At 64.2% G+C, this 55,949-nt stretch carries 56 protein-coding genes, 1 tRNA gene and 1 riboswitch (2 of these 58 cut by a window edge); of the genes, 33 read left to right on the forward strand and 24 right to left on the reverse strand.

Going from position 1 to position 55,949, the window contains the following annotated elements; genetic code table 11:
* The 8 genes from AB6809_RS20700 to recA form a co-directional block, all read right to left on the reverse strand.
* Positions 1-915, reverse strand: the 5' portion of a protein-coding gene (locus AB6809_RS20700; RefSeq protein WP_029968181.1) for a Wzy polymerase domain-containing protein. It extends 864 nt beyond the left edge of the window; only the first 915 of its 1,779 coding nucleotides appear in the window; it begins with the start codon at positions 913-915; its stop codon lies beyond the left edge, outside the window.
* 189 nt (positions 916-1,104) lie between these two features.
* The gene (locus AB6809_RS20705) at positions 1,105-1,737 is read right to left on the reverse strand and encodes a pilin (protein WP_029968183.1); all 633 of its coding nucleotides are present in this window, start codon (positions 1,735-1,737) and stop codon (positions 1,105-1,107) included.
* A 145-nt stretch (positions 1,738-1,882) separates the two neighbouring features.
* The gene (locus AB6809_RS20710; RefSeq protein ID WP_029968185.1) at positions 1,883-2,587 is read right to left on the reverse strand and encodes a TerC family protein; all 705 of its coding nucleotides are present in this window, start codon (positions 2,585-2,587) and stop codon (positions 1,883-1,885) included.
* Positions 2,588-2,731: 144 nt separating this feature from the next.
* Complete coding sequence (gene sucD / locus AB6809_RS20715) at positions 2,732-3,613, reverse strand: succinate--CoA ligase subunit alpha (protein ID WP_006049960.1); 882 nt, start codon at positions 3,611-3,613, stop codon at positions 2,732-2,734.
* 131 nt (positions 3,614-3,744) lie between these two features.
* Complete coding sequence (gene sucC, locus AB6809_RS20720; protein WP_006049959.1) at positions 3,745-4,914, reverse strand: ADP-forming succinate--CoA ligase subunit beta; 1,170 nt, start codon at positions 4,912-4,914, stop codon at positions 3,745-3,747.
* A 29-nt stretch (positions 4,915-4,943) separates the two neighbouring features.
* The gene (locus tag AB6809_RS20725; RefSeq protein ID WP_006049958.1) at positions 4,944-5,648 is read right to left on the reverse strand and encodes a DUF2889 domain-containing protein; all 705 of its coding nucleotides are present in this window, start codon (positions 5,646-5,648) and stop codon (positions 4,944-4,946) included.
* Positions 5,649-5,906: 258 nt separating this feature from the next.
* On the reverse strand, positions 5,907-6,752 hold the full coding sequence (recX, locus tag AB6809_RS20730; protein ID WP_029968187.1) for a recombination regulator RecX: 846 nt from the start codon (positions 6,750-6,752) through the stop codon (positions 5,907-5,909).
* A 7-nt stretch (positions 6,753-6,759) separates the two neighbouring features.
* Entirely contained in the window at positions 6,760-7,833 is a 1,074-nt protein-coding gene (gene recA / locus AB6809_RS20735; RefSeq protein ID WP_006049956.1) for a recombinase RecA, read from the reverse strand.
* A gap of 233 nt (positions 7,834-8,066) precedes the next feature.
* On the opposite strand from recA, the gene AB6809_RS20740 reads away from it, so the two are divergent.
* The 5 genes from AB6809_RS20740 to AB6809_RS20760 all read left to right on the forward strand — a co-directional run bounded on the left by AB6809_RS20740 (position 8,067) and on the right by AB6809_RS20760 (position 12,918).
* A complete protein-coding gene (locus AB6809_RS20740) occupies positions 8,067-8,846 on the forward strand; it encodes a response regulator transcription factor (RefSeq protein WP_029968189.1) in 780 nt (259 codons plus the stop codon).
* Between the two features lie 8 nt (positions 8,847-8,854).
* Positions 8,855-10,402, forward strand: a complete 1,548-nt coding sequence (locus AB6809_RS20745) for a sensor histidine kinase (protein ID WP_029968190.1) — start codon at positions 8,855-8,857, stop codon at positions 10,400-10,402.
* Positions 10,403-10,619: 217 nt separating this feature from the next.
* Positions 10,620-12,278: an MFS transporter gene (locus tag AB6809_RS20750; protein ID WP_006049953.1), complete on the forward strand. Its 1,659-nt coding sequence runs from the start codon at positions 10,620-10,622 to the stop codon at positions 12,276-12,278.
* Between the two features lie 115 nt (positions 12,279-12,393).
* Positions 12,394-12,470, forward strand: a tRNA-Met gene (locus tag AB6809_RS20755).
* Positions 12,471-12,576: 106 nt separating this feature from the next.
* Complete coding sequence (locus AB6809_RS20760) at positions 12,577-12,918, forward strand: hypothetical protein (protein ID WP_029968191.1); 342 nt, start codon at positions 12,577-12,579, stop codon at positions 12,916-12,918.
* A 25-nt stretch (positions 12,919-12,943) separates the two neighbouring features.
* Here AB6809_RS20760 and AB6809_RS20765 read toward each other — a convergent pair whose 3' ends face one another.
* Positions 12,944-13,651, reverse strand: a complete 708-nt coding sequence (locus AB6809_RS20765) for an FCD domain-containing protein (protein ID WP_029968192.1) — start codon at positions 13,649-13,651, stop codon at positions 12,944-12,946.
* A 93-nt stretch (positions 13,652-13,744) separates the two neighbouring features.
* Between AB6809_RS20765 and dgoD the strand changes: the two genes are divergently transcribed.
* From dgoD to AB6809_RS20780, 3 genes are all read left to right on the forward strand, one after another.
* The gene (dgoD, locus tag AB6809_RS20770; protein WP_006049950.1) at positions 13,745-14,893 is read left to right on the forward strand and encodes a galactonate dehydratase; all 1,149 of its coding nucleotides are present in this window, start codon (positions 13,745-13,747) and stop codon (positions 14,891-14,893) included.
* Between the two features lie 331 nt (positions 14,894-15,224).
* On the forward strand, positions 15,225-15,527 hold the full coding sequence (locus AB6809_RS20775) for a hypothetical protein (protein ID WP_006049949.1): 303 nt from the start codon (positions 15,225-15,227) through the stop codon (positions 15,525-15,527).
* 17 nt (positions 15,528-15,544) lie between these two features.
* Positions 15,545-15,805 (forward strand): YodC family protein, encoded by a 261-nt coding sequence (locus tag AB6809_RS20780; RefSeq protein ID WP_370882117.1) that lies wholly within the window; start codon positions 15,545-15,547, stop codon positions 15,803-15,805.
* A 245-nt stretch (positions 15,806-16,050) separates the two neighbouring features.
* Here AB6809_RS20780 and AB6809_RS20785 read toward each other — a convergent pair whose 3' ends face one another.
* Both AB6809_RS20785 and copC read right to left on the reverse strand, forming a co-directional pair.
* Complete coding sequence (locus AB6809_RS20785) at positions 16,051-16,980, reverse strand: CopD family protein (protein WP_029968194.1); 930 nt, start codon at positions 16,978-16,980, stop codon at positions 16,051-16,053.
* Entirely contained in the window at positions 16,977-17,354 is a 378-nt protein-coding gene (gene copC / locus AB6809_RS20790) for a copper homeostasis periplasmic binding protein CopC (RefSeq protein ID WP_029968195.1), read from the reverse strand. Before copC ends, AB6809_RS20785 begins: the two co-directional genes overlap by 4 nt.
* Positions 17,355-17,759: 405 nt before the next feature.
* On the opposite strand from copC, the gene AB6809_RS20795 reads away from it, so the two are divergent.
* From AB6809_RS20795 to AB6809_RS20810, 4 genes are all read left to right on the forward strand, one after another.
* Positions 17,760-18,491, forward strand: a complete 732-nt coding sequence (locus AB6809_RS20795; RefSeq protein WP_029968196.1) for a cytochrome c — start codon at positions 17,760-17,762, stop codon at positions 18,489-18,491.
* 21 nt (positions 18,492-18,512) lie between these two features.
* The gene (locus tag AB6809_RS20800; RefSeq protein WP_006049944.1) at positions 18,513-19,811 is read left to right on the forward strand and encodes a cytochrome c; all 1,299 of its coding nucleotides are present in this window, start codon (positions 18,513-18,515) and stop codon (positions 19,809-19,811) included.
* Positions 19,812-19,942: 131 nt separating this feature from the next.
* Positions 19,943-20,563 carry a hemolysin III family protein gene (locus tag AB6809_RS20805; RefSeq protein ID WP_006049943.1) on the forward strand — a complete coding sequence of 207 codons (621 nt, stop codon included), beginning with the start codon at positions 19,943-19,945 and terminating at the stop codon, positions 20,561-20,563.
* Positions 20,564-20,793: 230 nt separating this feature from the next.
* A complete protein-coding gene (locus AB6809_RS20810) occupies positions 20,794-22,326 on the forward strand; it encodes a DEAD/DEAH box helicase (RefSeq protein WP_029968197.1) in 1,533 nt (510 codons plus the stop codon).
* A 46-nt stretch (positions 22,327-22,372) separates the two neighbouring features.
* Here AB6809_RS20810 and AB6809_RS20815 read toward each other — a convergent pair whose 3' ends face one another.
* A complete protein-coding gene (locus AB6809_RS20815) occupies positions 22,373-22,894 on the reverse strand; it encodes a hypothetical protein (protein ID WP_029968198.1) in 522 nt (173 codons plus the stop codon).
* Between the two features lie 135 nt (positions 22,895-23,029).
* On the reverse strand, positions 23,030-23,857 hold the full coding sequence (locus AB6809_RS20820) for a ferritin-like domain-containing protein (protein WP_006049940.1): 828 nt from the start codon (positions 23,855-23,857) through the stop codon (positions 23,030-23,032).
* A 448-nt stretch (positions 23,858-24,305) separates the two neighbouring features.
* On the opposite strand from AB6809_RS20820, the gene AB6809_RS20825 reads away from it, so the two are divergent.
* Together AB6809_RS20825 and AB6809_RS20830 are read left to right on the forward strand one after the other, a co-directional pair.
* Entirely contained in the window at positions 24,306-25,085 is a 780-nt protein-coding gene (locus AB6809_RS20825) for a DeoR/GlpR family DNA-binding transcription regulator (RefSeq protein WP_006049939.1), read from the forward strand.
* 318 nt (positions 25,086-25,403) lie between these two features.
* Complete coding sequence (locus AB6809_RS20830; RefSeq protein ID WP_006049938.1) at positions 25,404-25,601, forward strand: hypothetical protein; 198 nt, start codon at positions 25,404-25,406, stop codon at positions 25,599-25,601.
* A gap of 244 nt (positions 25,602-25,845) precedes the next feature.
* Here AB6809_RS20830 and AB6809_RS20835 read toward each other — a convergent pair whose 3' ends face one another.
* Positions 25,846-26,220, reverse strand: a complete 375-nt coding sequence (locus AB6809_RS20835) for a hypothetical protein (RefSeq protein WP_029968199.1) — start codon at positions 26,218-26,220, stop codon at positions 25,846-25,848.
* 200 nt (positions 26,221-26,420) lie between these two features.
* Here AB6809_RS20835 and glpD point away from each other — a divergent pair, with 200 nt between their 5' ends.
* The 4 genes from glpD to AB6809_RS20855 all read left to right on the forward strand — a co-directional run bounded on the left by glpD (position 26,421) and on the right by AB6809_RS20855 (position 31,351).
* The gene (glpD, locus tag AB6809_RS20840) at positions 26,421-27,950 is read left to right on the forward strand and encodes a glycerol-3-phosphate dehydrogenase (protein ID WP_029968200.1); all 1,530 of its coding nucleotides are present in this window, start codon (positions 26,421-26,423) and stop codon (positions 27,948-27,950) included.
* Positions 27,951-28,152: 202 nt separating this feature from the next.
* Positions 28,153-29,661, forward strand: coding sequence for a glycerol kinase GlpK (gene glpK / locus AB6809_RS20845; RefSeq protein WP_029968201.1), 1,509 nt, complete (start codon positions 28,153-28,155; stop codon positions 29,659-29,661).
* A gap of 122 nt (positions 29,662-29,783) precedes the next feature.
* Positions 29,784-30,497 carry an MIP/aquaporin family protein gene (locus tag AB6809_RS20850; RefSeq protein WP_307258203.1) on the forward strand — a complete coding sequence of 238 codons (714 nt, stop codon included), beginning with the start codon at positions 29,784-29,786 and terminating at the stop codon, positions 30,495-30,497.
* 167 nt (positions 30,498-30,664) lie between these two features.
* Positions 30,665-31,351 carry an HAD family phosphatase gene (locus AB6809_RS20855; protein ID WP_307258205.1) on the forward strand — a complete coding sequence of 229 codons (687 nt, stop codon included), beginning with the start codon at positions 30,665-30,667 and terminating at the stop codon, positions 31,349-31,351.
* A 62-nt stretch (positions 31,352-31,413) separates the two neighbouring features.
* On the opposite strand, the gene ribB is transcribed toward AB6809_RS20855, so the two are convergent.
* The 4 genes from ribB to AB6809_RS20875 all read right to left on the reverse strand — a co-directional run bounded on the left by ribB (position 31,414) and on the right by AB6809_RS20875 (position 35,145).
* Entirely contained in the window at positions 31,414-32,130 is a 717-nt protein-coding gene (gene ribB / locus AB6809_RS20860) for a 3,4-dihydroxy-2-butanone-4-phosphate synthase (protein WP_029968204.1), read from the reverse strand.
* A gap of 154 nt (positions 32,131-32,284) precedes the next feature.
* Positions 32,285-32,469: riboswitch (FMN riboswitch) on the reverse strand.
* 115 nt (positions 32,470-32,584) lie between these two features.
* A complete protein-coding gene (locus AB6809_RS20865) occupies positions 32,585-33,274 on the reverse strand; it encodes a helix-turn-helix domain-containing protein (protein WP_029968205.1) in 690 nt (229 codons plus the stop codon).
* Positions 33,275-33,516: 242 nt separating this feature from the next.
* Positions 33,517-34,704 carry an MFS transporter gene (locus AB6809_RS20870; RefSeq protein ID WP_029968207.1) on the reverse strand — a complete coding sequence of 396 codons (1,188 nt, stop codon included), beginning with the start codon at positions 34,702-34,704 and terminating at the stop codon, positions 33,517-33,519.
* Between the two features lie 42 nt (positions 34,705-34,746).
* Positions 34,747-35,145, reverse strand: coding sequence for a VOC family protein (locus AB6809_RS20875; protein WP_029968209.1), 399 nt, complete (start codon positions 35,143-35,145; stop codon positions 34,747-34,749).
* A 119-nt stretch (positions 35,146-35,264) separates the two neighbouring features.
* On the opposite strand from AB6809_RS20875, the gene AB6809_RS20880 reads away from it, so the two are divergent.
* From AB6809_RS20880 to lnt, 7 genes are all read left to right on the forward strand, one after another.
* Positions 35,265-36,257 carry a LysR family transcriptional regulator gene (locus AB6809_RS20880; protein WP_029968211.1) on the forward strand — a complete coding sequence of 331 codons (993 nt, stop codon included), beginning with the start codon at positions 35,265-35,267 and terminating at the stop codon, positions 36,255-36,257.
* Between the two features lie 153 nt (positions 36,258-36,410).
* Positions 36,411-37,796 (forward strand): tRNA (N6-isopentenyl adenosine(37)-C2)-methylthiotransferase MiaB, encoded by a 1,386-nt coding sequence (gene miaB / locus AB6809_RS20885; protein WP_029968214.1) that lies wholly within the window; start codon positions 36,411-36,413, stop codon positions 37,794-37,796.
* A 109-nt stretch (positions 37,797-37,905) separates the two neighbouring features.
* Positions 37,906-38,979, forward strand: a complete 1,074-nt coding sequence (locus tag AB6809_RS20890) for a PhoH family protein (RefSeq protein ID WP_029968217.1) — start codon at positions 37,906-37,908, stop codon at positions 38,977-38,979.
* Between the two features lie 58 nt (positions 38,980-39,037).
* A complete protein-coding gene (gene ybeY, locus AB6809_RS20895; RefSeq protein WP_029968219.1) occupies positions 39,038-39,499 on the forward strand; it encodes an rRNA maturation RNase YbeY in 462 nt (153 codons plus the stop codon).
* A gap of 54 nt (positions 39,500-39,553) precedes the next feature.
* Positions 39,554-40,321: a gamma-glutamylcyclotransferase gene (locus tag AB6809_RS20900; RefSeq protein ID WP_029968221.1), complete on the forward strand. Its 768-nt coding sequence runs from the start codon at positions 39,554-39,556 to the stop codon at positions 40,319-40,321.
* Between the two features lie 384 nt (positions 40,322-40,705).
* Positions 40,706-41,599, forward strand: a complete 894-nt coding sequence (locus AB6809_RS20905) for an HlyC/CorC family transporter (RefSeq protein ID WP_006049922.1) — start codon at positions 40,706-40,708, stop codon at positions 41,597-41,599.
* Between the two features lie 79 nt (positions 41,600-41,678).
* On the forward strand, positions 41,679-43,403 hold the full coding sequence (gene lnt, locus AB6809_RS20910; protein WP_029968222.1) for an apolipoprotein N-acyltransferase: 1,725 nt from the start codon (positions 41,679-41,681) through the stop codon (positions 43,401-43,403).
* A 91-nt stretch (positions 43,404-43,494) separates the two neighbouring features.
* Here the strand turns inward: lnt and AB6809_RS20915 are convergent, their stop codons facing one another.
* Positions 43,495-44,253: a M48 family metallopeptidase gene (locus tag AB6809_RS20915; RefSeq protein WP_006049920.1), complete on the reverse strand. Its 759-nt coding sequence runs from the start codon at positions 44,251-44,253 to the stop codon at positions 43,495-43,497.
* Between the two features lie 257 nt (positions 44,254-44,510).
* Positions 44,511-45,125, reverse strand: coding sequence for a glutathione S-transferase C-terminal domain-containing protein (locus tag AB6809_RS20920; RefSeq protein ID WP_006049919.1), 615 nt, complete (start codon positions 45,123-45,125; stop codon positions 44,511-44,513).
* Between the two features lie 256 nt (positions 45,126-45,381).
* Between AB6809_RS20920 and AB6809_RS20925 the strand changes: the two genes are divergently transcribed.
* The 5 genes from AB6809_RS20925 to purH all read left to right on the forward strand — a co-directional run bounded on the left by AB6809_RS20925 (position 45,382) and on the right by purH (position 51,216).
* Positions 45,382-46,788 (forward strand): aminopeptidase P N-terminal domain-containing protein, encoded by a 1,407-nt coding sequence (locus tag AB6809_RS20925; RefSeq protein ID WP_029968228.1) that lies wholly within the window; start codon positions 45,382-45,384, stop codon positions 46,786-46,788.
* 6 nt (positions 46,789-46,794) lie between these two features.
* The gene (locus AB6809_RS20930; protein ID WP_029968230.1) at positions 46,795-48,069 is read left to right on the forward strand and encodes a UbiH/UbiF/VisC/COQ6 family ubiquinone biosynthesis hydroxylase; all 1,275 of its coding nucleotides are present in this window, start codon (positions 46,795-46,797) and stop codon (positions 48,067-48,069) included.
* A 218-nt stretch (positions 48,070-48,287) separates the two neighbouring features.
* Positions 48,288-49,364, forward strand: a complete 1,077-nt coding sequence (dusB, locus tag AB6809_RS20935) for a tRNA dihydrouridine synthase DusB (RefSeq protein WP_029968232.1) — start codon at positions 48,288-48,290, stop codon at positions 49,362-49,364.
* Positions 49,361-49,594, forward strand: a complete 234-nt coding sequence (locus AB6809_RS20940) for a Fis family transcriptional regulator (protein WP_006049915.1) — start codon at positions 49,361-49,363, stop codon at positions 49,592-49,594. The genes dusB and AB6809_RS20940 overlap by 4 nt, the downstream gene beginning before the upstream one ends.
* A 56-nt stretch (positions 49,595-49,650) precedes the next feature.
* Positions 49,651-51,216, forward strand: coding sequence for a bifunctional phosphoribosylaminoimidazolecarboxamide formyltransferase/IMP cyclohydrolase (purH, locus tag AB6809_RS20945; RefSeq protein WP_006049914.1), 1,566 nt, complete (start codon positions 49,651-49,653; stop codon positions 51,214-51,216).
* A 159-nt stretch (positions 51,217-51,375) separates the two neighbouring features.
* Here purH and AB6809_RS20950 read toward each other — a convergent pair whose 3' ends face one another.
* Positions 51,376-51,615, reverse strand: coding sequence for a hypothetical protein (locus AB6809_RS20950; protein WP_006049913.1), 240 nt, complete (start codon positions 51,613-51,615; stop codon positions 51,376-51,378).
* Positions 51,616-51,743: 128 nt separating this feature from the next.
* Here AB6809_RS20950 and ruvC point away from each other — a divergent pair, with 128 nt between their 5' ends.
* The 3 genes from ruvC (at position 51,744) to ruvB (ending at position 54,108) form a co-directional block, all read left to right on the forward strand.
* The gene (gene ruvC / locus AB6809_RS20955) at positions 51,744-52,286 is read left to right on the forward strand and encodes a crossover junction endodeoxyribonuclease RuvC (protein WP_007180437.1); all 543 of its coding nucleotides are present in this window, start codon (positions 51,744-51,746) and stop codon (positions 52,284-52,286) included.
* Between the two features lie 54 nt (positions 52,287-52,340).
* Positions 52,341-52,922, forward strand: a complete 582-nt coding sequence (ruvA, locus tag AB6809_RS20960) for a Holliday junction branch migration protein RuvA (RefSeq protein WP_029968236.1) — start codon at positions 52,341-52,343, stop codon at positions 52,920-52,922.
* Between the two features lie 121 nt (positions 52,923-53,043).
* A complete protein-coding gene (gene ruvB, locus AB6809_RS20965) occupies positions 53,044-54,108 on the forward strand; it encodes a Holliday junction branch migration DNA helicase RuvB (protein WP_006049910.1) in 1,065 nt (354 codons plus the stop codon).
* A gap of 121 nt (positions 54,109-54,229) precedes the next feature.
* Here ruvB and AB6809_RS20970 read toward each other — a convergent pair whose 3' ends face one another.
* From AB6809_RS20970 to tyrS, 3 genes are all read right to left on the reverse strand, one after another.
* The gene (locus tag AB6809_RS20970) at positions 54,230-54,901 is read right to left on the reverse strand and encodes a histidine phosphatase family protein (protein WP_029968237.1); all 672 of its coding nucleotides are present in this window, start codon (positions 54,899-54,901) and stop codon (positions 54,230-54,232) included.
* 66 nt (positions 54,902-54,967) lie between these two features.
* Entirely contained in the window at positions 54,968-55,438 is a 471-nt protein-coding gene (gene dtd, locus AB6809_RS20975; RefSeq protein ID WP_029968239.1) for a D-aminoacyl-tRNA deacylase, read from the reverse strand.
* Between the two features lie 49 nt (positions 55,439-55,487).
* Positions 55,488-55,949, reverse strand: the 3' portion of a protein-coding gene (gene tyrS, locus AB6809_RS20980; RefSeq protein ID WP_006049907.1) for a tyrosine--tRNA ligase. It continues 792 nt past the right edge of the window; 462 of the gene's 1,254 nt are visible here — the last part of the coding sequence; its start codon lies off the right edge, out of view — the gene reads right to left on this strand; its stop codon occupies positions 55,488-55,490.

Here is a 55,949-nt window from a genome sequence, read left to right on the forward strand (position 1 = left end):
TTTCCACAGCGCGAGCCGCGGCGCGATCTGGCCGGCGTCCTTGAAACGATCTGCCGCCGACTGCCCGAGTTCGAGGTGATAGCGCACGTTGGCCCAGCGAATCAGCGCATTGACGACGAAGAACAGCACAGCGAGCGCAATCGGAATCAGCCATTGCCGATGACTGCGGCGCAACTGCGGTTCGGCGCGGGTCTGCGCGAACGCCATCCAGAAACCGGCCACGACGATCACACCCATTTGCAGCCACGGGCCGCGCGAGACCGTCAACGCGAGCCCCACTGCAAAGATGGTGGAGACGAGAGCCCAGATCGGGACGGCGATCCGGCGCGTCTGCACGAGGAACAGCGCGCCGGCCATCGCGAACGCGATATACGTGGCGAGGTGGTTCGCCTGCGCCATGTTGCCGAACGGCCGGCGCTCGACCGTCACGTTATACGCGACCACGAGCGGCGACACGCGCGTCTCCAGGTGAAAGAGCTGGATGACCTGGCAGAACACTGCAAACAGCCCGCCGACGACCAGCGCGCAAGCCGCCCAGCGCAACGCGGTCTCGCTGAGCTTCGCGCGCGCGAAGCCGTAGCCTGCGTGAGTCGCCATGAAAGCGGCCAGCAGGAATCCGCCGCCGAGCCAGTTCATCGACGGCTGCGAGACCGGCAGCAGCACCGACTGCGCGACCAGCAACAGCCCGAACAGCAGCGGCACGAGCGCCACCACCGGCCACGCGAACCCGATGCGCGGCTGCGAGCCCGCCACCAGCAAGACCACGCCGGCGCCCATCAGCAGGTACAACGCGAGTGCCGTGAATTCAGCGTAGAACGTCGGAATCGGATAGGTATGGTTGACGACTGCATAAGGCAGCACCAACGCGAGAGCCAACAGAATGAGAGAAAGGTAGCGCGCGAAAGGTGTGGGCATCGAGTAAGCGGGTGGGCGTCAGCAACCGGCGCACTATACAAAAAAATCCTTGCGCTGTGCGCCGGCTGGGCCGAAATATCCCGAAAATCAGCGATTTACGTTTGAACGGCTAGTTATCCGTGCGTGCGTCGCGCGCCTCGCGTGTTGCATCGCGCGTGTCGCATCGCGCGTCCTGTTACGCGTGTTGTATTACGCGCGGCACTCGGGAGGTGCGAGGTGTGAAGGCAAGGTCGGCGCCTGCGCGGGCATCGGACCTGCGCCCGGCGCCGGCAACGACGACGCCGTCTTGCCGCCGGCAAAGCATTCCCACGCGAGCGCGCCCGCCTGCACCGAGCCCTTCGCCAACGAGACACGCGCAGTGGGCGCATCGATGTTGTCGGGCACCGACGGCACGAGCGTGATCGTGTTGGAACCGGCAGGCGCCACGCGCGTCGTGAAGGCGACGGTGATCTGCCCGCTGTCGTCGTCGACATGAACGGACTCGACGTTGCGCGTCGCGGGCGGCGACGCGTAGCCGCCACCGAACGCGTTGCCGCTCGCCGCGTTTTCCGACACGGCAAGACGCGCCGACGAGGCGAGCGACAGCCCCTCGCCGACGCGGCTGCGTGCGAGGTAGTCCTGATACGCGGGAATCGCATAGGCCGCGATCACGCCGACGATCGCCAGCACGATCATCAGCTCGATCAGCGTGAAGCCGAGACCGAGGCGCGAGCCGACGCGGCGGCACGCTCGCGCGAGTGTTGCGGACCAACGCGCTCGCGCGAATCGCGAGTGCGCCAGCGTGGATTGCGAATAAGGGGAATAAGGCAAGGTGACGATCATCGGCAGGCTCCTGAAACGAAAAGCGCCTGCTCCACGAATCGGGAACAGGCGCTTTGATCGTAGCGAGCGACGCTCGTCTCGGACAGTCAGCCGAATGGCTAACGTTGAACCTGGAACGTACGCAGGTGTGATGCTTGGCGTTCCTTCAGGCCGCCGCGGATTTCGCGTTGCGGCGCTTGATCACATAACCCAGGATCACGACGAACAGCGCGCCCGCGATGCTCATGCCGTATTCGGCGAGCGGCGTGTCGAGGACCGGCCAACGGTCGCCGGCCGGATCGTTGATGATGAGCCCGCCCGCGATCCAGCCGAGCAACGCGGCGCCGAGCGTGATGACGATCGGGAACCGGTCCAGCAGTTTCAGCACGATCTGGCTGCCCCATACGATCAACGGGATACTCACCACGAGTCCGAAGATCACCAGCGCGAGGCGATGCTCCGGGTCAGCGGCCTCGGCGGCGCCCGCAATAGCGATCACGTTGTCGAGACTCATCACGGCATCGGCGACGATGATCGTCTTGATCGCCGAGATGAGCTTATCGGCGGGCTTCACGTTGTCGTGCGCGTCGTGCGCCGGCGCCATCAGCCGGACGCCGATCCACAGCAGCAACAGCCCGCCCGCGAACTTCAGCAGCGGCACGTCGAGCAGCGCGACGGCGAAAGCAATCAGTATCACGCGCAGCAGGATCGCGCCCGCCGTGCCCCACAGCACGCCCTTCGTGCGCTGCGCGGGCGGCAGGTTGCGGCAGGCCAGCGCGATCACGACGGCGTTGTCGCCGCCGAGCAGAATGTCGATGACGATGATCTGAATAACTGCGCCCCAATGGAGCGTGGCGAGGAACTCGAGCATGAGCAAAAGAATAAGAAGGAAGCGGACGCGCGACCAATAAAAAAGCGGAGGAGTGTTTAACTCCCCCGCTTTTGAGAACGCACGCTACGAAAGGATCTCGTAAGCGTATCAAAAAAGGCGCTCGAACTGGGCGCCAGTTTCGATTTACAGCATTGCCTTCAGAAGACGCGCCATTTCCGACGGGTTCTTCGTGACCTTGATACCGCAGGCGTCCATGATTTCCAGCTTCGCTTCGGCCGTATCCGCACCGCCCGAGATCAGCGCGCCGGCGTGGCCCATGCGCTTGCCCGGAGGCGCCGTGACGCCGGCGATGAAGCCGACCACCGGCTTCTTCATGTTGCCCTTGATCCACTCAGCCGCGTTCGCTTCGTCCGGACCGCCGATCTCGCCGATCATGATGACGGCGTCCGTATCCGGATCGTCGTTGAACATCTTCATCACGTCGATGTGCTTCAGGCCGTTGATCGGATCGCCGCCGATACCGACTGCCGACGACTGGCCGAGGCCGATCGCCGTCAACTGGCCGACTGCTTCATACGTCAGCGTGCCCGAACGCGACACGACGCCGATGCGGCCCTTGCGGTGGATGTGACCCGGCATGATGCCGATCTTCAGCTCGTCCGGCGTGATCGTGCCGGGGCAGTTCGGTCCGAGCAGCAGCGTCTTGCGGTTTTCGCGACGCATGCGGTCCTTGATCTCGATCATGTCACGGACGGGAATGCCTTCCGTGATGCAGATCGCGAGATCCAGGTCGGCTTCGACTGCTTCCCAGATTGCAGCAGCAGCGCCTGCCGGCGGAACGTAAATCACCGACACGGTCGCGCCCGTTTCAGCCTTGGCTTCAGCGACGCTTGCGTAGATAGGAATGCCTTCGAAATCTTCGCCGGCCTTCTTCGGATTCACGCCTGCGACGTACGCTTCGCGGCCGTTTGCGTATTCACGGCAAGCACGCGTATGGAACTGACCGGTCTTGCCGGTGATGCCCTGCGTGATGACCTTGGTGTCTTTGTTAATCAGAATCGACATGTATTGACCTCTGTTCGTTTGGCGTCACACGATGGCGCGACGAGCAACGAGGCGGAACGTTCTCGCCCGCGTTGCCCGTGCGCTACCGTGCGCCGCCATTCGTAATCCTGGTAAACGCCGTGGGAGGCTGATTACGCCTTGCCCGCGGCAGCCGCGACGACCTTCTGAGCCGCTTCTTCCATGCTGTCAGCCGAGATGATCGGCAGACCGGAATCGGCGAGCATCTTCTTGCCCAGGTCTTCGTTCGTGCCCTTCATGCGGACCACGAGCGGCACCTTCAGCGACACGGCCTTCGACGCCGCGATCACGCCTTCCGCGATCACGTCGCAGCGCATGATGCCGCCGAAGATGTTGACCAGAATCGCGGTCAGGTTCGGGTTCTTCAGCATGATCTTGAACGCTTCCGTGACCTTCTCCGTCGTGGCGCCACCGCCCACGTCGAGGAAGTTCGCCGGTTCGCCGCCGAACAGCTTGATGGTGTCCATCGTCGCCATTGCGAGGCCCGCGCCGTTCACCAGACAGCCGATGTTGCCGTCGAGCGAGATGTACGCGAGGTCGAACTTCGACGCTTCGACTTCAGCCGGATCTTCTTCGTCCAGATCGCGATACGCGACGATTTCCGGATGACGGAACAGTGCGTTCGAATCGAAGTTGAACTTGGCGTCGAGTGCGATGACCTTGCCGTCGCCCGTCAGGATCAGCGGGTTGATTTCGGCGAGCGATGCGTCGGTTTCCCAAAACGCCTTGTAGAGGCCTTGCAGGATCGCGCGTGCTTGCGGGATCGACGCGTCGGGCACGCCGATCTTCTTCGCGAGGTCGTCTGCTTCGGCGTCCTTCAGGCCGGTCGACGGATCGACGGCAACCTTGTGGATCAGCTCGGGCGTCTTTTCCGCGACTTCCTCGACGTCCATGCCGCCTTCGCTCGACGCCATCACGACGATCTTCTGCGAAACACGATCGATCACGAGGCCGACATACAGTTCCTTCTTGATGTCCGCGCCTTCCTCGATCAACAGACGGTTCACCTTCTGGCCTTCCGGACCAGTCTGGTGTGTGACGAGCTGCATGCCGAGGATCTGGTTCGAGTACTCACGAACCTGATCCAGCGACTTGGCAACCTTCACGCCGCCACCCTTGCCACGGCCACCCGCATGGATCTGAGCCTTCACGACCCACACCGGGCCGCCGAGCTCTTCCGCGGCCTTGACCGCATCATCCACCGAGAAGACCGGCTTGCCGCGCGGTACCGCGACGCCGAATTTCCGCAGGATTTCCTTACCCTGGTACTCGTGAATCTTCATGCGTGATTCCCTTCAGTCTGAGAGTTGGATTAAACATCGCTTCCGCTACCGTCCAACATGCCGGGCGCATTGCCCCTGCCTTCGTGGCGGGCCGCCCCGTTGTCTGGCGATGCCGGGCGGTCTGCTGGGCGTGGCGCATGGCCATACCAGCGCGGGTAAAACTGCTGCACTGCCTCCCCGTCGAAACGCAGCGCGTGGCAGCGTCCCAACTGGAATGGCGGTTTTTCGTTTAGACGTTCGGCGGTGCCGTCGGTCGACTCGCTTTCTGAACTTGCACTCGCGCCTGGCGTGCTGTCACCGGTGTTCCATACGTCGCCGGCGAACGCCTGGATCGCTGCGGTCGGCAGGATCGCGCACAGCTCGGTGAGATGCGTGCAACCCGCCGTGCCGGCCAGCAAACGGGCAGCATCGCGACGGAAGTTGTGGAACAGATTGAGCCCGATGAGGGCACGATAGGCGGGATTGCTGGCTTGGCAGAGCCCAGGATAGGGCACCCAGTCGGACGACGCTTCGGCGTCGACGACATTGAGCTTGCGATCGATGGTGATGCGAAGCCAGAGTTCATGGATCGGTTGACCATTGGGCCGGACGCCCGACGCAAGGACCACGTCGCGTGGCTTTTCGTCGGTCAAGCACGCTTCCACATCCCACAGGCCATCGGCTCGTTCATAAGCTTCCGCCCGGATTGCGCGACGATGGCGCAATTGACGGGGCACTGACGAGGAAAGCGGCATGCGGAAAGGAAAGGCCGAATTGGAAAACGCGTGAATTTTAGCATACTGGGTATTCGGGACAGCCCGGAATGCGGCGGGGACGGCCTGCTGGCCGGTTATGGGTGGGGTTATGGCTGGAGTTGGTGGTGGGACGATTGCGTTGAAGCGTTAGTGCGGGTGATGCGGTTTGGCGGGACTTGTGGCGCTTCTGGTGCTTGTCCTGCTTCTGGCGCTTCGCGGCACTTTCCGCCGTTTCGCGTCATTTCGCGCCCTTCACCGTTATTCACCGCTCCATTCTTCGTCGATACCTTTGAGGATTTTGCCGATCGTCGCGCCAGAAAAACCGCGCGACGCGAGAAAGCGCGCCTGCTTCGCGCGCTCAGCCGCGGTCTCCGGAAGCTGACCGAACTTCTTGCGCCATACGGCCTGGGCGCGCGCCAGTTCCGTTTCGCGTAATTGAGCGCTCGCTTCGTCGACGAGCGTGCGATCCACCGCGTGTTGCTTCAATTCGCCAACGATGCGGCTTGCACCCAGCCGCGACGAACGACGATGAATCAGGCTTTCGGCGAATCGGGAATCGGATAGCCAGTTTTCGGCTTCGAGCGTGTCGAGCAGCGTATCGAGCGAATCGCTTTCTTCGACGAAGGGCTTCAGCTTGCGTGCAAGTTCACTGCGGCTATATTCGCGGCGCGATAGATAGCCGAGCGCGCGTCCTTTGAGCGAACGTGCCGGGCGTTGGGATTTTTTTGCTTCGGACGGGCCGGGATCTGCGTCGCCGGGTGTTTGGTCTGAGGCAGATGTGCTGCGTGGGCCGCTTGACCCATGCGAACGAAGCGAGCTGCGTGAGTTGTTACGCGAGTTGCGTGAGCCGCGCGACTCACTCGAGCGCGTGTAGGTAGGCCCAGTGGACTGGTCGGGCTGGCTTGCGGACAGCGCGCGCCGCGGGCCACGGCCTGCGGCGCGATCGTGTGCGTCGAACGGTTCAGACGGATCGAACGGATCAAAGCGATCCGATGTTTCGGATAGATCCGCCTGCCCCGAACGTTCGGGCGAATCGCTCCCGTCATTACGCGGGCCGCCCACGTTGCGTCCAGAATTGGACAATGGCCGGCCCTTGCGTATCACGTAGTGGTTACTCTTCGTCCGCGACTTCTGCGCCTGCGCCGGTCACTGCCTCGGCCATTGCATTCACACCCAGCGATTCGCGGATGCGGTTCTCGATCTCACGAGCGATATCCGGATTTTCGCGCAGGAATTCACGCGCATTGTCCTTGCCCTGGCCGATACGCTCACCGCTATAGCTGTACCACGCGCCGGCCTTGTCGACGATTTTGGCCTGCACGCCCAGGTCGATAATTTCGCCCTGACGCGAAATACCCTCGCCGTACAGAATGTCGAAGATCGCCTCGCGGAACGGTGGCGAAACCTTGTTCTTGACCACCTTCACGCGCGTTTCGTTGCCGATCACTTCGTCGTTCTTCTTGATCGAGCCGATGCGGCGAATGTCGAGACGCACCGACGCGTAGAACTTGAGCGCATTACCGCCGGTGGTGGTTTCCGGATTGCCGAACATCACGCCGATCTTCATGCGGATCTGGTTGATGAAGATCACGAGGCAGTTGGTGCGCTTGATCGTGCCCGTGAGCTTGCGCAGCGCTTGCGACATAAGACGCGCTTGCAGACCCGGCAGCGAGTCGCCCATTTCGCCTTCGATTTCAGCCTTCGGCACAAGCGCCGCGACCGAGTCGATCACGATCATGTCGATCGAGCCCGAGCGCACCAGTGCATCGGCAATTTCCAGCGCCTGCTCGCCCGTGTCCGGCTGCGACACCAGCAGGTCGTTCACGTTCACGCCGAGCTTGCCCGCGTATTGAATGTCGAGCGCGTGTTCCGCGTCGATAAACGCTGCCGTGCCGCCGATCTTCTGCATTTCCGCGATGACTTGCAGCGTCAGCGTGGTCTTACCCGACGACTCCGGACCGTAGATTTCGACCACGCGGCCACGCGGCAAACCGCCGACGCCCAACGCGATGTCGAGGCCGAGCGATCCGGTGGAAACGACCTGGATGTCTTCGACTACCTCACCTGCGCCGAGCCGCATGACCGACCCTTTGCCGAACTGCTTTTCGATCTGCGCGAGGGCGGCAGCGAGTGCCTTGCTCTTTTCAGCAGTCAGTCCAGCCGAGCCTTTCTTGCTTTCTTCCATGAATCGTCCTTTGCTATGATGAACGGCGTCTGAGGCAGATGTGTCGTCCAGTTTTGAAGGACAGCACACGAAACTCAGACACTGTATAAAAAAACAGTGGTTTTGGCAAGCGTGATTCTGATGCGAACGCGCATTTTTACTGTCGCGCCGCCCAACCACCCACAATGATTCGGAGACCGCTGTGCGCCGCGGGGACACCCGAGGTGCCGGCCAAGGCCCTGAGCTGGCGCATCATGCGAATTCTGATTGCCGAAGACGACAGCATACTCGCGGACGGTCTCGTTCGATCACTCCGCCAATCGGCCTATGCCGTGGATCACGTGAAGAGCGGCGTCGAGGCCGACACCGCGCTGTCGATGCAAAGTTTCGATCTGCTGATTCTCGATCTCGGCCTGCCGCGCATGTCCGGGCTCGAAGTGCTGCGCCGCCTGCGCGCGCGCAATTCGAACCTGCCGGTGCTGATTCTGACCGCCGCGGACAGCGTCGACGAGCGCGTCAAGGGCCTCGACCTCGGCGCCGACGACTACATGGCCAAACCGTTTGCCCTCAACGAACTCGAAGCGCGTGTACGCGCGCTCACGCGGCGCGGCGCGGGCGGCGGTCCGACGATCGTGCGGCACGGTTCGCTGGGCTTCGATCAGGTGGGCCGGATCGCCTATATCAACGATCAGGTGATCGACCTGTCCGCGCGCGAACTGGGTCTTCTCGAAGTGCTGCTGCAACGGATCGGCCGGCTGGTTTCGAAGGAACAGCTCGTCGACCATCTTTGCGAATGGGGCGAGGAAGTCAGCAACAACGCAATCGAGGTCTATGTGCACCGGCTGCGCAAGAAAATCGAGCCGAGCGGCGTGCGCATCATCACCGTGCGAGGGCTCGGCTACTGCCTCGAGAAAGCGGTCGCGCCCGCGAATGCCAGTGCGAATGCGGCGGCAACCACACCCGCCGAGCCCGAACCGGCACCATCGCCGTCAACGCCGGCCGGCGGAATGCCGGCGAGTCACCACTACAAATAGAGCACATCATGTCCGCACGCGCAGATCGCGCGACGGCCCGCGCGGCGGACCTCGACGAGGCGCGCGACGAGCGCTACGCCAATCCGTTCGCCCCGCCCGACGAAACCGAAGCCGCCGCCGAGGCGCGCCCCCGCTCGCTATTCGGCGAAATTCTCGACTGGATGCTCGCGCCTTTGCTGCTGCTCTGGCCAATGAGCCTCGCGGTCACGTATCTGGTCGCCAAATCGATCGCGAACGGGCCGTTCGACCGCGCGCTGGAAACCGACGCCTACGTGCTCGCTCGGCAGATTCATCCGGTCAACGGCGTGGCCGAACTGACGCTGCCCGATTCCACGCGCGACTTTTTGCGGACGGACAACGTCGACAGTGTTTTCTATCAGGTGCTCGGCACGCGGGGCGAGCTGGTGGCGGGCGAGCGCGACATGCCGCTGCCGCACGAAGACGACCGGCCGCAACCGGGCCTTGTCGCTTTCCGGGACGACATGCTGCGCGGCAACGACATCCGCGTGGCCTATACGACGGTCGAATTCCCGCAGACGCCCGGCGCGGAGCCGGTGCTCGTGCAGGTCGCCGAGACGCTCGACAAACGCAGCCAGCTCGCCAACGACATCATCAAAGGCGTGATCCTGCCGCAGTTCGTGATCCTGCCGCTCGCGATCCTGCTCGTGTGGTTCGGCCTTTCGCGCGGCCTCGCGCCGCTGCACGCGCTGCAGGCGCACATCCGCGCGCGTCGGCCCGACGATCTGTCGCCGCTCGAGGCGCGTCGCGCGCCGCCGGAGATCGAGCCGCTCGTCACGTCGTTCAATGATTTGCTGACGCGCCTCGAGCAGAACATGGAATTGCAAAAGCGCTTTATCGCCGACGCCGCGCATCAGATGAAAACGCCGCTCGCCGGCCTGCGCACTCAGGCTGAGCTGGCGCTGCGGCAAGACGCGTCGGCGGAAGTGCATCGCTCGCTCGAGCAGATCGCGACGAGTTCGGAGCACGCGGCGCGGCTCGTCACGCAACTGCTTGCGCTCGCGCGCGCCGAAAACCGCATGTCCGGGCAGATCTTCACGCCGGTGGAAGTGACGGAAGTCGCGCGCAATGCCGTGCGCGACTGGGTGCAGGCCGCGCTCGCCAAGCAGATGGATTTGGGTTACGAGGCGCCGGACGAACCCGTCGAGGTCGACGGCAATCCGGTCATGCTGCGCGAGATGTTGTCGAACCTGATCGACAACGCGATCCGCTACACGCCGGCGGGCGGCCGCATCACCGTAAGAGTGAGGCACGACGCCGCCGCGCGGCTCGTGCATCTCGAAGTGGAAGACACCGGTATCGGCATTCCAGCCGCCGAACGTTCGCGGGTCGTCGAGCGCTTTTACCGGATTCTCGGCCGCGAAGGCGACGGCAGCGGCCTCGGGCTTGCGATCGTCCGCGAAATCGCGACGATGCACGGCGGCGAGCTGACCATCGACGACAACGTCTATCAAACCGCGCCGCGGCTCGCGGGAACGCTCGTGCGTGTCAGTTTGCATGTGCTCGAGCGGGGCAGGACTTACCCTAACGCGGGCTGACAGCCATAAGCCGCCAAAGCCAAGTTGTCCGGCGTTCACAGCATATTGCACGGCGTTGAACCAGAATTGACCTATTTTCACGAACCTTCGTCGCGGGTCAGCAAGCCATCGGCGCAACCATTCACGTCAGTAGGCCGTAAGTTTTCACTCCAATAATCGGTTGCACGGAACGCCGCGGGCCGGCGCACCGCGTGCATATCAATATTGGAGACGACATATGGCTACCGTAGGCGGACACATTTCGCCCGTGCCCATGACGCGCGATGAGAAGCGGGTGATCTTCGCATCGTCGCTAGGTACGGTTTTCGAGTGGTACGACTTTTATCTGGCCGGCTCGCTGGCCGCCTTCATCAGCAAGAGCTTTTTCTCCGGCGTCAATCCGACTGCCGGCTTCATTTTCACGCTGCTCAGCTTCGCCGCGGGTTTCGCGGTCCGGCCGTTCGGCGCGGTGGTATTCGGGCGGCTCGGCGATATGGTCGGCCGCAAGTACACGTTCCTCGTCACGATCGTGATCATGGGCGTGTCGACGTTCCTCGTCGGCTTCTTGCCCGGCTATGCGGCGATCGGCATCGCATCGCCGGTCATCTTCATCGCGATGCGGATGCTGCAGGGCCTGGCGCTCGGCGGCGAGTACGGCGGCGCCGCGACCTACGTGGCGGAACATGCGCCGCCGGGACGCCGCGGCTTCTACACTGCCTGGATTCAGACGACGGCCACGCTCGGCCTCTTCCTCTCGTTGCTCGTGATTCTCGGCGTGCGTACGGCGATGGGCGAAGACGCGTTCGGCGCATGGGGCTGGCGCATTCCGTTCATCGCGTCGATCGTGCTGCTGGCCATTTCGGTGTGGATTCGCCTGCAACTGCATGAATCGCCGGTGTTCGAGCGCATCAAGGCCGAAGGCAAGACGTCGAAGGCGCCGCTTACCGAAGCGTTCGGCCAGTGGAAGAACCTGAAGATCGTGATTCTCGCGCTGATCGGCCTGACGGCCGGCCAGGCCGTGGTGTGGTACACGGGCCAGTTCTACAGCCTGTTCTTCCTGACGCAGACGCTGAAGGTCGACGGCGCAACGGCCAACATCATGATCGCCATCGCGCTGCTGATCGGCACGCCGTTCTTCCTGTTCTTCGGCTCGCTGTCGGACCGCATCGGCCGCAAGCCGATCATCATGGCCGGGCTGCTGATCGCCGCGCTGACGTACTTCCCGCTCTTCAAGGCGCTCACGCACTATGTGAACCCGGCGCTGGAAACGGCTACGGCCAAGGCGCCGATCGTCGTGATCGCGAATCCCGACGAATGCTCGTTCCAGTTCAACCCGGTCGGCACGTCGAAGTTCACGAGTTCCTGCGACATCGCGAAGAGCGCGCTTTCGAAGGCCGGCCTGAACTACGAGAACGTCGCGGCGCCGGCGGGCACGGCGGCGCAGATCAAGGTCGGCGATACGGTGGTGAACACGTATGACGGCAAGGCCGCCGACGCCAAGGAACAGGGCAAGACGTTCGACAAGACGCTCGCCACGACGCTGAAGTCCGCGGGCTATCCGCCGAAGGCCGACTCGTCGCAGATCAACTGGCCGATGAGCGTGGTGATCCTGACGATCCTCGTGATCTACGTGACGATGGTCTACGGACCGATCGCGGCAATGCTGGTGGAGATGTTCCCGACGCGTATCCGCTATACGTCGATGTCGCTGCCGTATCACATCGGCAATGGCTGGTTCGGCGGCTTCCTGCCGGCCACCGCGTTCGCGATCGTCGCGGCGAAGGGCAACATCTACTCGGGCTTGTGGTATCCGATCGTGATCGCGCTCATCACGTTTGTGATCGGCATGCTGTTCGTCCGCGAAACGAAAGACTCGGACATTTACGCGAAGGATTGACCGGGACCCGCCGCCCCGCAGGCCCGCGCTTGCGGGCTCATGAGGCGGCAGTTTAAAAAGTTGCGCGCCGGGGGTTGACAGCCCTCGGCGCTATCCCCATAATCTCGCTTCTTTCGGCGAATTAGCTCAGTTGGTTAGAGCGACGGAATCATAATCCGCAGGTCCGGGGTTCGAGTCCCTGATTCGCCACCAGTTGCAAGAAAAAGCCGCTGACCCACAAGGTCAAGCGGCTTTTTCGTTTCTGGCTGTCTATTTTTCATTCAGGCACCGACACTCGCAACTTCAAGGAGGATTGTTGATGACGTTCCGCACCGCCGCGCGCGCCGTGGCCATCGCATCGATCGCGCTTTGGAGCGCCGCTTCCGTGAGCGCGGCTCAGGCGCAAGCTCCGACCGACAACCAGTGGCGCGCAAGCCAGACCACCTTGTCGACGCTTCTGCAGAACGGCTACAGGATCGTCGCCGTCGTCAATACGCCTCGCGCCGACGGCGGCCCGGCCGATACGATCTTCGTGCAGCGCGACCAGAGCGCCTTCAAGTGCATCGATTCGCAAGCCTCCGAGGCGAGCAAGAAAGTGCCGGGCTGTTATGAACTGGCGCCGTCGTCGGGCGCGGCCACGACGGGCCCGGAAGCCAAGTAAGCGAGCCATCCGGGAACCGGCGCGATCACGCCTCGATGCGCCCGCGCGTCACGCCGAGCAGGCGCGCCATCGCGTCGCGCGCGGCGGCGGCATCGCGTTCGCGAATCGCCTCGAACACGGCCGTATGTTCCGCGAGCGACGCATTGAAAACCTCCGCGCGCTTCGCATTTAGCCGAAGCTGCGCCTCGAGCGTACGTTCGATCAGTGTGCCGAGCGGAATCAGCAATTCGTTCCTGCACGCGATCAGCACGCTCAGGTGAAACTGCAGATCCGCGCGCACCCATTCGTCGACATTGCGCGCCGCGGCCATTGCCGCGTGGGCGGCGGCCAGCGCGCCGAACGTGTCATCCGCGTGCGAAGCCGCCGCGAGACCGGCGGCATACGGCTCGATCATCTCGCGCATTTCCTGCAGCTTGAGCGCGAATTGCATCGGCTCGGCGACGCGCGAATACCAGTCGAGCACATCGACATCGAGCAGATTCCACGCGTGCCTCGGCCGCACGCGCGTGCCCACGCGCGGCCGCGATTCGATCAGCCCTTTCGACGTCAGCGTGCGCAGCGCCTCGCGCAACACAGTGCGACTCACGCCCAAAGTGCCCATTAACTCCGCCTCGCGCGGCAGGATCGATTCGGGCGCGTAGTCGCCACGCAAAATCGCCGTGCCCAGCAAATGCGCGACGCGCCCATGCAGATCGTGCTGAATAGCTTTCTCCCGGCGGCGGCGCCGCTCAATATGTGGCGAATAGTACTATTAATAGTACTTTAGCGCGATTGTGCGGTAGCATGGAAACCCTCGAATATTTCGCAATGAGTGGAGACGCACGCCATGAAAATCACCAAGCTTGAAACGTTCATCGTTCCGCCGCGCTGGTGCTTCCTCAAGATCGAGACGGACGAAGGCATCGTCGGCTGGGGCGAGCCGGTGGTCGAGGGCCGCGCGCATACGGTGGCCGCGGCCGTCGAAGAACTGTCGGACTATCTGATCGGCAAAGACCCGCTTCTGATCGAAGACCACTGGCAGGTCATGTACCGCGCGGGCTTTTATCGCGGCGGTCCGATCACGATGAGCGCGATCGCCGGCGTCGATCAGGCGCTGTGGGACATCAAGGGCAAGCATCATGGCGTGCCGATTCACGCGCTGCTCGGCGGCCAGGTGCGCGACAGGATCAAGGTGTATTCGTGGATCGGCGGCGACCGTCCGAGCGACGTTGCGAACAACGCGCGCGCCGTGGTCGAGCGCGGCTTCAAGGCCGTGAAGATGAACGGCTCGGAAGAACTGCAGATCATCGACACCTTCGACAAGGTGCAAGGCGTCATCAACAACGTGGCCGCGGTGCGCGAGGCGGTGGGACCGGACATTGGCATCGGCGTGGATTTCCACGGCCGCGTGCACAAGCCGATGGCCAAAGTCCTCGCGAAAGAGCTCGACCCGTACAAGCTGCTCTTCATCGAAGAGCCGGTGCTGTCGGAAAACGCGGAAGCGCTGCGCGACATCGTCAACCAGACCAACACGCCGATTGCATTGGGCGAGCGCCTGTATTCGCGCTGGGACTTCAAGCACATTCTGTCGGGCGGCTACGTCGACATCATCCAGCCGGATGCGTCGCACGCGGGCGGGATTACGGAGTGCCGCAAGATCGCGTCGATGGCGGAAGCCTACGACGTCGCGCTCGCGCTGCACTGCCCGCTCGGTCCGATCGCGCTCGCCACCTGCCTGCAGATCGACGCGGTGAGCTACAACGCGTTCATCCAGGAACAGAGCCTCGGCATTCACTACAACCAGGGCAATGACCTGCTCGACTACATCAGGAACCCGGAAGTCTTCAAATACGAAGACGGCTTCGTGTCGATTCCGCAAGGTCCGGGTCTCGGTATCGAGGTGAACGAAGAGAAGGTGCGCGAGATGGCGAAGGTCGGGCATCGCTGGCGCAATCCTGTCTGGCGTCACGCGGACGGCAGCGTCGCGGAGTGGTGAGCGGAGCTTTGCTGACTGAGCCGGTTTGCTGACTAGCTGACTAACTGACTAGCGCCGCCTGCGGGCGGCGTTCTCTTTTGTGCGTCGACAGCCGGGCGATTCGCGCGATGCAGCCACACGTTACGGCGACGTGACGCCCGGCCGTCTCAGTAACGTAACGTCCGGGACCAAACCGGCTCCAGCAGCGCTCGCAAGACGCTCGCGCCGCTTGCCTCCGCACCCCGCAAAGCCCCGTCGACAAAGGCGCTCGCGCCCTTTGTTCGGCATCAGACAGTCACATGGCGTGGTCCTTGCTCAAATGCACTCGACAACAAAATGCATCGGGGGCTTCATGGGCGAATTCATTCCGGACTATCTGCTGCGCGAACAGGCGGCCGTCGGCGCGCTCGCGCTGTTCGGCGTGCTGCGCATCATCGGCGCGGCCGTCGCGTATGAACGCGGCTGGCGCATCGCGGCGCTCGAAAAATGGTTCATCGCCGCCGCCGTCATCTATTGCATTCCGCAGCTTTTCGACGTGCTGGCGCATGTCTACGGCGCGCACGCGGCCGCAGCCGAACTCGAAGGCAAAGCCGCAGGCTGCGCGATCGCGCTCTTTAGCGCGCCGATCGTCGGGCATCGGCTGGGCCTCGAATGAATCGATCGGGCGGCCACATGCTGAACATGCTATCGACGCGCATCGCCAGAACGGCCCGGCTCGCCAGGCCGGTGTACGGCGTCGGCGATGTGCTGAGGCTGAAATCGGGCGGATGCCCGATGACCGTCACATGGAGCGGTCCCGTGCTGTTCGCGTCAGGCAACTGGCTGATCTGCCAATGGTTCACCGATACGGGGGAACTGATGCAGGAGATGTTTCCCGAGGAAACACTGGAGCCGGCGCAGGTGGAGAGGCGGTTGCCGGCTGCTGGGCAGTAGCGGATTGGCGGGTACTAGCGGGTTCGCTCGCTGAGATGAGCGGCCGTGTCTACTGCGCCGCGCGTCAAAACTGCGCGGCGTTTTTTACGCGACGCGTGTGGACTGCGCGTTGTCTGAGGTGACGCGGCAAGGCGCACCGCCGCTTGTCTACGCGACGCGTGCGAACTACGCGTCGCCCGAGGTGACGCGGCAAGGCGCACAGTCACCGCCGCCTCGCGCCATCCAAACCCACCCGACCACCAACCTCACCCAAGCGCCGCAAACGCCGGCACGCTATGCGACAGCACGGCGGCCGCGACAAAAACGCCGATCAGCGCTAGTGCTTCCAGGTAAAGCACGTTGACGAAGGTATGCGCGTCCATCGTCGATGCCGTGCGGCGCAGGCGTGGCAGCGCGAGGAAGCGGTTCAGTCCGCCAAGCACCAGCGCCAGTCCGACGAGCGTGAGCTTGAGAATCAGCACATGGCCCCACGAGCTCGACTCGATCGCCAGCAACGACCCGCCCGAACCCCGCACCGCATTGAAGATGCCGGACAGGATGACAAACCCGACCGCGACCAGCGACACATTCGACACCTGCGTCGCCGTGCGGATCAGCACGCCGCGCGCCGTCGACGCGCCCAGCGCCGGCAACGCGACGAGCCCGGCCGTGATCGCGAGACCGCCCCAGACGGTCGTCACGAGCACATGCAGCGTTTGCATCGCGATGGCCGCCGACGCGAGGCCGGCGTCCGCCGCATGTCCGAGCGACGCCTTGCCCGCCGCGATGACGATCACCGCGAGCCACAGCAGCGCATTGCGCAGCATGCCGCCGTGACTCGTCATGGCCGTGCCGAGCAAAATCAGCGCGCCGGCGAAGGCAACGCTCCAGCCATAGCCGACATGCGTTTGCGAAAGCACGGTCGGCACCATGCCGAACGCGGCGGGCAACGCCACGCCGCTCATCGACGCCGCCTGATACAGCAGCCAGCCGAGATCCGCGAGCACCAGCACGACGCTCGCCGTCAGCAACGACCGTTGCGCGCGCAACCACGCGGGTTGCGCGGGCGAGATCTTCGCCTTGGCATCGTCCGCCAGCCACGCGCCGAGCAACGCCGAACCGACGGCAAACGCAAACGCGACATTCATGAGCGCGGCCATCGCGACCTGCCCGATCCACAGTCCGTCGATGCTCATTTGACAGTGAACGCAAAGTCGCCTTGCGTGCGATGACCGTCGGTGGCAACCGCGGTCCAATGCACCGCGTAGTGGCCCGCGCCCAACTGCGGCAGCGGCAGATGCATGACGCGCGCATCCTGTTTATCGACTTGCGACGCAGCCGATGCGGCCGGCTTGCCGTTGGCATCGGCGAGCGCGATCTTGCTGAACGCCGGTTCGAGCGGCTCGGTGAAGTGCAGCGTGACCTCGGCGGGTGCGGCGACTTCGGCGTTGGCAGCCGGCTCGCTGGAAACGAGATGCGCATGCGCGAATGCCGTGGACGTCAGCAAGAGCGCCGCGGCGCCGAACGCGAATGAAAGCCGCGCCGGACGAATAATATGGATTAGCTTCATGTAAGGCCGATAGCGGTGAACAGGAAAACGGCAGTGGCCGGCAAGGCTGGAGCGGAATGCAGCAGACCGCGCGCGCCGCGCGAACAGATCGAACGCGCAACCCGGCGCGCCCGGAAGTGTACGCTTCGATGGTCCGCGTGCGCGTGGGTTCAACATCGCGCGCAAAAGTTCGCCGGGTACAGCGCTTGCAACCGTGGACCACGCAGTAAAAAGTCGAGAAGGCGTGCATGAACATGCTCGGGCGCGGCAATGCGCGTCAAACTGTCGCACGCCTGTGACATCCGCAAGCGTCGCGCGTGCGGCAAATAGTCATCATCACCCTTCGATGATAGAATGCTGCGTCGCCGCAGCGCCGGCTGCCCTTCACACCGAGCCGCTCGAAGTTCGGTCAGGTCCCCGATTTTGATGGAGTTACGCGTGTCTTCAAGACGCATTTTCCGCCCGTTGCTTGCCCTTCTGCTGATCGGCTCCGCGGGTGTCTATAGCGCTGCGAAAGCGCAGACTCAACCGAAGGCCCCCGATACGATGGAAGCGCGCGTGCAAGGTTGCACGGCCTGCCACGGCACACACGGTCAAGGCACGGACAACGACTACTTCCCGCGCCTCGCGGGCAAGCCGGCCGACTATCTGTACAACCAGTTGCAGAATTTCCGCGAAGGGCGCCGCAAGTATCCGCCCATGAACTACCTCGTCACGTATCTCTCCGACGACTATCTGCATCAGATCGCCACGTACTTCTCGAAGCAGCGCCCGCCGTATCCGGCGCCGGCCAAGCCGACGGTTTCGTCCACCACGCTCGCGCGCGGCCAGCAGATCGTGCTGAACGGCGACGCGTCGAAGCAGATTCCGGCTTGCGCGGCTTGCCACGGCAAGAGCCTGACCGGCATGGAGCCGGCCATTCCGGGTCTGGTCGGTCTGCACTCCGATTACATCAGCGCGCAGCTCGGCGCATGGCGTTCGGGCACGCGCCACGCAATCGCACCTGATTGCATGCACACCATCGCCACGCGTCTCACCGACGAAGACGTCAACGCGGTCGCTGCGTGGCTTTCCACGCAACAGGCTCCACAAAACCCCGTGCCGGCTCCGGCCCGCTCGATGAAGACTCCGCTTGCCTGCGGCAGCGAACCGCAATAAGGCACCGGGAGAGACACTCAAATGAAACGCAAGTCTTTGTTCGCCCTCTCGGCAGTTGTCGTTGTCGCGGCTGCTGCACTCGTCCCCGTCCTGTGGTCGGGCGGCGACAATCTGCATAACGGCTCGGCCGTGGCGGCAACGCCGGCCGACCAGGCCGCGCTCGTCAAGAAGGGCGAGTACCTCGCCCGCGCCGGCGACTGTATCGCCTGCCACACGGTGCGCGGCGGCAAGCAGTTCGCGGGCGGTCTGCCCATGGCCACGCCGTTCGGCACGATGTTCACGCCGAACATCACGCCTGACGACCAGTACGGCATCGGCAAGTGGACGCAGGACGACTTCTATCGCGCCATGCACACGGGCCGCTCGAAAGACGGCAGCCTGCTCTATCCGGGCTTCCCGTTCACGAGCTACACGAAAGTCACGCGCGCCGACTCGGACGCGATCTACGCGTATCTGCGTTCGGTGCCGCCGGTTGCCGTGCCGAGCCGTCCGCACGAACTCAAGTTCCCGTTCAACCAGCGCAACATGCTGATCGGCTGGCGCACGCTGTTCTTCCGTGAAGGCGAGTACAAGCCGGACCCGACCAAGTCGGTCGAGTGGAACCGCGGCGCCTATCTGATAGAAGGTCTCGGCCATTGCGGCATGTGCCACACGTCGATCAACGCAATGGGCGGCCCGGTCAGCTCGGCGGCCTTTGCCGGCGGTCTGATCCCGCTGCAGAACTGGTACGCGCCGTCGCTCACGTCGAACAAGGAAGCGGGTCTCGGCGACTGGGAAACGAAAGACATCGCCGATCTGCTGAAGACCGGCGTGTCGAACCGCGGCGCAGTGTTCGGCCCGATGGCGGAAGTGGTCCACAACAGCTTGCAGTACATGAGCGATGCGGACATCAACGCAATGGCCACGTACCTGAAGACGATTCCGCAGAAGAGCGAAGCACCTGAGCCGATGCAGCTCGAAACGTCCGAAAAGTTCGGCGGCGAACTGTTGAAGCAAGGTCAGAAGATCTACGCTGACAACTGCGCGAAGTGCCACGCGGACAATGGTCTCGGCATGCCGCCGGCCTTCCCGCCGCTCGCGAACAACCAGTCGATCCAGATGCCGTCGGCGGTCAACCCGATCCGCATGGTGCTGAACGGCGGTTATCCGCCGAGCACGGACGCGAACCCGCATCCGTACGGCATGCCGCCGTTCGCACAGTCGCTGTCGAATCAGGAAGTCGCAGCGGTCGTGACGTACATCCGTATGTCGTGGGGCAACCACGGCACGGCCGTGTCGCCGCAGCAAGTGTCCGATCTGCGTTCGGCGCCGCTCGACTAAGCAGCGTTTGTAGCATCAAGGGCGCGGCCTGCGAGATTCGCGGCCGCGCCCTTCGTTTTTTGATGACCGGTATCATGGGGTAGTTAACGTGGCAACTTTTGCCCCAATGAAACCGTGCAGGAGAAAAGACCGTGCATGTCGGTGAGCGTTTGAACAGCATTACCCACCTCGTCGGCGCCGTGCTGTCGGTGGCGGGGCTGGTGACGCTCGTGACGATGGGCGCGGTTGAAGGCGACGCGTACAAGGTGGTCAGCTTCAGCGTGTACGGTGCGATGCTGTTCGTGCTGTATGCTATCTCGACGCTCTACCACAGCGTGCGCAACCCGCGCGTCAAGGCGGTGCTGCAGAAATGCGACCACTCGGCGATCTATCTGCTGATCGCCGGAAGCTATACTCCGTTCACGCTTGTCACGTTGCGTGGGCCGTGGGGCTGGTCGCTGTTCGGCGTGAGCTGGGGGCTTGCCGCTCTTGGCATCGTGCAGGAACTGACGCTCGGGCGACGCACCCGCAGCGTTTCGATGGTGCTGTATGTCCTGATGGGATGGCTCGCGCTCGTTGCCGTCCGCCCGCTGCTGGAAGCATTACCGGCTGCGGGCACTGCCTGGCTCGTGGCCGGCGGGGTCATCTACAGCGCCGGTATCTACTTCTTCATCAACGACGAGCGCATCCGGCACGGACATGGTATCTGGCACCTGTTCGTACTGGCGGGCAGTCTGTGTCAATTCGTCAGCGTCGCGCGCTATGTCGCGTGACGTCCACGGCGGCGAAATGCAACTTAAGGCCAGTCAACGTGTCTGCATAGCGCGTTGAAGCATCCGGCACGCATCTCGATGCGTGCCGCCGATTTCCCTGCGAACGGAACTGGGCCTCGGCCTTGATCTCGATCACGCCAGGCGGCGCGTACGTGCGGCATTGAAGCCGCATTCGTGCCCCGCCGGCGCTCACATGCGCCGTTCGCGAAACTGCATTGCAAAGAGCATTTATGTCTTTTGATTCCCTCGGCTTGTCCGAACCGTTGGTCCGCGCTGTACACGAACTCGGCTACACCACTCCGACTCCTATCCAGACTCAGGCGATTCCGGCTGTGCTCAACGGCGGCGATCTGCTGGCCGGCGCGCAAACCGGCACCGGCAAGACGGCCGGCTTTACGCTGCCGATCCTTCAGCGTCTGAACTCCATGCCGGCGAACACGTCGGCGTCGGGCAAGCGCGCCGTGCGCGCGCTCATTCTCACGCCCACGCGCGAACTCGCCGCGCAGGTTGAAGAAAGCGTGCGTGCCTATGGCAAATATCTGAAGCTGAAGTCGACCGTGATGTTCGGTGGCGTCGGCATTAATCCGCAGATCGGTGCATTGAGAAGCGGCGTGGACATCGTCGTCGCAACGCCGGGCCGTTTGCTCGACCACATGCAGCAGAAGACCATCGACCTGTCGCATCTCGAGATTCTCGTGCTCGACGAAGCCGACCGCATGCTCGACATGGGCTTCATCCACGATATCAAGCGCGTGCTCGCGAAGCTCCCGCCCAAGCGCCAGAACCTGCTGTTCTCGGCCACGTTCTCCGACGAGATCAAAACGCTCGCCGACAACCTGCTCGACTCGCCGGCGCTAATCGAAGTCGCGCGCCGCAATACGACGGCGGAAACCGTCGCGCAAAAAATCCACCCGGTGGATCGCGACAAGAAGCGCGAGTTGCTCACGCACCTGATCAAGCAGCACAACTGGTTTCAGGTGCTGGTGTTCACGCGCACCAAGCACGGCGCGAATCGCCTTGCCGAGCAGTTGACGAAGGACGGCATCAGCGCGCTCGCCATTCACGGCAACAAGAGCCAGTCGGCGCGCACGCGCGCGTTGGCCGAGTTCAAGGACGGCACGCTGCAGGTTCTGGTGGCGACCGATATCGCCGCGCGCGGCATCGACATCGATCAGTTGCCGCACGTCGTCAACTTCGACTTGCCGAATGTGCCGGAAGATTACGTGCACCGCATCGGCCGTACGGGCCGCGCGGGCGCGACGGGCGAAGCGGTGTCGCTCGTGTGCGTCGACGAATTGCAGTTGCTGAAGGACATCGAGAAGCTGATCAAGCGTCCGGTGCCGCAGGAAGTGATCGCCGGTTTCGAACCGGACCCGACTGCGAAGCCGGAGCCGATTCTGCGCCGCGGCCAGGGCGGCGGCGGTGGCGGCGGACGTTCGCCGCGCCAGGGTCAAGGCGCGCCGAAGGGCGGCAACGGCGGCGCGGCAAAGCCAGCGCAACGCTCGGGGCAACGTCCGGCGAACGCTCAGCAGCAGCCGAAGCCGCAAGGCGCAAAGCCGGCCGGCAACGGCGGCCAGCCGCGCCGCGACGGTCAGCGTCAGGACGATCGTCCGCGCGCGATTGCTCATGAAGGTAGCGCCGCGCAGCACGCGCCGCGCAAACCTCAGGGTGGCAATCCGGGCGCATTGCTCGGCGGCGCAAAGTCACGCAACGACTCGCCGCGCGGTGGCAATCCGGCGCGCAGCGGTCAGCGCGGTCGCTAACCAAGCTTAGCCACAACCCAGCCGCAACACGAACGCGAGCCGCAAGTCACCCACCCGACGACGCGGCTCGCTTCAAATGCTCGACCTGCCGTTCCCATCGGTCGAGCACCTTCTCTCTCCCAACATCCAGCTCGAACGTGATGCCGCTCGTCAGGCGCGCATACTGCACGCTTTGCGTTTCCGCCGACTCGATCGAGCAGCTCATATAGACGAGACCGCTGTCGTCGCCGTCCGCGGAAGGCAGCGGTGCGGCGAGCAACTGCACCTGGTAAAACGCGTCGTCGAACACGAAGCTCAAGGCCGCGCGCCCGCTCCGTGCGATCGCGCGCGCCGCCCGCGCCTGCGGCCACAGCGCGATGCATAGCGTGCGCGAATCGGGCGCGTATAACTCGCCGATGCCGAGCAGTGACGTGCGAATGTGCTGGTTCACGTCGACGGTCAGGAGCGACGCGGTGAAGCCGGTCTTGCTCGCGAGCGACGAGCCGTCGAAGAGCGCGCGAATCGAGTCGGGCCATTCGTCGAATGCAGTCTGATCGAGTGCGCGCTGTGGCTGAGAGGAATCGCTCATCGCAAAGGTCCGGTTAAGAGGCAAGCATTCGTCATCATGCCTCGAAAAGCAGATGGCCCGCATCGAGCGGGCCATTTCTTTGACGGCGCGTTTGCGCGCGTGACCTAAGCAATGCGTCACTAACCTGCTACGCCCTCACCGAAAGAACACATGCTGCGTGATCTTCGCGAGCGGATAGTGCACGCCGGGTTGAATCTTCGCGGGCAAATCGAGCGGTTTGAGCAGCATCTTCACGCACATGTCCGCCGACAGATTGCGCCGCACGAGCGCGTTGATGCGCGCGGCGCGCTCGCGGTTATAAGCCTGATCGCGCACGCGTTCCGGATAACGAATCGCGAACACGTGACGCAAGGCGATCTCCGAATCTTCGTTCTTGATCTCCATCACGCGGCGCATTAGTGCGCCGAGCACCGCGAGCCGGCCATTGCCCTCGATCTTGTTGTACTTCTTGAAGTACTTGAAAAAGTGCTTGTAATGGCGGACTTCGTCCGTGCGAATGTTGTCCGTGATCTGCTTGAGAACCGGTTCGTCCGAACACTCGCCGATCGCGCGATACAGCGTCGCGGTGCCTGTTTCAACGACGCAGCGCGCCACCATTTCCAGCGCGCGAGTCTTTTCGAAATCTTCGACGGAACAGGTCAGCGAATACTCGTCCATGAAATTGCGGAACGCGGTGTCCCAGTCGTATTCGGGCCACACGTACGCGATATACGTCTTGAGCGCGCGGCCGTGCTGCATTTCCTCGGGCTCCCATTCGTTGTTGAGCCACGCGGAAACTTCGGGATCGTCGTTAAAGAACTGGCTGAGATTACTGGTGTAAAGATCAGTACCGCTTTCAATAAACGAAGCGGCGCACAGCAGCAACAACAGGTCTTCATTTGCGACGGCTTTCTGGCGGTCGATCCGAGTGAGGTCGATGTCCTCGATTCGCCAGGGCATGACATGGTTCAGCTCTGTGTGCATCGTGTCTTGCTCCGAAAGCTGTATCGACTCGTGGAGCATGCTCGCAACCGCTGCTATTGCGCTGCCTCGCGTTGCGGTTCGCCGTGTCGGATACAGCGCCGTGAATTAGAGTTAACCCCTTGTGTCTGCATCTTAGCCTCTGTTTCGCAAGTCTGCAGACAACCCAGCACAGACCGTGCCGATTGGCCGCAGTTCCAATTCCACGATAGACGAAAGTTTCAGTGAGGCAAGCGCGATTGCACTGCCCGGCAAAAAAGCCGGCTCGGCAAGCTCGCCTTGCTTCGCGAAATGCGAGTAACGGCGGCTCGCGAATGACGGCGTGGAGATAGCGACGATCCTCCGAGTTGGCGGACGCGCCCCGCGATGGTCTTACAATACGCGCACGCTCGTTCCCGCCCTGCCCGCGCCGCCGTGGGCAGACGCCATAACAAACTCACGACCCGAGACCATGACCCGAGATCCCCGCCTCACGCTGAACGCCCGGCAACAGGAACTGCTGGAGTGGGTGCAACGCGACGGCTTCGTGACCGTGGACGACCTCGCGTCCCACTTCGACGTGACGCCGCAGACGATCCGCCGCGACGTCAACTGGCTCGCCGACATGAACCTGCTGCGCCGCTATCACGGCGGCGCGAGTTTGCCGACCAGTTCCGAGAACGTCTCGTACACCGCGCGTCAGCGCATGTTCCACGACGAGAAACGGCGCATCGCCGCGTTAGTCGCCACGCACATTCCCGATCAGGCGTCGCTCTTCATCAATCTCGGCACGACCACAGAGGAAGTCGCGCGCGCGCTCAACCGGCACCGCGGCCTGCGCGTGATCACCAACAATCTGAACGTCGCCAGCATGATGAGCGGCTATCCCGATTGCGAAGTGCTCGTCACGGGCGGCATCGTGCGGCCGTGGGACAAAGGCATCGTCGGCGAACTGGCGATCGACTTCATCCGTCAGTTCAAGGTCGACTTCGCGATCATCGGCACCTCGAGCATCGAAACCGACGGCACCTTGCGCGATTTCGACACCCGCGAAGTGCGCGTCGCCGAAGCCATCATCCAGCACGCGCGCACCGTATTCCTGGCCGCCGACAGTTCCAAGTTCGGCCGCCCGGCGCTGGTCCGTCAGGGCCATCTCGACCAGATCGACGCACTTTTCACCGATGCCGCGCCGCCCGCCGACATGGTCGAAACGCTCAATACGGCCAATTGCCAGGTGTATGTGGCCGCGTGACCCGGCGCTGGCCGGCATGTTGCAGTGCACGCCGAACTTCAAGTGAAATCATGGATCTGCCCGCCGCCGCGAACCGCCTCTGCGACGCCTGATTGTCAAAGGGAAAATTTGCAGGGGCCGGTTTGGTGTTTAACGTTCGCTTGACTACACTCCAGTTCCCGGCGTTCGTTGCGCTCTCGCGTGCCGCCGGTGCGAAGTCAAAACTGTCGTAAGCCGTACCTCCCGCCCGATTTTTTGCGGACCACCTGGCAATGGCCCTGCCATTCGATGCCAGTCGCCGTCGAGGCTGTCCGCGTTTGCTTGACATGGAGAGAAACGATGCTGAGTCCGCACGAATTCGCCACGTTGTTGCTCGTCAAGGACGCTCCCAATCAAGTCGACATGGAGCGAGAAGAACTCGACGCCCTCCTCGAACGCCAGCTCGTGCAACTGGAGCGGCTCGCCTCGGGCAATGAACAATGGCGTGTAACGGAATCCGGCGATAGCGCACTTCGAGCGATTAAACGACTTTCCTGAAAACGACCCGCGCATCGTCGGGCTCGACGCCGGTTGTGGTCGAACGGTGAACGGCGATCGCCGCACGCGGCTCGCGGCAACGCAATGCCGCGGCGGCTGACCGCTGAGCGCTTTCGTCTTTTATGCTTGTGTCCACGCGGGCGCCTTTAACGGCGCCCGCTTCGATTTGGCACGCTTCAAAACGCTCGCGCCCTGCGGCCCTGGTTCGCTAACGCGACACAACCCAACGCGACCCACCGCGCCTTCAACCACTCCGCAAAGTCGGGTCCACCGCCGCGCGCCAACTGATCGCTCGCGCGCGCTGCTCGGTAAAGAACGCGACCCACTGATTACGAAGCTGCGGGTCCGCACTTGCGCCCTGGCTCGTGTAGCGCTGCGCAATCGACGCCTGGAACGCGCAGTAATCGTCCTTCGACAAGCGCCCACGCCGGTTCGCCACATACGCATCGAACAGCGTCGCATACACGCCCTGCGCGTCGTTGCCGTAATCGACAGTCTGCGCCCTGCACATCTGTTGCAATGAAACGAACGACGGTGCGCCCATCGTTCCAGTGAGGCTCGGCGAAGCGACGCACCCTGCGAGCAACGCAGCGGCGCCCGCCATGAAAAGTCCACGCATGAAATTCACCCAGAAATGGCCAGTGCCAAGAGTATCGTCCGTGGCCGCGCGTCGCGCCACTACCCTGGCCATTCGATAGAGTCGCGCTCAGGCGCCACGAACTTTACTTTTTCGAATATGTTCATTAAAGTTCGAAAACGAACAGGAGCCGTTCGGTCGATTTTCAGACCGCTTCCCATACGACGCAGGAGACGCAGCAGGTGACGCAAGGCACGAAATACGATTTGCTCGTCGTGGGCGGCGGGATCAACGGCGCGGGCATCGCGCGCGACGCGGCCGGCCGCGGACTGTCCGTGCTGCTTTGCGAACAGGACGACCTCGCGGCGCATACATCGTCCGCGAGCACCAAGCTGATTCACGGCGGCTTGCGCTATCTCGAGTACCGCGAGTTCGGGCTCGTGCGCAAAGCCCTGCAGGAACGCGAGACCTTGCTGCGCGCCGCGCCGCACATCATGTGGCCGCTGCGCTTCGTGATGCCGCACATGCCCGATCTGCGCCCGGCCTGGCTGATCCGCGCGGGCCTCTTTCTTTACGATCACCTCGCACGGCGCGAGCTGCTTCCGGGCTCGCGCGGCATCGTGATGCGCGATCATCCGGCCGGCGCGCCGCTCGTCGAATCGATCAAGCGCGGCTTCGTGTACTCGGACGGCTGGGTCAACGACGCGCGCCTCGTCGTGCTGAACGCGCTAGACGCCGCCGAGCACGGCGCGAAGATTCTCACGCGCACGAAGCTGCTGAGCGCGGTGCGCGCCGGCGGCGAATGGCGCGCGCAACTCAGGCGCGCGGACGGCACGACCCTCGACGTGCGTGCCGCGTCGATCGCCAACGCCGCCGGCCCGTGGGTCGGCGAACTGCTGCAAGGCGCGCTGGGCCGCGCGGCGTCGCACAGCGTGCGGCTCGTCAAAGGCAGCCACATCGTCACGCGGCGGCTGTTCGAGCACGACCACGCGTACATTTTCCAGAACCCGGACAAGCGGATCATCTTCGCGATTCCGTACGAGCACGACTACACGCTGATCGGCACGACCGACATCGAATATCGCGGCGACCCCGCGCAGGTCGCGATCACCGCCGACGAGACGCAGTACCTGTGCGACTCCATCAACCGCTATTTCAGGCAGAAAATTTCGCCGGCCGATGTGCGCTGGACCTACTCGGGCGTGCGGCCGCTGCTCGAAGAAGAAGGCGCCGATAATCCGTCGGCCGTCACGCGCGACTACTCGCTCGAACTCGACGCGCCCGCGGGCGAAGCGCCGCTGCTATCGGTGTTCGGCGGCAAGATCACGACGTTCCGCAAGCTTGCGGAAGAAGCCGTCGACAAACTCGCGGCCGCGCTCGGCAAAGGCGCGCCGTCGTGGACGGCCGGCGCGTCGTTGCCCGGCGGCGATATTGCGCATGCGAACTTCGAGCGCTTCCTCGCCGAGCTGAAGCAGCATTACGCATGGTTGCCCGACGATCTCGCGCATCGCCTCGCGCGCGCTTACGGCACGCGTGTGACGAAGGTGATCGGCCATGCGCATTCGCTCGCCGATCTCGGCCACGCGTTCGCGCCTGGTCTTTACGAGGCCGAGCTGACTTATCTGCGCGACGTCGAATGGGCGCGCAGCGCGCACGACGTCCTCTGGCGCCGCTCGAAACTCGGCCTTCACGTCGAGCCGGGCACGCTCGACGCGATCACGCGCGACATCGACGCATGGTTCGCACACGAACCCGAGCGACAGCGCGCGTAACAAGAAAACCGAACAAGACCGAACACAACCGCTTTAGCCTTCGGCTCGTTCGGCCACGCGCACGCGCGGACTCCGTTGCGGCGCGCTGGAAACGACAAGCCGTTCCCGTCGCCGGCACGCAGCCTGAACTGCTCGAGCTGCTTGAACCGCTTAAGCTATTCGAGCTGTCACGGCGACTCATAAAATGCATGGAGAAGACACAATGCAGGATCAGTACATCCTCGCGCTTGACCAGGGCACCACCAGTTCGCGTGCGATGCTGTTCGACCGCCTCGGCAATGTCGTGTCGACGGCGCAAAAGGAGTTCGAGCAGATATATCCGCGGCCGGGCTGGGTCGAGCACGATCCGCAGGAAATCTGGTCGACGCAGGCGGGCGTCGCCGCCGAAGCCGTCACGCGCGCCGGCATGAACGGCACGTCGATTGCCGCCATCGGCATCACGAATCAGCGCGAAACGACCATCGTGTGGGACCGCGAAACCGGGCATCCGATCTACAACGCGATCGTCTGGCAGGACCGCCGCACCGCCGACTTCTGCGACCAGCTCAAGGAGCAGGGACTCGAAGCCCGAGTGCGCGCGAAGACCGGCTTGCCGATCGACTCGTATTTCTCGGCGACCAAGATCCGCTGGATTCTCGACAACGTGGAAGGCGCGCGCGACAAGGCGAAGCAAGGCCGCCTCGCGTTCGGCACAGTGGATAGCTGGCTCGTGTGGAATTTCACCAAGGGCGGCCTGCACGTCACCGACGTGACGAATGCATCGCGCACCATGCTCTTCAATATCCACACGCTGAAATGGGACGACGAATTGCTCGACGCGCTCGACATTCCGCGCAGCATGTTGCCGGAAGTGCGTCCGTCGTCGGAAGTGTATGGGCCGACCAAGACCACGGTGTTCGCGTCGAAGATTCCGCTCGCGGGCATCGCCGGCGACCAGCATGCAGCGCTGTTCGGCCAGATGTGCACGGAGTCGGGCATGGTGAAAAACACCTACGGCACCGGCTGCTTTCTCGTGATGAACACCGGCGACAAGCCAATTGAATCGAAGAACAATCTCGTCACGACGATTGCGTGGCAGATCGGCGATCAGATCAACTACGCGCTCGAAGGCAGCATCTTCATCGGCGGCGCGGTCGTGCAATGGCTGCGCGACGGTCTCGGCATCATCAAGAACGCGGCTGAAATCGAAACGCTCGCGCGCGGCGTGCCGCATTGCGACGGCGTGTATCTGGTGCCCGCGTTCGCCGGCCTCGGCGCGCCGCACTGGAATGCGCGGGCTCGCGGCACGCTGTTCGGCGTGACGCGCGGCACGACGTCCGCGCATATCGCGCGCGCGGCGCTCGATTCGATTGCGTATCAATCGCTCGACGTGCTGAAGGCGATGGAGGCCGACTCCGGCATTCGCATCGGCGAATTGCGCGTGGACGGCGGCGCATGCGCGAACAATCTGCTGATGCAATTCCAGGCCGACATTCTCGGCGTCGACGCGGTGCGTCCCAAGGTGTCGGAAACCACGGCGCTCGGCGCCGCGTATCTCGCGGGGCTCGCCGTCGGCTACTGGAAAGATGTCGGCGAACTGCAAAGCCAGTGGAAGCTCGATCGACGCTTTACGCCCGCGCTCGGCAAAGAGGACGTGAAGGAATGCCTCGACGGCTGGCAGCGCGCAATTCGCGCCGCCAAAGCCTGGGCCGATACGCCGTCGAAATCCTGAGCTTGCGCGCGGCGCTATTCACGCATGAACGTTCTGCAGGGCTAACGCAAACCTGAGATAAAGCCGCAACGAAGCCGCCCGCCTCGCGGCTTCCCTAACAACAATATTTCGGATAACCAACGATGTCTCCTTACATTGCGGAATTCATCGGCACGGCACTGGTCGTGCTGCTCGGCGACGGCGCTGTCGCCAACGTGCTGCTTGCACGCACCAAGGGCAAAGGCGCGGACCTGATCGTGATCGTCATGGGCTGGGCGATGGCCGTGTTCATCGCGGTCTACGTGACGGCCTCGTACAGCGGCGCGCACCTGAATCCGGTCGTGACGATCAGCCTCGCGCTCGCGGGCAAGTTCGCGTGGGCCAAGGTGCCCGGTTATGTGGCCGCGCAAATGCTCGGCGGCATGGCGGGCGCACTGCTCGTGTGGGTCGCGTATCGGCAGCACTTCGCGAAGGAAGGCGACGCCGACGTCAAGCTCGGCGTGTTCTGCACCGCGCCCGCGATTCGCAGCGTGCCGCACAACCTGCTGACAGAGATGATCGCCACGTTCGTGCTGATTCTCGGCGTGCTGTATCTCGCTTCGCCGCAAGTCGGGCTCGGCGCGCTGGACGCGCTGCCGGTCGGGCTGCTCGTGCTCGGCATCGGCATTTCTCTCGGCGGACCGACTGGTTACGCGATGAGTCCCGCGCGCGATCTGTCGCCGCGTTTGATGCATGCGCTGCTGCCGATCCCCGGCAAGCGCGACAGCGACTGGCGCTACGCGTGGATTCCCGTGTGCGGTCCGCTCGTCGGCGGCGCGGTGGCGGCGGGTCTTTATCTGTATCTGCACGTGCGTTGAGCGCGGCGCGCTCGCGAATCGCGAGCAACGCAATGCGATGCGATGCGATGCGATGGAGCGAAAGCGCCGCCGAAGCACGTATCATGGCGCTTTCGCACCGCGCGCATGAGCCGGCTATTTCTGGCTATGGCGTCTGCGCGCGCCACCGCTTTCCGGTTCCTCCACGCATGATCGACCACCTTATCTGCGACTGCGACGGCGTACTCGTCGACAGTGAAGTCATCGCCGACCGCGTCATGTACGAGACGCTCTCGGCCACTTTTCCGGGCCTCGACTTCGAGCCTATCGTCAAGACGGCGTTTGGCCAGCAAACGTCGCGCTTTCTCGAAGGTATCGAGACCGCGTTCGGCATCACGCTGCCGGCCGATTTTCTGAACGCGATAGAACACAACGTCGAACTCGCGCTCGCTGCGTCACTTAGTCCGATCAACGGTGTGCGCGACGCGCTGCAGCGCGTGACGCTGCCCGCTGCCGTGGTGTCGAACAGCCGCATGTCGCGCGTCGCCGCATCGCTGCGGCGCGCCGGATTGCAGCAGATTTTCGGCGAGCGCGTGTTCAGCGCGGAACAGGTCGCGCGGCCGAAGCCGTTCCCCGACGTGTACCTGTTCGCCGCGCAGACGCTCGGCGTCGATCCATCGCGATGCATCGTCGTGGAAGACAGCGTGGCGGGCTTGAACGCGGCGCGCGCGGCGGGAATAAAGACGATCGCGTTTGTCGGCGCGAGCCATATTCCCGACGGCTACGCGGACGCGCTGCGCAAGATGGGCATCACGCGCATCATGCAGCACATGGACGAATTGCCGGCGTTGATCGACGCAGGTGTGCGCGGCGAGTTCGGCGACGTGCAGTCGTAGCGGTTCAGAGAACCGCTCACTTCACGCGCCACGCCGCTCACCGCCGTGAATTCACCTTGAATTCAAGCCGCTTCGACGCATTCGCGCGCCTGCGTCAGCGCCAGGCGAAACTCGGCCAGCTCCGCAATCGTCAGCATCGGCAGATTGTGTTTTGCGGCAAAGCGTTCGACGTCGGCACCGCGCGTCATCGTGCCGTCGGCGTTCATCAATTCGCAGAGCACGCCGGCGGGCTTGAGCCCGGCCAGAATCGCGAGGTCCACGGTGCCTTCGGTATGTCCGCGACGCGCCAGCACGCCGCCCGGCATCGCGCGCAACGGGAACACATGGCCGGGGCTCACGATGTCGGCAGGCTTCGCATTATCGGCAATCGCCGCGCGGATCGTCGTCAGCCGGTCGAGTGCGGACACACCGGTCGTCACGCCCTCGCGCGCCTCGATCGACACCGTGAACGCGGTGCCGTGACGGCTTTCGTTATTGACGGCCATCGGCGGAAGTTCGAGCGCGCGGACCTTGTCGTCGGTCAGACACAGGCACACGATGCCGCTGCATTCGCGAATCAGCAGCGCCATGGTTTCGACGGAAAGACGCTCGGCGGAGACGATCAGATCGGCCTCGTTCTCGCGGTCGTCGTCGTCTTGCAGCACGACGGCGCGGCCTTCGCGCATGGCTTGCAAGGCGGCGGCGATACGCGGCGGAACGGCTTCGGTGGAGAGCAGCGGGAGATCGGCGAATGCGTCGTGCGCAAGCGTCGAAGGAGCGGGAAAAGTAGCAAAGGACATGGTTGAAACGCTCATCGCAAAAGTTGGGCGAGAAACGTTTCAGGGCATTGCAAACAGACAAAGACGCGCCGTGCAGCGCCGCCTCACGATGCAGGCGGCGTTCGCGCACCACTCCGACATGCGAGCGGCGCCACGGAAACGAACATGACTATCTGCACATCTTCTTCCATCCGGACTGTGACCGTCGGCTCTGGCTTCTCACCAGATCTGCTGACCCCGCGGCGGCTTTCGGTCGATTGAAAACCGCGCTATTGCGGGCGCTCGCGGGCTCGCCGGCCTGCGCTTTCGCGCTGCCGGCATACCGCCGGTGGGGAATTTCGCCCCGCCCTGAAGACGCACTGATTGCCGGACGAACCGGCGGGCCAAGCATACAACAGTCGCGCGCGAACCGCAGCGCAACCCCTACTGCCCGGACGGGTTTCGCGCCCGGGCGGCGCCTATGCGGCGCATTCGATCAAACGGGCGCAGCCTCGCGCGACGTGTCGTGCTGCGCCGGCACGTCCCAGCGCGGCGGCGTCTCGGCCTTCAGCGTCACTCGAAACGCGCGCGCTTCGGTGTCGCCGGGATTGCGCAGACTATGCGGCTGATCGGCGTCGAACACGATCGCGTCGCCCGTTGCCAGCAACTGGCGCTGATCGTGCACGCTGACCTCGAGCGTGCCCTCGCTGACGACGAGATTGACCGTCGTGCCAGGCGCGCGGCGCACGCCCGCTTCCGTGTGCAACGGCGCGATGCGCAGCTCGTGAAATTCGGCGGCGGTCGGCTCGTTGTCGGGATAGAGCGGGCGAGCCGAATAGCGTCCGTTGGAACTGACGACGCGCGACGAACGCTCCGCCGGCAAGTGCTCGAAACCGTTCGTCGCGTGACGTCGCAGGAAGGCCGCGACCGACACCTTCAACGCGGCGGCCACCTTGCACAGCACCTTGATGGACGGCACGCTGCGCGCCGATTCGATTTGCGCGAGCATCGCGCGCGATACGCCGGACGCGCGGGCCAATGCGTCGAGCGACAACTGACGTTCCGCGCGCAAACGCGCGAGATTCACGCCGACGAGATGTTCGAGCGCGTCGAAAGGTTCAGCGGCACGCGGCGGCGCATCGGTATCGGCCGTGGGATCGCGGACCAGAGCAAGCGGGGAATGCATGATTGCCTCCAGAAGCGCCGCCGGGCGGCGGGCAAACAGTTAGTGGAAGCAAGATAGCATCGCGCCCCGCAGCGCCCAACGAAGTTATCTTCACACTGTTATCAGTATTGCGGAGGACGCTTTTCGCAAAGCTTGTGCGCATTTTTCATATGCGGAGCGCAGTGCGCGTTTGGTTGTGGTCGCGATTGCGATTGCGGCTGTGATGGCGTGCAACGGCCTCCGCGTGCACGCCTCGCCAGGACTCACGCCCGCTCGCGCACCTGCACGCCGCTTCGCGCTTCATCGGATGCCGGCGTGTCCATGCGCGATGCGAACCACGTCAGCAGCAACGCACTCAAGCTCACCGCCGCCGCGACCCACGGCAACGTATCGAGCGAATGGCCGTGATCGATCACGAGACCGCCGAGCCACGCGCCGCCCGCATTGCCGACATTGAACGCGCCGATGTTCAGCGTCGACGCGAGATTCGGCGCCTTGGCCGCCTTCTCGACCACGCGCATCTGCAACGGCGGCACGGTCGCGAACGCGGCGATGCCCCACACGAACACGGTGACCGCCGCGGCCACCTGCGAATGGCTGGTGCGGGCGAACAGCGCCATCACGACGGCAAGCGCCGCGAGAATGGCCATCAGCGAAGGCATCAGCGCGCGGTCCGCGAGCTTGCCGCCCACGGTGTTGCCGATCGTCAGTCCCACGCCGAACAGCACGAGAATCAGCGTGACGGCGCGCGGCGAGAAGCCGCTCACCTGCTCGAGAATCGGCGCGATGTACGTGAACACGACGAACACGCCGCCGAAGCCGAGCACGGTCATCGCGAGCGCGGTCCAGACTTGCGGGTCCTTCAGCACGCGCACTTCATGGCCGAGACCGGCCGGGGCGGAATCGTGGCGATTCGGCACGAGCGCCGTCACGCCCGCCAGCGACAGCACGCCGAACGCGCTGACAATCCAGAACGCGGCGCGCCAGCCGAACTCCTGGCCGACGAACGTGCCGAACGGCACGCCGAGCACGTTCGCGAGCGTGAGGCCGGTGAACATCAGCGCAATCGCGCTCGCGCGCTTTTCCGACGGCACGAGCGACGCCGCCACCACCGCGCCGATGCCGAAGAACGAGCCGTGCGCGAACGAGGTCACGACGCGCGCGATCATCAGCACCGAATAGCTCGACGCAATCGCGCACAGTGTATTGCCGACGATAAACACGCCCATCAGCAACTGCAGCGCGAGCTTGCGCGGCATTCTGCTGGTGACGACCGCGAGCAGCGGCGCGCCGACCGCGACGCCGAGCGCATAGCCGCTCACGAGCAGTCCCGCCGATGGAATCGACACGGCGAGATCGCGCGCGACTTCGGGCAGCAGGCCCATGATGACGAACTCGGTGGTCCCGATCGCGAAGGCGCTGATCGCGAGCGCGAGTAGTGGAATCGGCATTGTTGTTCTCCAGCTTGCAGGTTCGAAGTTTTACGGTTGGTTTTACGGTTGAGCGTGATGCAGCGCCGTCACGAATTCGACGACGACGCCCGGCGCGAGCGCCACGAAAATCTGCATGGCGGCTTTTTGCGGGGCCATCGGCGGGACTTGCGCCGTTCGATAGACGACGCCGGATGCGCGCAGGCGCGCGAGCAGCGCCTGCCATTCGGCGGCGCTTTCCAGACGGAAGGCGATATGGTCGATGCGTGGCGCCGCCCGTAGCGACGGGTCGGGCGCGGTCGCTTCGACCAGATGCACGACCGGCCGGCCGTCCGCGTAGAGCCAGTAGCCGTCGACGGAAAACGGCGGACGCGCGCCTTGCGTCAAGCCGGCAATATCGACGAAGAAACGGCGGGCCGCGTCGAGATCGGCCGTGACGATGGTCGCGTGATCCAGTTGCATGATTTCCGGCGGCGCTCAGCGCCGCATGAGTTTTCGAGAAACGAATTGTCGGCGCGCGGCGGCCATTTGATAATTGGCGTAGCATTTGAAGCATTTTCAAATGCCATTTGAAGCGAGCGATGGATAATCTCGGCGACATTCGCCTCTTTGTCGAGGCCGCGCAGCAAGGCAGTTTGTCCGCGGCGGGCCGCAAAATGGGGCTCACGCCCGCCGCCGCGAGCGCGCGCCTCGCCAAACTCGAAGCCGGCCTGAAGGCGCGGCTTTTCGAGCGCACGACCCGCCAGTTGCGGCTTACCGACGAAGGCCGTCTCTATCTGAACTGTTGCCGCCAGGCGCTGCAATCGCTGGACGACGCCAAGGCCGCGCTTCAGGCCGGGCAAGGCGTGGTGCGCGGCAAGGTGCGCGTGTCGGCGACTTCGGACTTCGGCCGCAATCTGCTGATGCACTGGCTCGACGAATTCAACGCGCTCTACCCTGAAGTGACGTTCGCGCTCACGCTGTCGGATTCGCTGTCGAATCTCGTGCAGGAGGACATCGACTTGGCGATCCGCTTCGGCGTGCCGCAAGACAGCTCGCTCGTCGCCCGCAAGCTCGCGCCGAACCGGCGTGTGCTGTGCGCGTCGCCGGAATACATCGCGCGCAAAGGCGAGCCCGAAGACCCGCACGATCTCGCCAATTTCGACTGCATCGTGCTCAACACCGGCTCGGGGCCGGCCAACGAATGGCGGTTCACGCGCGGTGACGAAGTGCAGAACTACACGGTGCCGCTCGAAACCGCGCGCGAGACCAACGACGGCGCCGTCGCCCGCGAATGGGCGCTGCGCGGCTACGGCATCGTGATCAAGTCGATGTGGGACGTGGAAGCGGATCTGCGCGCGGACGGCCTGAAAATCCTGCTGCCCGAATGGCGCTATCCGGACGCGCCGCTGCACGCGCTCTACCACCGCAACCGCTTCATGGCGCCGCGCGTGCGCGTGCTGCTGGATTTTCTGAGCGAGCGCTTCGCGCAGGTATCGGACGAACTGGAAGGCCTGCTCGGCTTGCCGCCCGCAGCGCTGGAGGCGCCGGAGACCGATATCAGCCGCGAGGCCCTATCCGGCGAAGGGCTATAATATTGCGTTACGCGGCAAGCGCGCGCGGGCTGCGGCTAAAGCCCAGCCGACGGCGACCAGAAGCCCCGTCCCACGGACATCGCGCACGTTTTCGCCTCTCCTCGACCCTTTATACAGCGCCCCCAGGTTAACCACTGCGACCGGCGAAATTCGATGACCAAGAAAGTTTATGTAAAGACCTTTGGCTGCCAGATGAACGAGTACGACTCCGACAAGATGGTCGACGTACTCGGCGCGGCTGAGGGCCTCGTCAAGACCGACACGCCCGAAGACGCCGACGTGATTCTGTTCAACACCTGCTCGGTGCGCGAAAAAGCCCAGGAAAAAGTGTTCTCCGACCTCGGCCGCGTACGCGAGCTGAAGGAAGCCAATCCCAACCTGATCATCGGCGTGGGCGGCTGCGTGGCGAGCCAGGAAGGCGCGTCCATCGTCGCGCGCGCGCCTTATGTCGATCTGGTGTTCGGCCCGCAAACGCTGCACCGTCTGCCGCAAATGATCGACAAGCGCCGGGAAAGCGGCCGCGCGCAGGTCGACATCTCGTTTCCCGAAATCGAAAAGTTCGACCATCTGCCGCCCGCGCGCGTGGAAGGCCCGAGCGCTTTCGTGTCGATCATGGAAGGTTGCAGCAAGTACTGCAGCTACTGCGTCGTGCCCTACACGCGCGGCGAAGAAGTCTCCCGTCCGCTTGACGACGTTCTGACGGAAATTGCCGGTCTCGCCGATCAGGGCGTGCGCGAAGTCACCTTGCTGGGTCAGAACGTGAACGCCTATCGCGGCGCGCTGACCGTCGGCTCGTCGGAAATCGCCGACTTTGCGACGCTGATCGAATACGTCGCCGATATTCCGGGCATCGAACGGATTCGCTATACCACGTCGCATCCGAAGGAATTCACGCAGCGTCTGATCGACACCTACGCGAAGGTGCCGAAGCTCGTGAGCCACCTGCATCTGCCGGTGCAACACGGTTCGGACCGCATCCTGATGGCGATGAAGCGCGGCTACACGGTGCTCGAATACAAGTCGGTGATCCGCAAGCTGCGGGCGATTCGCCCGGACCTGTCGCTGTCCACTGACATGATCGTCGGATTTCCCGGCGAGACCGAAGAAGATTTCGACAAGATGATGGCGCTCGTGCACGAGATGAAGTACGACACGAGCTTCTCGTTCATCTACAGTCCGCGTCCGGGCACGCCGGCTGCGAACCTGCACGACGACACGCCGCGCGAAGTGAAGCTGAAGCGCCTGCAACACCTGCAAGCCACGATCGAGGAAAACGTCCAGCGCATCAGCGATTCGATGGTCGGCAAGGTGGAGCGTATTCTGGTCGAGCGCCCGGCGCGCAAGGACCCGAACGAGCTCGCGGGCCGCACGGAGAACAACCGCGTGGTGAATTTCCCGGCGCCGCTGGCTTCGCATGCACGGCTGACCGGTCAGATGGTCGACGTGAAAATCGTCAAAGCGTACCCACATTCGCTGCGTGGCGAGCTTGTGCTGGTGCACGACAATGCAGAAAACGGCGCGAGTGCCACCACCCATTGACCGACCAATGACTGACCATTGACGCAAACGCGCGGCGCCACGCGAACGTAAAACCGCAAGCCGGCCGCCGCCGCCCGCGTACTGAAACCGACAGGATCGACTCATCGCCTTGAAAACCACTCAGCCGCATCTGGAATTCACCGCTCCGCGCGACGACAACGCGCGGCTCGCCAACCTCTGCGGACCGCTCGACGAAAACCTGCGGCAGATCGAGCAGGCGCTCGACGTGACGCTGCAACGCCGCGGACACCGCATCACGATCCGCGGGCGCGGCGCGAAACTCGCGCTCACCGCGCTCGAAAACTTCTACAACAACGCGCGCGATCCGCTGTCGGTCGACGACATCCAGCTCGCGCTCGTCGAAGTGCGCCACCCGGCGCGGCATCGCACGAACGGCAACGGCAATGGCGACGAAGCCGGCGAGCCTGGCTTTCCGGGCAACCCCGACCATCCGTTCGACCAGCCCGCCGATCTTCTCGAAGACGACGCCGAGGAACTCGGTCCGAAGCTCTACACCCGGCGCGCCGATCTGCGCGGCCGCACGCCGGCGCAGCGCGACTATCTGAAGCAGATCGTCTCGCACGACGTCACCTTCGGCATCGGCCCGGCGGGCACCGGCAAGACGTATCTGGCGGTGGCCTGCGCCGTGGACGCGCTCGAGCGCGATCAGGTCAAGCGCATCGTGCTGACGCGGCCGGCCGTCGAAGCCGGCGAGCGGCTCGGCTTTCTGCCGGGCGATCTCGCGCAGAAGGTCGATCCGTACCTGCGTCCGCTGTACGACGCGCTGTACGATCTGCTCGGCTTCGACAAGACCGCGAAGATGTTCGAGCGGCAGATGATCGAGATCGCGCCGCTCGCGTACATGCGCGGCCGCACGCTGAATCACGCGTTCATCATTCTCGACGAGGCGCAGAACACCACGCCCGAGCAGATGAAGATGTTCCTCACGCGGATCGGCTTCGGCTCGAAGGCCGTGGTGACCGGCGACACGACGCAGGTCGACTTGCCGCGCGGCCACAAGAGCGGGCTCATCGAGGCGCAGCAGGTGCTGTCGGACGTGCGCGGCATTGCGCTCACGCGCTTTACCAGCGCGGACGTGGTGCGCCATCCGCTCGTCGCGCGAATCGTCGAGGCCTACGACGCGCATTCGCAGAAGACCGCCAGCCCCTCGGATTCGCGTTGATGCGGCCCGACGCACAGCGCAGCGCGCAACACCTCGCCTGATAAGACATCGAACAAGCATGAGCCGCGCCCCGAAACTGACGCTGAATCTGCAATTCCCGGCCGCGAAGGCGTGGCCCGAACACAAGGCCGTGCTGCCGCGCGCGACGGTGGCCGGCTGGGTCAAGGCCGCGCTTTTCGCCGACGGCGAGCTGACCGTGCGTTTCGTCGACGCCGAGGAAGGCCGCACGCTGAATCGCACCTATCGCGGCAAGGACTATTCGACCAACGTGCTGACGTTTGCATACGCGGAGTCGGAGGACGATCCCGTCACTGGCGATCTGATCCTCTGCTGTCCGGTTGTCGAAAAGGAAGCCGCCGAGCAGGGCAAGCCGCTCGTCGCCCATTACGCGCATCTGCTCGTGCACGGTACGCTGCATGCGCAAGGCTACGACCACGAAGTCGAAGAAGAAGCCGAGGAAATGGAAGCGCTCGAAACCGAGATTCTCGGCAAGCTCGGCTTTCCCGACCCCTACCGTTGACCCTTGACTGTTAGCCGCTAACCTTTAACCACTGCACGCTGCCCGAACCGAACCGTGAGTTCCTTTCCTTCCGACTCCGACACTGACGCCCGACCGCCCTGCCCGGACTATCCGCCGGCGCTCGGCGAGTCGCGGCTGCTGACCGACGAAGAACTGCGTGAGTCGCTGGAATGCACGCTGCGCGGCTGGGACCGGCTAAGCGACTTGTGGCTCTTCGGCTATGGCTCGCTGATCTGGAACCCTGGACTGCCCACTGTCGAAGCCACGCGCTCGAAGGTGCACGGCTATCACCGCGGGCTGTATCTGTGGTCGCGCGTGAATCGCGGCACGCCGGAGCAGCCGGGGCTTGTGCTCGCGCTCGATCGCGGCGGCTCGTGTACGGGCATCGCGTTTCGTCTCGCGGCAGAAGGCGCGATGCCGCATCTCGAGGCGCTGTGGCGCCGCGAAATGCCGATGGGTTCCTACCGGCCCGCGTGGCTGCCCTGTGTGCTCGCCGACGGCCGGCGCGTCGACGCACTTGCGTTCGTGATGCGCCGCGACGTGCCGACGTACACCGGCAAGCTCGGCGACGAGGTCGTCAAAACGGTGCTCGGCTGCGCGCGCGGCCGCTACGGCACGACGCTCGAGTACGTGAGCCGCACGGTTCACGCGCTGCGCGAAAGCGGCATGCCCGATCGCGCGCTGGAAGCGCTGCTCGCGCGCTGCCAGGCTGCGAGTGATGGGACGGAGGCGAACGGCGAGGCAAGCGGTGACTCAAGCGGCGACTCAAGCGGCGACTCAAGCGGCGGCGAGCTTCGCACACAGCCGCAGACGAAGCTGTGAGCGCGTACGCCGAAGCGCCACATGCGGACGCAACGCGCAGACCGCAACTGGCGAATAGCCGCGCCATCGAACCTGCGATGCACTCTTTTCGCTGCAATCACGAGCAGACGAGCACGCGCGAAATCGCATGAAAGAAAGCGCCCTTCGCTCGGCCGTTCGTTTCGCGAATGTTCCGCGATTGTTCCGTGAAGCGCCCGGGTTTTTTCTCCAGGACGCTTTTCACCGCGTAATCAGTTAGGATTGACCCACGGCCCGCCGCTTGCGTCGGACCCTGTCAGCCCGGTTTCATTCATCGCCCGGCCGGGTGGGACACGGTCCTGCCATGTGCCTGGTGTATCCTTAATGCTCTGCAACAGCGCGCCCAGTCTTGCCGGGCGCACTACCATGAACGACACGTATCCCAGTCGACGCCAAACCGACAAACCGCACGAAAAGCGCTCGCTGCTCGAGCGTCTGACCGACTTCATCTCGCCCGAGCCCGACTCGCGCGCCGAACTTCTGGAGATCCTGCAGGACGCGCACGAGCGCAACCTGATCGACGCCGACTCGCTGTCGATGATCGAAGGCGTATTCCAGGTCTCCGAACTGAGCGCACGCGACATCATGGTGCCGCGCGCGCAGATGGACGCGATCAACATCGCGGACAACCCCGCCGAATTCATCCCCTACGTGCTGGAAAAAGCGCACTCGCGCTATCCGGTGTACGAAGGCAATCGCGATAACGTGATCGGCGTGCTGCTCGCAAAAGACCTGCTGCGCTACTACGCCGAAGAAGAGTTCGACGTGCGCGGCATGCTGCGGCCCGCGGTATTCATCCCCGAATCGAAGCGGTTGAATGTGCTGCTGCACGACTTTCGCGTGAATCGCAATCACCTCGCGGTGGTCGTCGACGAATACGGCGGCGTGGCCGGCCTGATTACGATTGAAGACGTGCTGGAGCAGATCGTCGGCGACATCGAGGACGAATACGATTTCGACGAGGAAAGCGGCAACATCATCGCGTCGCCGGACGGACGCTTTCGCGTGCGCGCGCTGACCGAGATCGAGCAGTTCAACGAGGCCTTCGGCACGCATTATTCAGACGAAGAAGTCGATACGATCGGCGGGCTCGTCACGCATTATTTCGGGCGCGTGCCGCACCGGGGCGAGAAGGTTCGCATCGACGATCTGATCTTCGAGATTCTGCGCGGCGACGCACGCCAGATTCACATGCTGCTCGTGCGGCGCGACCCGCTTGCCGGTCAGCGCGAGCGCGAAGCGCAGCACGTGCAGACCTGAGCGGTCCTTCCCGCCTGCCGACCTTCGGCCTTCGCCCGAGCCTTTCCAACTTGTCACTCCTCTCGCCGACCGCGCAACAATGGCCGACCCGATCACTTCCTCCTCGCGCCGCGGCGTGAACACGACCGCCGCGCGACCGACGGGCGTGCGTGCGCTGCCTCGCTGGCATTACCTCGTCGCGCTCGCGGCCGGCGCGGCCAACACGTTGTCGTTCGCGCCCACGCCGCACGGCGGCTGGCTCGAACTCGCAATCTTCGTGTTCCTCTTCGGCTGGCTGACGCGCACGACCGGCTGGAAAAGCGCCGCGTTGACGGGCGGCGCGTTCGGCTTCGGCAACTTCGTGAGCGGCGTGTGGTGGCTCTACGTCAGCATGCATGATTTCGGCGGCATGCCCGCGCCGCTCGCGGGCGCTGCGCTCGTGCTGTTTTCGCTCTACCTCGCGCTGTATCCCGCTCTTGCCGCGGGCGTCTGGTCGTTTTGCGCGGGTCACGCGCGCAACGGCAAGTCCGCGGTCGACATGCCGTTTTCGCCGACGTGGCATGGCGCGCTCGCCTTCGCGAGTGCATGGGCTATCGGCGAATGGCTGCGCGGCACCGTGTTCACCGGCTTTCCGTGGCTCGCGAGCGGCTATGCGCAAGTCGACGGCCCGTTCGCCGGATTCGCGCCGCTCGCGGGCGTGTACGGCGTCGGCTGGATGCTCGCACTCGTGGCCGCGCTGATCGTGCAGGCGTTGCTCGCGTTGCTGCGCCGTTCGCGGGCGTCTCGCGAAACGTCGGCAAGCAGCGGCGACACGCGCGGCAGCGCAAACGCAGCGAGTGTCGCGGTGCCGGCCGGCATCGCAGTCGCGTTGATCGCGGCCGGCCTGCTGCTGCCGCTCGCGAAGTGGACGGTGCCGGCCAACGCGCCGCTGACCGTGCGTCTGCTGCAAGGCGACGTCAAGCAGGACATGAAGTTCGAGGAAGCGGGCGTGCGCGCCGCCATCGACCAGTATCAGCAGATGATCACCTCGAAGCCGGCCGATCTGATCGTCACGCCGGAAACCGCCATTCCGGTGCTCGCGCAGCAACTGCCGGTGCCGTTCGCGTCGGCGGTGCGCAGCTTCGCCGATTCGACGGGCAGCGCGATCCTGTTCGGCGCGGTCGGCGGCTCGGTCACGCCCGAGGGCCGCGTGGTCGACTACACGAACAGCCTGTTCGGCGTCACGCCCGGCACGCGCGATATTTACCGCTACGACAAGCATCACCTCGTGCCGTTCGGCGAATTCGTGCCGTGGGGCTTTCGCTGGTTCGTCAATCTGATGAACATTCCGCTCGGCGATTTCGCGCGCGGCGGCCCCGTGCAGAAGCCGTTCGTCGTGCATAACCAGCCGGTCGCGGTCGACATCTGCTACGAGGACATTTTCGGCGAAGAGATTGCGCGGACGATCCGCGAGAGCGATACGCCGCCGGGCGTGCTGATCAACTCGACGAATCTCGCGTGGTTCGGCGACACGATCGCGCTCGAGCAGCATCTGCAGATTGCGCGCATGCGTTCGCTGGAAACCGGCCGGCCGATGCTGCGCGCGACCAACACCGGCACGACGGCCGCCATCGACGCCAACGGCAAGGTGCTTGGCAAGCTCGCGCCCTACACGATCGGCTCGCTCGACGTCACCGTGCAAGGCACAGCCGGGCGCACGCCGTATGTGACGAGCGGCAATAACACGGTGCTCGCGGTTTCGTTACTGCTGCTGGCATTCGGCTTCGCGTTCGGGCCGGGCATCAGGCGCCGCAAAAACGGTGACACGGCAAATGGCGGGCAGTAAGCGATAAAAGAGCCATAAAAAGCACAGCAATAAAAAACGCGCGCTGCGGCATAACCGCCAGCGCGCGTTTTTTCATCCGCTCAAACCAGGCTTACTGATTCGACGCAATGCGCTGCTGAATATGCTGCGCACGCGCCGGCGATGCCGGATGCGAACTCAGCATGCTCGATTTTCCGCCGTCCATTTGCGCGAGTTTGTTGAACGCCGTGACGAGACCCGACGGATCGAGATTCTTCTTTTTCTGCAAATCGAAAGAATAATCGTCGGCGGCGCTTTCCTGCGTTTGCGAGAATTGCGCGTTAATCAGCTTCTCCGAAAACTCGCCCAATTGCGAGCCGGATAGCGCGCCCGCAACGCCACCCGCCGACGACGCCACCGACCGCACCGCCGACGTCGCATACGCGACCTGCATCGCCTTCTTCGTGTGGCCAAGCGCCACGTGGCCCATTTCATGGCCGACCACGCCGCGCACTTCGTTGTCGTTCATCATGTCCATCAGGCCGCTGTAGACGCGCACGCAGCCGTTCGCCATCGCCCACGCGTTGACGTCCTTCGTCACATACACCTTGTAATTCACCGGCGTGCCGTTGATGTTGTCGCCCAGTTGCGCGGCGATCTTGTTCAGACGCTTCTGGTATTTGCTGTTGGCGGGCGCAATTGTGTTTTCGCTGTCGAGTTGCGCGCACGATTTGTCGGTGAGCGCGCGCACGTCTGCGTCCGACAGCGTAGCGGCCTGCGTGGCCAGTTGGCCGGACTGAATCAGCGACGACGGGTCCAGGTTGCTGACGCTGGAACACGCGGCAAACAGCGAGCAGACGGAAGCGGCAATAACAAGGCGATACGGTTTCATTATGAAAGTCTCTTTGTGGTGTTATTCGTTCGACGGCGCGATGGATTCGCCGCCATTTGCAACGGCGCATATCGGCACGAAAAGACCGGATATGTTGACTGCATGACCATTGCCCACGCGACAGACGAAAAAAAGCGCCTGAGGGCAGGCGCTTTTTTACCACAACTGAAAGCTTTAATTCATGACTTTGAAAGTACGATTAACGCAATTTTGCAAACTTGCCTTAACCGTTAGCAACTTCGCTTTTATTTTGCAGGTCAGTTGGCCGGCGCAGTATCGATAAACGATTGGCGCAGCGAAAGCTTCTGAAAATGCTTGTCGAGATTCGGATGCGCATCGCGCCAGTTCAGCTCCGGCATGCGGAAATCCAGATAGCCCAACGCGCAGCCCACCGCAATATCGGCGAGCGTGTAGTGATTGCCCGCGCACCACGGCTTGGCCGCGAGCCCTTGCGACATGGCGACGAGCGCTTCGTCGATCTTGCGCTGCTGGCGCGCCACCCAGGCGTCGACGCGCTGCTCCGGCGTGCGCTGCGTGCTTTCGAGGCGAATCAGCACGGCGGCATCGAGGAGACCGTCGGCGAGCGCTTCCCAGCAGCGCACCTCGATGCGCTCGCGTCCCGATTGCGGGATCAGCTTGCCGACCGGCGACAGCGTGTCCACGTACTCGCAGATCACGCGCGAGTCGAACACCGCTTCGCCGTCTTCCATCACAAGGCACGGCACCTTGCCGAGCGGATTGAAGGTATGAATGCGGGTGTCCGGCGCCCAGACGTTCTCGGGCACCAGCTCGTAGTCGATCTTCTTGTCGGCCAGCACGATGCGCGCTTTGCGCACGAACGGGCTGGCGAGCGAACCGATGAGTTTCATCATTGCCATCTGCCTTTTTCTGAATCCGGCGAAAGTATAAGTGCTGAGCGGCATGCGCGAGCGCCCCGCGCGCGCTTCGCGAGCCGCACGCTCAGTCGCTGTGGATGGATTGCAACATTGCCGCGCCGCGCGCGCGCCGTCTAGCTGGCTGAATGGCCAAGGGGCGGTTTGGCCCCGACCAATCCCGCGCGCCCGCGCAACGCGCCGCCCCAACGCGCCGGCGCAAATTCGTCCGCGCATTGGGCGCTACAATCGCACGATGAACCAGCCGACCGAACCCACCATCGCCATCGACGTCTACCGCACGCGCCGCGAGCGCGTACTCGCCGCGCTGCGTGCAGCGGGCGGCGGCGTCGCCATCGTGCCGACCGCGCCCGAAGCGCTGCGCAACCGGGACGCCGACTACCCCTACCGGCACGACAGCTACTTCTACTACCTGACCGGCTTCACCGAACCCGAGGCGCTGCTCGTGCTCGACGCAAGCGCCGCTCCCGGCGAGCCCGCGTCGATCCTGTTCTGCCGCGAGAAAAACGTCGAGCGCGAGATCTGGGAAGGTTTCCGTTTCGGGCCCGAGGGCGCACGCGTCGCGTTCGGATTCGACGCCGCGTTTCCCTTCGACGAAATCGACGCACACCTGCCGCGGCTCCTCGCGGATAAACCGTCGCTGCACTACGCGCTCGGCACGTCGGACGAACTCGACGGCCAGGTGCGCGGCTGGCTGGAAGCCGTGCGGACGCAGGGCCGCAGCGGCGTCGCCGCGCCCACGGCCGCGCGCGATCTGCTGCCGCTACTCGACGAGATGCGGCTCATCAAGGACGACCACGAGCTCGCCATCATGCGCCGCGCCGGACAAATTTCCGCGCAGGCGCACCGCCGGGCGATGGCCGCGTGCCGTCCCGGCGTGCGCGAGTACGAACTCGAAGCGGAGCTGCTCTACACGTTCCGCAAGTTCGGCGCGCAGGCGCCCGCTTACACGTCGATCGTCGCCGCGGGCGCGAATGCGTGCGTGCTGCACTACCCGGCCGGCAACGCGATTGCGCAGGACGGCGACCTGATTCTGATCGACGCGGCCTGCGAACTCGACGGCTACGCGTCCGACATCACGCGCACTTTCCCGGCGAGCGGCCGCTTCACGCCGGCGCAGCGCGAGCTGTACGACATCGTGCTGGCCGCGCAGCAGGCCGCCGTCGACGCGACCCGCGCCGGCGCGACCTTCGACGACCCGCATCAGGCGGCCGTGCGCGTGCTGTCGCAAGGCTTGCTGGACACGGGCATCGTCGACCGCGCGAAGTTCGCTTCCGTCGACGACGTGATCGCCGAGCGCGCCTATGCGCCCTTCTATATGCACCGCACCGGCCACTGGCTCGGCATGGACGTGCACGATGTCGGCGACTACCGCGAGCGCGGCGCGCCGCGCGACGAGGCAGGCGTGCTGCCGTGGCGCACACTGCAGGCGTCGATGACGCTGACTATCGAGCCCGGCCTGTACATCCGGCCGGCCGAAGGCGTGCCCGAGCGTTACTGGAACATCGGCATCCGCATCGAGGACGACGCGATCGTCACGCCAACGGGCTGCGAACTGATTACCCGCGACGTGCCGGTGGCCGCCGACGAAATCGAGGCGCTGATGCAGGACGCCCGCGCGGCTCAGCAGACAAGGACGTAACCGGCCATGAACGATGCTTCTCCGTCCACGGTCATCCTGAAGCCCGCGGCGCTCAATCAGCATTTCGATTTCGACGTGACGATTGTCGGCGCCGGACCGGTCGGACTCGCGCTTGCCGGTTGGCTCGCGCGCCGCAGCGCGACGCGCGAGCTGAAGATCGCGCTGATCGACGCGCGCGAGCCCGAAGATTCGATCGCGGACCCGCGCGCGATCGCCGTCTCGCACGGCAGCCGCATGATCCTCGAACCGCTGCGCTGGCCCGCCGACGCAACCGCGATCCAGCGCATCCATGTCTCGCAGCGCGGACACTTCGGCCGCACGCTGATCGACCACGGCGAGCACGGGCTGCCGGCGCTCGGCTACGTGCTGCGCTACGGCTCGATCGTGCACGGCCTGGCCGAAGCGGTGCATGCAACGCGAGTCCACTGGTTCCGTTCGACGTCCGCCGCGACGCCGGTTCAGGAACAGGACGGCGTCACGCTGCCAATCGAAACCGCGGGCGTCACGCGCCGGCTGCGCACGCGCATTCTGGTGAGCGCGGAAGGCGGTTTGTTCGGTGATCAGCGGGGTGCGCAGAAGGCTGGAAAGCGCGAGGGAGACAGCGCCGCAAAGGGCACAGACAAAGGCGCGGACAAGCCCGGCACACGCGACTACGGGCAAACGGCGCTGGTCGGCACGGTGAGCGTATCGACGCCGCAACCGCACGTCGCGTGGGAACGCTTCACGCCGGAAGGCCCGATTGCCTTGCTGCCGATGGGCGGCGTGCGCGGCGCCGACTACGCGCTCGTCTGGTGCTGCGCGCCCGACGAAGCCGCGCGCCGCGCGCAGCTTCCCGACGACGAATTCCTGCGCGAACTCGGCGCCGCATTCGGCGGACGCATGGGACGCTTCACGCACATCAAGGGGCGTGCGTCGTTCCCGCTCGGGCTGAACGCCGTCGATACGCAGGTGAGCGGCCGCGTCGTCGCCATCGGCAATGCCGCGCAGACGCTGCATCCGGTTGCGGGCCAAGGCCTCAATCTGGGCTTGCGCGACGCGCACGCGCTCGCCGACGCGTTCTCCGCGGAAGGCCCGACGACGCTTGCGCTCGCCACCTTCGCGCAGCGCCGCGCGCTCGACCGGCGCTTGACGATCGGCGCCACCGACACGCTCGCGCGCCTTTTCACCGTCGACTTCGCGCCGCTCGCGCTCATGCGCGGGCTTGCGCTGACCGCGCTCGAATTCGTGCCGCCGGTGAAGACCGCGCTCGCGCGTCAAATGATGTTCGGACAGCGCCGCTGACGAGCGCGGGCCACTTAACCAGGAACCCTCGCAAGAACCCTCGCGCGAGCGGCGCCGACTCTATGACGCCGGCCACTTTCATAGAAGATTTAATGGGTTACGACGCCCGCAATTGAAGTGCGGGCTATCTGTTAACGCTAAAATGGCGGTTTTCCCTCGCATTTCGCGAATGCTCCGATTGACGAAATCGAACAATCGGCGGCGCGCGCGTCCACGTCATGCCCACCATCGGCTCGCACAATCTGCGTAACAACCTGTTCGTCGCGCCCATGGCCGGCGTCACCGATCGTCCGTTCCGCCAGCTTTGCAAACGGCTCGGCGCGGGCTATGCGGTGTCGGAAATGGTCGCGTCGAACGCGCAACTGTGGAAGAGCGAGAAAACCATGCGCCGCGCGAACCACGCGGGCGAAGTCGAGCCGATTGCCGTGCAGATCGCCGGCGCCGATCCCGACATGATGGCCGAAGCCGCCCGCTACAACGTCGCGAACGGCGCGCAGATCATCGACATCAACATGGGCTGTCCGGCCAAGAAAGTCTGCAACGTCGCGGCCGGTTCTGCGCTGCTGCAAAACGAGCCGCTCGTGCAGCGCATCGTCGAGGCGGTGGTCGCGGCAGTGGGCGTCGGTCCCGACGCGGTGCCGGTCACGCTGAAAATCCGCACCGGCTGGAATCGCGAGAACAAAAATGCGCTGAACGTCGCGCGTCTCGCCGAGGCCGCCGGCATCTCCATGCTGACCGTGCACGGCCGCACGCGCGCCGACCTGTATCACGGCGACGCCGAGTACGAGACCATCGCCGCGGTCAAGGCGGCGGTGCGCATTCCGGTCGTGGCCAACGGCGACATTTCGTCGCCGGAAAAAGCGCGCCATGTGCTCGCCGTGACGGGCGCCGACGCGATCATGATCGGCCGCGCGGCGCAGGGGCGTCCGTGGCTGTTCCGCGAGATCGAGCATTTCCTGCAAACGGGCGAGTTGCTGCCGCCGCCGCGCATCGACGAAATCCAGCAGGTCATGAACGAGCACCTGGAAGATCACTACGGTTTCTACGGCGAATTTACGGGCGTTCGCACTGCGCGCAAGCACATCGGCTGGTACACTCGCGGCCTTTCCGGCGCCAACCTGTTCCGGCATCGCATGAATACGCTGGACAGCACGCGCGAACAACTCCTCGCCGTCAACGAATTTTTCGACGCGCAGAAGGCGATCTCCGACCGCCTCGTCTACGTCGACGAATCACCCGGCGATGCCGGGCTCGACAACCAGGGCGAGAACCACACCGACCGACTAGCTGCATGAGCAAGAACAATATCGAACAATCTGTCCGCGACAGCCTGGGCATTTACTTCCAGGATCTCGACGGCTCGAATCCGCACGACGTCTATGACATGGTGATTTCGTGCGTTGAAAAACCCCTGCTCGAAGTGGTGCTCGAGCAGGCCGGCGGCAATCAGTCGCTGGCCGCCGAGTATCTCGGCATCAACCGCAATACGCTGCGCAAGAAGCTGCAACAGCATGGTCTGTTGTAGCGGGTTCTAGTTTTCTCGCGCCCTGCCACGTTTCCCTTCGGCTTTTCGTCTTCATCATGATCAAGCAAGCGCTCATCTCCGTTTCCGACAAGTCCGGCATTGTCGACTTCGCCAAGTCGCTGTCGGACCTCGGCGTCAAGATCCTGTCGACCGGCGGCACCGCGAAACTGCTCGCGGACGCGGGTCTGTCCGTCACCGAAGTCGCCGACTACACGGGCTTCCCGGAAATGCTGGACGGGCGCGTGAAAACGCTGCATCCGAAGGTGCACGGCGGCATTCTCGCGCGCCGCGATCTGCCGGAACACATGGCGGCGCTCGAGAAGCACGACATTCCGACCATCGACCTGCTGGTCGTGAACCTGTACCCGTTCGTGCAGACGGTGTCGAAGGAAGAGTGCTCGCTGGAAGACGCGATCGAGAACATCGACATCGGCGGACCGACCATGCTGCGCTCGGCCGCGAAGAATCATCGCGACGTGACCGTGGTGGTCGATCCCGCTGATTACGCGGTCGTGCTCGACGAAATGCGCGCGAACAGCAACGCGGTCTCGTACAAGACGAACTTCCGTCTCGCGACCAAGGTGTTCGCGCACACCGCGCAATACGACGGCGCGATCACCAACTATCTGACGAGCCTCACCGACGAACTGCAGCACTCGTCGCGCAACGCTTATCCGGCTACGTTCAACCTCGCCTTCGACAAGGTGCAGGACTTGCGCTACGGCGAAAACCCGCATCAGAGCGCCGCGTTCTATCGCGATCTGTCGGTGCCGGCCGGCGCGCTGGCGAACTACAACCAGTTGCAGGGTAAGGAACTGTCGTACAACAACATCGCGGATTCGGACGCGGCGTGGGAATGCGTGAAGACCTTCGACGTGCCGGCCTGCGTGATCGTCAAGCATGCGAATCCGTGCGGCGTGGCGGTGGGCGCGGACGCGAACGAAGCGTATTCGAAGGCGTTCCAGACCGATCCGACTTCGGCGTTCGGCGGCATCATCGCGTTCAATCGCGAAGTGGACGAAACCGCCGCGCAAGCGGTGGCCAAGCAGTTTGTCGAAGTGCTGATCGCGCCGTCGTTCAGCGCCGAAGCGCGCCAGGTTTTCGCAGCGAAGCAGAACGTGCGTCTGCTGGAAATCGCGCTGGGCGAAGGCCATAACGCGTTCGATCTGAAGCGCGTGGGCGGCGGCCTGCTGGTTCAATCGCTCGATTCGAAAAACGTGCAGCCGCGCGAATTGCGCGTGGTGACGAAGCGTCATCCCACGCCGAAGGAGATGGACGATCTGCTGTTCGCCTGGCGCGTCGCGAAGTACGTGAAGTCGAACGCGATCGTGTTCTGCGGCAACGGCATGACGCTCGGCGTCGGCGCGGGTCAGATGAGCCGCGTGGATTCGGCGCGCATCGCCAGCATCAAGGCGCAGAACGCGGGCTTGGCGCTGACCGGTTCGGCGGTGGCGTCGGATGCGTTCTTCCCGTTCCGCGACGGCCTCGACGTGGTCGTGGCAGCGGGCGCGACGTGCGTGATCCAGCCGGGCGGCTCGATGCGCGACGACGAAGTGGTCAGCGCCGCGGACGAGCACAACATTGCGATGGTGCTGACCGGCGTGCGTCACTTCCGGCATTGATATTGGCTTGATCGGCGGCGTGTTGTTTTGCCGTGTCCGCGGTAAGAGACGATAGAACGGCCCGGTGGAATTTTCCGCCGGGCCGTTTTGTTTTGCCGCTTGCTGCGGCGGTCGGCGGTCGGCGATCAGTGGCCGACGTTCGTCACGCGTCGTCAGTCGTCAGTCCGGTGGGTCCTTGCGCTCGTAGCCGTCCCTGACTTCCGGATGCTGACTGATGTAGGTGCCGAGACCCTCGCCCTGTTTCGCGAGCCGCTTGAGCGCCGCGACGTGTTTGACGCCGACGCTTTTTTTCGAGTACCAATACGTCGTGCCCGAGTTAAAGCGGGCAGCGACAAAGTTATCGCCGATTTCGTAGGCCACGACGCCGGATGTCCCGCTTCTGTTTCCATAGCGCTGCATATCCGATCACCTCCTTCCGACAGACGCAGCAGTTTTTATTCCGCCCGCGCCGCCTTTTGCGGGCCGCCGTGCGGCGCGTCTGTTGTAGTATCGCAGGCACCTGGCTTTAACCGCATGTGCGGCACTTCATGAGAATTCTTGGCATCGACCCCGGCTTGCGCGTGACGGGCTTCGGCGTGATCGACCAAAGCGGACACACGCTCAGCTACGTCGCGAGCGGCGTTATCAAGACCGCCGACGCCGATCTGCCGTCGCGCCTCGGCACTATTTTCGAAGGCATTTCGACGCTGATTCGCCAGCACTCGCCGGATCAATCGGCGATCGAAAAAGTGTTCGTCAACGTCAATCCGCAGTCCACCTTGCTGCTCGGTCAGGCGCGCGGCGCGGCCATTTGCGGCCTCGTCGCGGGCGGCGTGCCGGTTGCCGAATACACCGCGCTGCAGTTGAAGCAGGCGGTGGTCGGCTACGGCCGCGCGACCAAGGAGCAGATGCAGCAGATGGTCGTGCGCCTGCTCAATCTTTCCGGCGTGCCGGGCACCGACGCCGCCGACGCGCTCGGCATGGCGATCTGTCACGCGCACGGCGGCACGACGTTGAGCACGCTCGGCGGCATCGCGCCATCGCTTGCAAAGAAGGGGCTGCGGGTCAGACGCGGGCGTCTGGTGGGATAGGTGCGCGGCACGCGCTGCGCTACACTCGCCCTTTCTCACAAGTTCGAACTCGCCATGATCGGTCGCATTGCCGGCGTTCTGCTGGAAAAAAACCCGCCGCATCTGCTCGTCGATTGCAACGGCGTCGGTTATGAAGTGGACGTGCCGATGAGCACGTTCTACAACCTGCCGTCCACTGGCGAGCGCGTCGTGCTGCTCACGCAAATGATCGTGCGCGAAGATGCGCACCTGTTGTACGGCTTCGGCACCGCCGAGGAACGTTCGACCTTCCGCGAGCTGCTGAAGATCTCCGGCATCGGCGCGCGCATGGCGCTCGCCGTGCTCTCCGGCATGAGCGTGCACGAGCTCTCGCAGACGGTCACGCTGCAGGACGCCGCGCGCCTCACGCGCGTGCCGGGCATCGGCAAGAAGACGGCCGAGCGCTTGCTGCTCGAGTTGAAGGGCAAGCTCGGCGCCGACCTGGGCGCGATGGCCGGCACGGTGTCCGCATCCGATCACGCGTCGGACATTCTCAATGCGCTGCTCGCGTTGGGCTACTCGGAGAAGGAAGCCCTCGCCGCAGTCAAAAACGTGCCGGCCGGCACGGGCGTGTCCGAAGGCATCAAGCTCGCGTTGAAGGCCTTGTCGAAGGCCTGAGGCTTTTTCACAGTGCGCGGGCCGCACGACCGATGCAGCAAGCGTCCCACAGTTCGCGAAGCCGCGCACCCTGGCCATTCGGCCGGGTTTCGCCGCGCGCCTCGCGCGGTACAATGACCGGATGATCGAAACCGACAAACTCGCCGCCGAGCGCATCATCGCGGCCACGCCCGTCTCGCCGAACGAGGAAGCGTTCGAACGCGCGTTGCGCCCTCGTCAGCTCGAAGAATATGTCGGGCAGGAAAAGGTGCGCGGCCAGCTCGAAATCTTTATCGAGGCCGCGAAGCGCCGCTCGGAATCGCTCGATCACGTATTGCTGTTCGGGCCGCCGGGTCTTGGCAAAACCACGCTCGCGCATATCATCGCGCGCGAAATGGGCGTGAATCTGCGGCAGACGTCCGGACCCGTGCTCGAACGCGCGGGCGACCTCGCCGCGCTGCTCACCAATCTCGAAGCCAACGACGTACTGTTCATCGACGAAATTCACCGGCTCTCGCCGGTCGTCGAGGAAATCCTGTACCCCGCGCTCGAGGATTATCAGATAGACATCATGATCGGCGAAGGGCCAGCCGCGCGCAGCGTGAAGCTCGATTTGCAGCCGTTCACGCTGGTCGGCGCGACCACGCGCGCGGGCATGCTGACCAATCCGCTGCGCGATCGCTTCGGCATTGTTGCGCGGCTCGAGTTTTATAACGCCGAAGAACTCGCGCGCATCGTCACGCGTTCGGCTTCGCTGCTGAATGCGCAGATTCATCCGGACGGCGCATTTGAAATTGCGAAGCGCGCGCGCGGCACGCCGCGTATCGCCAACCGGCTGCTGCGGCGCGTGCGCGATTTCGCCGAGGTCAAGGCCGACGGCAACATCACCGCGGAAGTGGCCGACGCGGCGCTGCGCATGCTCGACGTCGACGCGGTCGGCTTCGATCTGATGGACCGCAAGCTGCTCGAAGCGATCCTGCACAAGTTCGACGGCGGACCGGTCGGCGTCGACAACCTGGCGGCGGCGATCGGCGAGGAACGTGACACGATCGAAGACGTGCTCGAGCCGTATCTGATTCAGCAAGGCTTCCTGCAACGCACGCCGCGCGGCCGCGTGGCCACACTGCTCACTTACCGGCACTTCGGGCTTGCGGCGCCGGAAGCGTCGAGCGGGTTGCCCGGGTTGTGGGATTCGGCTGCGAGTTGAGTGAGGATTGGGTGTGGGAGTTCAGTTGATGTGCGGCTTAGCCGCGTGAGGGCTGAGTTCAGTTCAGCGTGCGGCATGGCCCTGCGCGCAGGCGGCGCAACGCAGCGCATACCGCGCCTGATTACCGCCCCGGTTCCGGCACCTTCTTGAAACTGTCGTCGGCGCTCGGTGCGTCGAGATGCGATACATCGCCCCACGACACCACCGTCGCGCGCCCGTCGTCGTAATCGACCACGTTCACGCTCGTGTTCAACAGCGGGTAGTCGCGCGGCGCATCGAGCGGCAAGCCGCACGCGAAGCGGCGCACGCAATCGAGCACGCCGCCATGCGCGACGCAGGCGATCCGGCCGCCCGGATGCGCGGCCACAAGCGGCTCAATTGCATGCAGCACGCGATGGTAGAACACGCGCAGCGATTCGCCTTCGGGCGGCGCGAAGCCAGGATCGCGAGTCTGCCAATGCGCGTATTCGTCGGGAAAACGCGCGGCGATTTCGTCGCTGTCGTGCCCCTGGAACGCGCCGTACGAACGCTCACGCAAACCTTCGCGCAACTGCACGGGCAAGCCGAGCGCGTCGGCGATGGGCTGCGCGGTTTGCCGCGCGCGTTGCAGGTCGCTCGAATAAATCGCGTCGAGCCGCGCGCCGTGCTTCACGTCATCGGCGATACGGCGAGCCAGTTTCTGCGCCTGTGCGAGACCCGCTTCGGCGAGCGGAATGTCGATATGCCCTTGAATGCGCTTGATGCGATTCCAGTCGGTCTCGCCGTGCCGGATAAACAGGATCTGCGTGGTCATGGGATCGAAGTGGGCGCTGTTCGCCGGTTGTGCCAGGCCGCTATTGTCGCAAGAACCGCGCGACGTTCAGGCGTTGGTTTGCAGCCAGAAGGTGACGGGGCCGTCGTTGACGAGCGACACCTGCATGTCCGCGCCGAATTCGCCGGTCTCGACGATGGGATGTTTCGCGCGCGCCGCCGACACGAAATAGTCGAACAGACGCTTGCCCTCGTCCGGCGGCGCGGCGGGCGTGAAGCTCGGACGCAGCCCGCTGTTCGTGTCCGCGGCCAGCGTGAACTGCGACACCAGCAGCAGGCCGCCCGCGCGCCCCGCGCCGTCCACGTTTTGCACTGACAGATTCATCTTGCCGGCGGCGTCGCTGAACACGCGGTAGCCGAGCACCTTCGCCAGCAGCCGGTCGGCCGCGGCTTGCGTGTCGCCGCGCTCCGCGCAGACAAGCGCGAGCAGGCCCGCGTCGATGGCGCCGGTCACGCGCTCGTTGTCACCGTCCACGACACGCACCTCGGCGCGCCGCACGCGCTGGATCAACGCGATCATCGGGCGGCCTCCGGCTGTGCGCTACGATTCATCGCACGCGCGGCCATAGTCAGGCGGTCAGCGTGACGCGCGCAAAGCGGCGCTTGCCGACCTGCACGACGTACTCGCCCGCCTCGACTTTCAGGCCCTTGTCCGAGACGGTCGCGCCGTCGATTTTCACGCCGCCCTGCTCGATATTGCGCAGCGCTTCGCTCGTCGACGGCACGAGGTTCGCCTGCTTGAGCAACTGGCCGATCGCGAGCGGCGCGCCGGCGAGCGCGACCGCCGGAATATCGTCCGGCACACCGCCCTTCGCGCGGTGGTTGAAGTCTTCGAGCGCGCGCTCGGCGTCGGCCGGCGAATGAAAACGCGCGACGATTTCCTGGCCCAGCATCACCTTGAAATCGCGCGGATTGCGGCCTGCCTCGGCTTCACGCTTGAACGCCGCGATCTCGTCCATCGGACGGAACGACAGCAGTTCGAAGTAACGCCACATCAGCGTGTCGGAAATGCTCATCAGCTTGCCGAACAT

It is taken from the genome of Paraburkholderia sp. RCC_158 (assembly GCF_041355255.1).
Taxonomy (GTDB): domain Bacteria; phylum Pseudomonadota; class Gammaproteobacteria; order Burkholderiales; family Burkholderiaceae; genus Paraburkholderia; species Paraburkholderia graminis.

Excerpts from the sequence above, each read along its gene's own strand:
- AB6809_RS20760 (WP_029968191.1), top strand. The coding sequence starts at position 12,577 with ATGACGTTCCGCACCGCCGCGCGCGCCGTGGCCATCGCATCGATCGCG.
- AB6809_RS20925 (WP_029968228.1), top strand. The coding sequence starts at position 45,382 with ATGAACCAGCCGACCGAACCCACCATCGCCATCGACGTCTACCGCACG.
- AB6809_RS20905 (WP_006049922.1), top strand. The coding sequence starts at position 40,706 with ATGAACGACACGTATCCCAGTCGACGCCAAACCGACAAACCGCACGAA.
- lnt (WP_029968222.1), top strand. The coding sequence starts at position 41,679 with ATGGCCGACCCGATCACTTCCTCCTCGCGCCGCGGCGTGAACACGACC.
- glpK (WP_029968201.1), top strand. The coding sequence starts at position 28,153 with ATGCAGGATCAGTACATCCTCGCGCTTGACCAGGGCACCACCAGTTCG.
- AB6809_RS20950 (WP_006049913.1), bottom strand. The coding sequence starts at position 51,615 with ATGCAGCGCTATGGAAACAGAAGCGGGACATCCGGCGTCGTGGCCTAC.
- AB6809_RS20875 (WP_029968209.1), bottom strand. The coding sequence starts at position 35,145 with ATGCAACTGGATCACGCGACCATCGTCACGGCCGATCTCGACGCGGCC.
- AB6809_RS20745 (WP_029968190.1), top strand. The coding sequence starts at position 8,855 with ATGTCCGCACGCGCAGATCGCGCGACGGCCCGCGCGGCGGACCTCGAC.
- AB6809_RS20750 (WP_006049953.1), top strand. The coding sequence starts at position 10,620 with ATGGCTACCGTAGGCGGACACATTTCGCCCGTGCCCATGACGCGCGAT.
- AB6809_RS20785 (WP_029968194.1), bottom strand. The coding sequence starts at position 16,980 with ATGAGCATCGACGGACTGTGGATCGGGCAGGTCGCGATGGCCGCGCTC.
- AB6809_RS20810 (WP_029968197.1), top strand. The coding sequence starts at position 20,794 with ATGTCTTTTGATTCCCTCGGCTTGTCCGAACCGTTGGTCCGCGCTGTA.
- recA (WP_006049956.1), bottom strand. The coding sequence starts at position 7,833 with ATGGAAGAAAGCAAGAAAGGCTCGGCTGGACTGACTGCTGAAAAGAGC.
- sucC (WP_006049959.1), bottom strand. The coding sequence starts at position 4,914 with ATGAAGATTCACGAGTACCAGGGTAAGGAAATCCTGCGGAAATTCGGC.
- copC (WP_029968195.1), bottom strand. The coding sequence starts at position 17,354 with ATGAAGCTAATCCATATTATTCGTCCGGCGCGGCTTTCATTCGCGTTC.
- AB6809_RS20825 (WP_006049939.1), top strand. The coding sequence starts at position 24,306 with ATGACCCGAGATCCCCGCCTCACGCTGAACGCCCGGCAACAGGAACTG.
- AB6809_RS20870 (WP_029968207.1), bottom strand. The coding sequence starts at position 34,704 with ATGCCGATTCCACTACTCGCGCTCGCGATCAGCGCCTTCGCGATCGGG.
- purH (WP_006049914.1), top strand. The coding sequence starts at position 49,651 with ATGATCAAGCAAGCGCTCATCTCCGTTTCCGACAAGTCCGGCATTGTC.
- AB6809_RS20795 (WP_029968196.1), top strand. The coding sequence starts at position 17,760 with ATGGAGTTACGCGTGTCTTCAAGACGCATTTTCCGCCCGTTGCTTGCC.
- dusB (WP_029968232.1), top strand. The coding sequence starts at position 48,288 with ATGCCCACCATCGGCTCGCACAATCTGCGTAACAACCTGTTCGTCGCG.
- AB6809_RS20780 (WP_370882117.1), top strand. The coding sequence starts at position 15,545 with ATGCTGAACATGCTATCGACGCGCATCGCCAGAACGGCCCGGCTCGCC.
- ruvA (WP_029968236.1), top strand. The coding sequence starts at position 52,341 with ATGATCGGTCGCATTGCCGGCGTTCTGCTGGAAAAAAACCCGCCGCAT.
- dtd (WP_029968239.1), bottom strand. The coding sequence starts at position 55,438 with ATGATCGCGTTGATCCAGCGCGTGCGGCGCGCCGAGGTGCGTGTCGTG.
- ribB (WP_029968204.1), bottom strand. The coding sequence starts at position 32,130 with ATGTCCTTTGCTACTTTTCCCGCTCCTTCGACGCTTGCGCACGACGCA.
- ybeY (WP_029968219.1), top strand. The coding sequence starts at position 39,038 with ATGAGCCGCGCCCCGAAACTGACGCTGAATCTGCAATTCCCGGCCGCG.
- AB6809_RS20835 (WP_029968199.1), bottom strand. The coding sequence starts at position 26,220 with ATGCGTGGACTTTTCATGGCGGGCGCCGCTGCGTTGCTCGCAGGGTGC.
- AB6809_RS20740 (WP_029968189.1), top strand. The coding sequence starts at position 8,067 with ATGCGAATTCTGATTGCCGAAGACGACAGCATACTCGCGGACGGTCTC.
- dgoD (WP_006049950.1), top strand. The coding sequence starts at position 13,745 with ATGAAAATCACCAAGCTTGAAACGTTCATCGTTCCGCCGCGCTGGTGC.
- AB6809_RS20880 (WP_029968211.1), top strand. The coding sequence starts at position 35,265 with ATGGATAATCTCGGCGACATTCGCCTCTTTGTCGAGGCCGCGCAGCAA.
- AB6809_RS20850 (WP_307258203.1), top strand. The coding sequence starts at position 29,784 with ATGTCTCCTTACATTGCGGAATTCATCGGCACGGCACTGGTCGTGCTG.
- AB6809_RS20915 (WP_006049920.1), bottom strand. The coding sequence starts at position 44,253 with ATGAAACCGTATCGCCTTGTTATTGCCGCTTCCGTCTGCTCGCTGTTT.
- AB6809_RS20930 (WP_029968230.1), top strand. The coding sequence starts at position 46,795 with ATGAACGATGCTTCTCCGTCCACGGTCATCCTGAAGCCCGCGGCGCTC.
- AB6809_RS20820 (WP_006049940.1), bottom strand. The coding sequence starts at position 23,857 with ATGCACACAGAGCTGAACCATGTCATGCCCTGGCGAATCGAGGACATC.
- AB6809_RS20800 (WP_006049944.1), top strand. The coding sequence starts at position 18,513 with ATGAAACGCAAGTCTTTGTTCGCCCTCTCGGCAGTTGTCGTTGTCGCG.
- AB6809_RS20970 (WP_029968237.1), bottom strand. The coding sequence starts at position 54,901 with ATGACCACGCAGATCCTGTTTATCCGGCACGGCGAGACCGACTGGAAT.
- AB6809_RS20705 (WP_029968183.1), bottom strand. The coding sequence starts at position 1,737 with ATGATCGTCACCTTGCCTTATTCCCCTTATTCGCAATCCACGCTGGCG.
- ruvB (WP_006049910.1), top strand. The coding sequence starts at position 53,044 with ATGATCGAAACCGACAAACTCGCCGCCGAGCGCATCATCGCGGCCACG.
- AB6809_RS20725 (WP_006049958.1), bottom strand. The coding sequence starts at position 5,648 with ATGCCGCTTTCCTCGTCAGTGCCCCGTCAATTGCGCCATCGTCGCGCA.
- AB6809_RS20855 (WP_307258205.1), top strand. The coding sequence starts at position 30,665 with ATGATCGACCACCTTATCTGCGACTGCGACGGCGTACTCGTCGACAGT.
- AB6809_RS20815 (WP_029968198.1), bottom strand. The coding sequence starts at position 22,894 with ATGAGCGATTCCTCTCAGCCACAGCGCGCACTCGATCAGACTGCATTC.
- miaB (WP_029968214.1), top strand. The coding sequence starts at position 36,411 with ATGACCAAGAAAGTTTATGTAAAGACCTTTGGCTGCCAGATGAACGAG.
- AB6809_RS20920 (WP_006049919.1), bottom strand. The coding sequence starts at position 45,125 with ATGATGAAACTCATCGGTTCGCTCGCCAGCCCGTTCGTGCGCAAAGCG.
- AB6809_RS20775 (WP_006049949.1), top strand. The coding sequence starts at position 15,225 with ATGGGCGAATTCATTCCGGACTATCTGCTGCGCGAACAGGCGGCCGTC.
- AB6809_RS20830 (WP_006049938.1), top strand. The coding sequence starts at position 25,404 with ATGCTGAGTCCGCACGAATTCGCCACGTTGTTGCTCGTCAAGGACGCT.
- AB6809_RS20865 (WP_029968205.1), bottom strand. The coding sequence starts at position 33,274 with ATGCATTCCCCGCTTGCTCTGGTCCGCGATCCCACGGCCGATACCGAT.
- AB6809_RS20940 (WP_006049915.1), top strand. The coding sequence starts at position 49,361 with ATGAGCAAGAACAATATCGAACAATCTGTCCGCGACAGCCTGGGCATT.
- ruvC (WP_007180437.1), top strand. The coding sequence starts at position 51,744 with ATGAGAATTCTTGGCATCGACCCCGGCTTGCGCGTGACGGGCTTCGGC.
- AB6809_RS20710 (WP_029968185.1), bottom strand. The coding sequence starts at position 2,587 with ATGCTCGAGTTCCTCGCCACGCTCCATTGGGGCGCAGTTATTCAGATC.
- sucD (WP_006049960.1), bottom strand. The coding sequence starts at position 3,613 with ATGTCGATTCTGATTAACAAAGACACCAAGGTCATCACGCAGGGCATC.